The sequence below is a fragment of the Erythrobacteraceae bacterium WH01K genome (assembly GCA_027941995.1).
GTDB lineage: Bacteria > Pseudomonadota > Alphaproteobacteria > Sphingomonadales > Sphingomonadaceae > CAJXSN01.
Window position 1 is genome coordinate 1 of sequence record CP115967.1, and the last position, 57671, is coordinate 57671.

55 protein-coding genes and 3 pseudogenes (1 of these 58 running past the window's edge) are annotated in these 57671 nt (G+C 61.1%); 43 read left to right on the forward strand and 15 right to left on the reverse strand.

The window, feature by feature from the left end:
* Window positions 1-30: 30 nt before the first annotated feature.
* The 7 genes from PF049_13575 to PF049_13605 form a co-directional block, all read right to left on the reverse strand.
* On the reverse strand, window positions 31-666 hold the full coding sequence (locus tag PF049_13575) for a peroxiredoxin (protein WBY18072.1): 636 nt from the start codon (window positions 664-666) through the stop codon (window positions 31-33).
* 196 nt (window positions 667-862) lie between these two features.
* Window positions 863-1342, reverse strand: coding sequence for a signal peptidase II (lspA, locus tag PF049_13580; protein ID WBY18073.1), 480 nt, complete (start codon window positions 1340-1342; stop codon window positions 863-865).
* Window positions 1339-2733 (reverse strand): aldehyde dehydrogenase family protein, encoded by a 1395-nt coding sequence (locus PF049_13585; protein WBY18074.1) that lies wholly within the window; start codon window positions 2731-2733, stop codon window positions 1339-1341. The genes lspA and PF049_13585 overlap by 4 nt, the downstream gene beginning before the upstream one ends.
* Window positions 2730-4370: an acetolactate synthase large subunit gene (locus PF049_13590; protein WBY18075.1), complete on the reverse strand. Its 1641-nt coding sequence runs from the start codon at window positions 4368-4370 to the stop codon at window positions 2730-2732. Before PF049_13590 ends, PF049_13585 begins: the two co-directional genes overlap by 4 nt.
* Window positions 4371-4437: 67 nt before the next feature.
* Window positions 4438-6027 (reverse strand): multicopper oxidase domain-containing protein, encoded by a 1590-nt coding sequence (locus PF049_13595; GenBank protein ID WBY18076.1) that lies wholly within the window; start codon window positions 6025-6027, stop codon window positions 4438-4440.
* Window positions 6028-6052: 25 nt separating this feature from the next.
* Window positions 6053-7993 carry a cytochrome c/FTR1 family iron permease gene (locus PF049_13600; protein WBY18077.1) on the reverse strand — a complete coding sequence of 647 codons (1941 nt, stop codon included), beginning with the start codon at window positions 7991-7993 and terminating at the stop codon, window positions 6053-6055.
* On the reverse strand, window positions 7990-8652 hold the full coding sequence (locus PF049_13605) for a cation transporter (protein ID WBY18078.1): 663 nt from the start codon (window positions 8650-8652) through the stop codon (window positions 7990-7992). The genes PF049_13600 and PF049_13605 overlap by 4 nt, the downstream gene beginning before the upstream one ends.
* An 85-nt stretch (window positions 8653-8737) precedes the next feature.
* Between PF049_13605 and PF049_13610 the strand changes: the two genes are divergently transcribed.
* The 4 genes and pseudogenes from PF049_13610 to PF049_13625 all read left to right on the forward strand — a co-directional run bounded on the left by PF049_13610 (window position 8738) and on the right by PF049_13625 (window position 11256).
* Window positions 8738-9184, forward strand: coding sequence for a helix-turn-helix domain-containing protein (locus tag PF049_13610; GenBank protein WBY18079.1), 447 nt, complete (start codon window positions 8738-8740; stop codon window positions 9182-9184).
* A 99-nt stretch (window positions 9185-9283) separates the two neighbouring features.
* Window positions 9284-9777 (forward strand): annotated as a pseudogene (locus tag PF049_13615) (efflux RND transporter permease subunit).
* Between the two features lie 163 nt (window positions 9778-9940).
* Window positions 9941-10579 (forward strand): cation diffusion facilitator family transporter, encoded by a 639-nt coding sequence (locus tag PF049_13620; protein ID WBY18080.1) that lies wholly within the window; start codon window positions 9941-9943, stop codon window positions 10577-10579.
* Window positions 10580-10812: 233 nt separating this feature from the next.
* A complete protein-coding gene (locus PF049_13625) occupies window positions 10813-11256 on the forward strand; it encodes a CBS domain-containing protein (protein ID WBY18081.1) in 444 nt (147 codons plus the stop codon).
* Window positions 11257-11474: 218 nt separating this feature from the next.
* Here PF049_13625 and PF049_13630 read toward each other — a convergent pair.
* A pseudogene (locus tag PF049_13630) lies at window positions 11475-12837 on the reverse strand (IS3 family transposase).
* A gap of 69 nt (window positions 12838-12906) precedes the next feature.
* Here PF049_13630 and PF049_13635 point away from each other — a divergent pair.
* Both PF049_13635 and PF049_13640 read left to right on the forward strand, forming a co-directional pair.
* On the forward strand, window positions 12907-13770 hold the full coding sequence (locus PF049_13635) for a multicopper oxidase domain-containing protein (protein WBY18151.1): 864 nt from the start codon (window positions 12907-12909) through the stop codon (window positions 13768-13770).
* A gap of 12 nt (window positions 13771-13782) precedes the next feature.
* A pseudogene (locus tag PF049_13640) lies at window positions 13783-14027 on the forward strand (YHS domain-containing protein).
* 399 nt (window positions 14028-14426) lie between these two features.
* Here the strand turns inward: PF049_13640 and PF049_13645 are convergent.
* Entirely contained in the window at window positions 14427-15551 is a 1125-nt protein-coding gene (locus tag PF049_13645) for a tyrosine-type recombinase/integrase (protein WBY18082.1), read from the reverse strand.
* 5 nt (window positions 15552-15556) lie between these two features.
* Window positions 15557-17008 carry a Swt1 family HEPN domain-containing protein gene (locus PF049_13650; GenBank protein ID WBY18083.1) on the reverse strand — a complete coding sequence of 484 codons (1452 nt, stop codon included), beginning with the start codon at window positions 17006-17008 and terminating at the stop codon, window positions 15557-15559.
* A 186-nt stretch (window positions 17009-17194) separates the two neighbouring features.
* On the opposite strand from PF049_13650, the gene PF049_13655 reads away from it, so the two are divergent.
* Entirely contained in the window at window positions 17195-18139 is a 945-nt protein-coding gene (locus PF049_13655; protein ID WBY18084.1) for a hypothetical protein, read from the forward strand.
* On the opposite strand, the gene PF049_13660 is transcribed toward PF049_13655, so the two are convergent.
* Together PF049_13660 and PF049_13665 are read right to left on the reverse strand one after the other, a co-directional pair.
* On the reverse strand, window positions 18136-19119 hold the full coding sequence (locus tag PF049_13660; GenBank protein ID WBY18085.1) for a ParB/RepB/Spo0J family partition protein: 984 nt from the start codon (window positions 19117-19119) through the stop codon (window positions 18136-18138). The two genes, PF049_13655 and PF049_13660, sit on opposite strands and share 4 nt — an antisense overlap.
* A 179-nt stretch (window positions 19120-19298) precedes the next feature.
* Entirely contained in the window at window positions 19299-20507 is a 1209-nt protein-coding gene (locus PF049_13665; protein ID WBY18086.1) for an AAA family ATPase, read from the reverse strand.
* A gap of 521 nt (window positions 20508-21028) precedes the next feature.
* On the opposite strand from PF049_13665, the gene PF049_13670 reads away from it, so the two are divergent.
* The 11 genes from PF049_13670 to PF049_13720 all read left to right on the forward strand — a co-directional run bounded on the left by PF049_13670 (window position 21029) and on the right by PF049_13720 (window position 34363).
* Window positions 21029-22318 carry a replication protein RepA gene (locus PF049_13670; protein WBY18087.1) on the forward strand — a complete coding sequence of 430 codons (1290 nt, stop codon included), beginning with the start codon at window positions 21029-21031 and terminating at the stop codon, window positions 22316-22318.
* A gap of 72 nt (window positions 22319-22390) precedes the next feature.
* Window positions 22391-22780, forward strand: coding sequence for a hypothetical protein (locus tag PF049_13675; GenBank protein WBY18088.1), 390 nt, complete (start codon window positions 22391-22393; stop codon window positions 22778-22780).
* A 77-nt stretch (window positions 22781-22857) separates the two neighbouring features.
* Window positions 22858-23244 (forward strand): hypothetical protein, encoded by a 387-nt coding sequence (locus PF049_13680; protein ID WBY18089.1) that lies wholly within the window; start codon window positions 22858-22860, stop codon window positions 23242-23244.
* Window positions 23241-24263, forward strand: coding sequence for a CBASS cGAMP-activated phospholipase (locus PF049_13685; GenBank protein WBY18090.1), 1023 nt, complete (start codon window positions 23241-23243; stop codon window positions 24261-24263). Before PF049_13680 ends, PF049_13685 begins: the two co-directional genes overlap by 4 nt.
* Window positions 24264-24368: 105 nt before the next feature.
* Entirely contained in the window at window positions 24369-25208 is an 840-nt protein-coding gene (locus tag PF049_13690; GenBank protein ID WBY18091.1) for a toprim domain-containing protein, read from the forward strand.
* A 172-nt stretch (window positions 25209-25380) separates the two neighbouring features.
* Entirely contained in the window at window positions 25381-29493 is a 4113-nt protein-coding gene (locus PF049_13695; protein ID WBY18152.1) for a strawberry notch family protein, read from the forward strand.
* 93 nt (window positions 29494-29586) lie between these two features.
* Window positions 29587-31662, forward strand: coding sequence for a ParB/RepB/Spo0J family partition protein (locus tag PF049_13700; protein ID WBY18092.1), 2076 nt, complete (start codon window positions 29587-29589; stop codon window positions 31660-31662).
* A gap of 80 nt (window positions 31663-31742) precedes the next feature.
* Window positions 31743-32681 (forward strand): zincin-like metallopeptidase domain-containing protein, encoded by a 939-nt coding sequence (locus PF049_13705; protein WBY18093.1) that lies wholly within the window; start codon window positions 31743-31745, stop codon window positions 32679-32681.
* Window positions 32650-33042: a hypothetical protein gene (locus PF049_13710; protein ID WBY18094.1), complete on the forward strand. Its 393-nt coding sequence runs from the start codon at window positions 32650-32652 to the stop codon at window positions 33040-33042. The genes PF049_13705 and PF049_13710 overlap by 32 nt, the downstream gene beginning before the upstream one ends.
* A 47-nt stretch (window positions 33043-33089) precedes the next feature.
* On the forward strand, window positions 33090-33731 hold the full coding sequence (locus PF049_13715; GenBank protein ID WBY18095.1) for a hypothetical protein: 642 nt from the start codon (window positions 33090-33092) through the stop codon (window positions 33729-33731).
* An 11-nt stretch (window positions 33732-33742) separates the two neighbouring features.
* A complete protein-coding gene (locus tag PF049_13720) occupies window positions 33743-34363 on the forward strand; it encodes a hypothetical protein (GenBank protein ID WBY18096.1) in 621 nt (206 codons plus the stop codon).
* Between the two features lie 217 nt (window positions 34364-34580).
* On the opposite strand, the gene PF049_13725 is transcribed toward PF049_13720, so the two are convergent.
* Entirely contained in the window at window positions 34581-35078 is a 498-nt protein-coding gene (locus PF049_13725) for a hypothetical protein (protein ID WBY18097.1), read from the reverse strand.
* A gap of 65 nt (window positions 35079-35143) precedes the next feature.
* Here PF049_13725 and PF049_13730 point away from each other — a divergent pair, with 65 nt between their 5' ends.
* The 17 genes from PF049_13730 to PF049_13810 all read left to right on the forward strand — a co-directional run bounded on the left by PF049_13730 (window position 35144) and on the right by PF049_13810 (window position 47984).
* Entirely contained in the window at window positions 35144-36430 is a 1287-nt protein-coding gene (locus tag PF049_13730; protein ID WBY18098.1) for a hypothetical protein, read from the forward strand.
* 47 nt (window positions 36431-36477) lie between these two features.
* Window positions 36478-37113, forward strand: coding sequence for a hypothetical protein (locus PF049_13735; protein ID WBY18099.1), 636 nt, complete (start codon window positions 36478-36480; stop codon window positions 37111-37113).
* Entirely contained in the window at window positions 37110-38201 is a 1092-nt protein-coding gene (locus PF049_13740) for a phosphoadenosine phosphosulfate reductase family protein (GenBank protein WBY18100.1), read from the forward strand. Before PF049_13735 ends, PF049_13740 begins: the two co-directional genes overlap by 4 nt.
* Before the next feature lie 21 nt (window positions 38202-38222).
* Complete coding sequence (locus PF049_13745) at window positions 38223-39416, forward strand: DUF87 domain-containing protein (GenBank protein WBY18101.1); 1194 nt, start codon at window positions 38223-38225, stop codon at window positions 39414-39416.
* Window positions 39417-40672: 1256 nt separating this feature from the next.
* On the forward strand, window positions 40673-42343 hold the full coding sequence (locus PF049_13750; GenBank protein WBY18102.1) for an ATP-binding protein: 1671 nt from the start codon (window positions 40673-40675) through the stop codon (window positions 42341-42343).
* The gene (locus PF049_13755) at window positions 42340-43242 is read left to right on the forward strand and encodes a hypothetical protein (GenBank protein WBY18103.1); all 903 of its coding nucleotides are present in this window, start codon (window positions 42340-42342) and stop codon (window positions 43240-43242) included. The genes PF049_13750 and PF049_13755 overlap by 4 nt, the downstream gene beginning before the upstream one ends.
* Complete coding sequence (locus PF049_13760; protein ID WBY18104.1) at window positions 43235-43600, forward strand: DUF3768 domain-containing protein; 366 nt, start codon at window positions 43235-43237, stop codon at window positions 43598-43600. The genes PF049_13755 and PF049_13760 overlap by 8 nt, the downstream gene beginning before the upstream one ends.
* Window positions 43601-43603: 3 nt before the next feature.
* A complete protein-coding gene (locus PF049_13765; protein WBY18105.1) occupies window positions 43604-43795 on the forward strand; it encodes a hypothetical protein in 192 nt (63 codons plus the stop codon).
* Window positions 43792-44139 carry a hypothetical protein gene (locus tag PF049_13770; GenBank protein WBY18106.1) on the forward strand — a complete coding sequence of 116 codons (348 nt, stop codon included), beginning with the start codon at window positions 43792-43794 and terminating at the stop codon, window positions 44137-44139. The genes PF049_13765 and PF049_13770 overlap by 4 nt, the downstream gene beginning before the upstream one ends.
* Window positions 44140-44290: 151 nt before the next feature.
* Window positions 44291-44785, forward strand: coding sequence for a DUF736 domain-containing protein (locus PF049_13775; protein WBY18107.1), 495 nt, complete (start codon window positions 44291-44293; stop codon window positions 44783-44785).
* 162 nt (window positions 44786-44947) lie between these two features.
* Window positions 44948-45223: a hypothetical protein gene (locus PF049_13780; protein ID WBY18108.1), complete on the forward strand. Its 276-nt coding sequence runs from the start codon at window positions 44948-44950 to the stop codon at window positions 45221-45223.
* 111 nt (window positions 45224-45334) lie between these two features.
* On the forward strand, window positions 45335-45670 hold the full coding sequence (locus tag PF049_13785) for a type II toxin-antitoxin system Phd/YefM family antitoxin (protein ID WBY18109.1): 336 nt from the start codon (window positions 45335-45337) through the stop codon (window positions 45668-45670).
* Window positions 45671-45767: 97 nt separating this feature from the next.
* Window positions 45768-46055 (forward strand): hypothetical protein, encoded by a 288-nt coding sequence (locus PF049_13790; GenBank protein WBY18110.1) that lies wholly within the window; start codon window positions 45768-45770, stop codon window positions 46053-46055.
* Between the two features lie 458 nt (window positions 46056-46513).
* The gene (locus PF049_13795; protein WBY18111.1) at window positions 46514-46849 is read left to right on the forward strand and encodes a single-stranded DNA-binding protein; all 336 of its coding nucleotides are present in this window, start codon (window positions 46514-46516) and stop codon (window positions 46847-46849) included.
* Between the two features lie 61 nt (window positions 46850-46910).
* Window positions 46911-47177 (forward strand): hypothetical protein, encoded by a 267-nt coding sequence (locus tag PF049_13800; GenBank protein WBY18112.1) that lies wholly within the window; start codon window positions 46911-46913, stop codon window positions 47175-47177.
* A 20-nt stretch (window positions 47178-47197) separates the two neighbouring features.
* Complete coding sequence (locus tag PF049_13805; GenBank protein WBY18113.1) at window positions 47198-47380, forward strand: hypothetical protein; 183 nt, start codon at window positions 47198-47200, stop codon at window positions 47378-47380.
* A gap of 421 nt (window positions 47381-47801) precedes the next feature.
* The gene (locus tag PF049_13810) at window positions 47802-47984 is read left to right on the forward strand and encodes a hypothetical protein (GenBank protein ID WBY18114.1); all 183 of its coding nucleotides are present in this window, start codon (window positions 47802-47804) and stop codon (window positions 47982-47984) included.
* Between the two features lie 40 nt (window positions 47985-48024).
* Here the strand turns inward: PF049_13810 and PF049_13815 are convergent, their stop codons facing one another.
* Window positions 48025-48504 carry a hypothetical protein gene (locus PF049_13815; GenBank protein ID WBY18115.1) on the reverse strand — a complete coding sequence of 160 codons (480 nt, stop codon included), beginning with the start codon at window positions 48502-48504 and terminating at the stop codon, window positions 48025-48027.
* A gap of 771 nt (window positions 48505-49275) precedes the next feature.
* Between PF049_13815 and PF049_13820 the strand changes: the two genes are divergently transcribed.
* The 5 genes from PF049_13820 (at window position 49276) to PF049_13840 (ending at window position 53088) form a co-directional block, all read left to right on the forward strand.
* Window positions 49276-50280, forward strand: a complete 1005-nt coding sequence (locus PF049_13820; protein ID WBY18116.1) for a DUF2493 domain-containing protein — start codon at window positions 49276-49278, stop codon at window positions 50278-50280.
* A 306-nt stretch (window positions 50281-50586) separates the two neighbouring features.
* On the forward strand, window positions 50587-50832 hold the full coding sequence (locus PF049_13825) for a hypothetical protein (protein WBY18117.1): 246 nt from the start codon (window positions 50587-50589) through the stop codon (window positions 50830-50832).
* A 719-nt stretch (window positions 50833-51551) separates the two neighbouring features.
* Window positions 51552-52118 carry a hypothetical protein gene (locus PF049_13830; GenBank protein WBY18118.1) on the forward strand — a complete coding sequence of 189 codons (567 nt, stop codon included), beginning with the start codon at window positions 51552-51554 and terminating at the stop codon, window positions 52116-52118.
* Complete coding sequence (locus PF049_13835) at window positions 52115-52495, forward strand: hypothetical protein (protein ID WBY18119.1); 381 nt, start codon at window positions 52115-52117, stop codon at window positions 52493-52495. The genes PF049_13830 and PF049_13835 overlap by 4 nt, the downstream gene beginning before the upstream one ends.
* A 344-nt stretch (window positions 52496-52839) precedes the next feature.
* A complete protein-coding gene (locus PF049_13840) occupies window positions 52840-53088 on the forward strand; it encodes a hypothetical protein (protein ID WBY18120.1) in 249 nt (82 codons plus the stop codon).
* A 32-nt stretch (window positions 53089-53120) separates the two neighbouring features.
* Here PF049_13840 and PF049_13845 read toward each other — a convergent pair whose 3' ends face one another.
* A complete protein-coding gene (locus tag PF049_13845; GenBank protein WBY18121.1) occupies window positions 53121-53366 on the reverse strand; it encodes a hypothetical protein in 246 nt (81 codons plus the stop codon).
* A 757-nt stretch (window positions 53367-54123) separates the two neighbouring features.
* Between PF049_13845 and PF049_13850 the strand changes: the two genes are divergently transcribed.
* The 3 genes in view from PF049_13850 to PF049_13860 are tightly spaced (each overlapping or abutting the next) and all read left to right on the forward strand, a layout consistent with a single transcriptional unit that may run on beyond the window.
* The gene (locus PF049_13850; protein ID WBY18122.1) at window positions 54124-56742 is read left to right on the forward strand and encodes a type IV secretion system DNA-binding domain-containing protein; all 2619 of its coding nucleotides are present in this window, start codon (window positions 54124-54126) and stop codon (window positions 56740-56742) included.
* Window positions 56739-57020 (forward strand): helix-turn-helix transcriptional regulator, encoded by a 282-nt coding sequence (locus tag PF049_13855; GenBank protein ID WBY18123.1) that lies wholly within the window; start codon window positions 56739-56741, stop codon window positions 57018-57020. Before PF049_13850 ends, PF049_13855 begins: the two co-directional genes overlap by 4 nt.
* A protein-coding gene (locus tag PF049_13860; GenBank protein WBY18124.1) for a conjugative relaxase crosses the window boundary here: on the forward strand, window positions 57021-57671 show its 5' end (the start). The gene runs 2370 nt beyond the window's last position; 651 of the gene's 3021 nt are visible here — the first part of the coding sequence; its start codon is at window positions 57021-57023; its stop codon lies off the right edge, out of view. It abuts the gene before it with no gap.

Consider the following 57671-nt stretch of genomic DNA (forward strand, 5'->3'; position numbering starts at 1 on the left):
ATAAGTCTCGCATTGCCCCTTATGCTGCGATCAATCCTGCGGTTGCGGTGTGACGCGCAGATAAGGTTTTACCGTCTCCCAGCCTTTGGGGAATTTCTCACGCGCTTCTTCATCGCTGAGCGAGGGCACGATGATGACGTCCTCGCCATGCTGCCAGTTCACAGGCGTGGCCACGCTGTGGTCGGCTGTCAGTTGCAGCGAATCGATGACCCGCAGGATCTCTTCGAAATTTCGACCCGTGCTCGCGGGATAGGTCAGCGTAAGTTTCACCTTTTTATCGGATCCGATTACGAAGACCGAGCGTACTGTAAGAGTGTCGTCGGCCTGTGGATGGATCATTCCATAGAGATCGGCGATTTCACGATCCGGGTCCGCGATCAGCGGAAAGTTGAGAGCATGACCCTGGGTTTCGGCTATGTCGCCTGCCCAGGAGCGGTGGTCATCGAGTGGATCAACGCTGAGACCGATCACTTTAACGCCGCGTTTGTCGAATTCCGGTTTCAGGCGGGCAACCTCACCAAGTTCCGTCGTGCAAACAGGAGTGAAATCCGCAGGGTGCGAGAACAGCACCGCCCAGTTGTCACTCATCCATTCATGGAACTTGAGCGTGCCATCGGTTGTGTCGGCCTCGAAATCGGGTGCGGTGTCGCCAAGTTGAAGTGTCATTGAAAATCTCCTGTGGTGAGCGCTAACATAGCGCGAGTTCCATCAGCAGATGGGTGCTACAGGTACTGTAGGTGCAAGCGAGATCGCGACGGAGCGGCGTTCTGGCGCGACGGACGGCATCAGGAGCGCGCTGGTGTTTCGCTCGCCCGCGCTATGCGGAACCCTAGGCCCTTCCTTGCCTTACGCTATTTTTAACTCAGTTCATATCGGGGCGGTTTTCAGGCTGCTCTTCGCCCACCAGGACCAAAAGCCCCAGTCCCACTACGATCGCGACGTCGGCCAGATTGAATGATGGCCAATGAAGAGTATCCCAGTATAAATCGATGAAGTCTCTGACAGCACCGAACATCAGCCTGTCCGCAACGTTGCCGAGCGCTCCGCCAATCGCGAGGCTCAAGCCGAGCGCATGGATGGGCGATCGGGTTCTTATCAGCCAAATCCCGAGTAGTCCCGAAAGCAAAACGCCGATCGCGATAAGGATAACCGGTGCTGCTTCACCAGCCAATCCGAATGCCACGCCGCTATTGGTGATGGCGACTAGATTGAAGCCCGGGAACACTGCGATCACGTTACCCGAACCAACGAAAGAATGCGCCCAGGTTTTCGACAATTGGTCGAGGCCGAAGCTGGCCAGAATCAAAACGGGCGCAAGCCGTTTCGCCGCGCTCAAGGTCATCGGACGCTGGATGGTGCATTTACGACCACCATCTTTTCTTCGCTCATATCGGCCATCGTGTAACCGATACCGCCTGTTCCGAGACCCGACTGACGGCGTCCTGCGAACGGCATCCAGTCGACGCGAAATGCGGTATGATCGTTGACCATTACGGCTGACGCGGCCAGCGCTTCGACGCAGTAATCGGCCCAGGACATTCGGTCGGTAAACACAGCCGCCTGGAAGGCGTAGGGAAGCGCGTTCGCCTGCGTGATCGCAGCATCGACGTCGTCGTATCCGTAAATGCAGACCACAGGGCCGAACACTTCCTTCCGCGATACATCGGCGTCGTCGGGCGGATCGACAAGGACCGTGGGCTGGTAAAGGGTGGAACCCGTGCGCTTACCCCCTGCGGCGAGCCTGCCGCCGCCCTGAACGGCTGCATCGACCCAGGATTCGACGCGGTCGACTTCGGCAGGACGAATGAGCGGACCGCATTGGGTTTCCGCATTGGTCGGATCGCCCACCGTCAGCGCTTCTGCTCCCGCAGCGAGCTCGGCAGCGAAGTCCGGCAATTCGGCGCGCGGAACGAACACGCGCTGCACCGAGACGCAGACCTGACCAGAATGATAAAAGCCCCCTTTCAGGAGCGGAGGAATTACCTTGGCATGCGCAACGCTGTCATCGACGATGATCGGGGCCGCGCCCCCATGTTCCAGCGCCAGACGAGTGCCAGGGGCCAGTTTGGAGCGGAGCATCCAGCCAACTCTGGCCGAACCGATGAAGGAGAAGAACGCCGTTCGCGGATCGGTGACCATTTTTTCGGCGACCTCGTCCGAGCACGGCACGAAACGGCACCAATTTTCATTGAGTCCGGCTTCATAAAGGATTTCGACGAAACTCTTGCAGGAGAGGGGCGTGTCCTTGGCCGGTTTCACCAGTACAGGGCATCCGGTTGCAACCGCCGGTCCCACCTGATGGGCGATCAGGTTCAGAGGATGATTGAAAGCGGAGATCGCCACGACCGGTCCGATCGGCTCACGGAAAGTATAGGCTTTGCGTCCTGCCCCCGCCTGCGTCAGGTCCATCGGGATTTCGCGCCCGCCGCTGGCGAATAATTCGTGTATGCACAATTCGACGCTCTGAATGGCGCGACTGGTTTCCACGCGCGCGTCGACGATGGGTTTGCCGCCCTCGCGCGCAATCTGCATTGCCAGCGTCTCCGCGCGCTCGCGCATCAGCACGCTGGCGCGCTGCAGGATGGCGATGCGTTCATGGGCGGGGAGCCGCGCTTGCCGGTCTTCGTGCAGCGCGCGCGCCTCGTCGAGCCAACGATCGATTTGTGGCCAGTCGACTAGCTCCACGCTGCCAATGCATTCCTGGTCGTAGGGATTGAGGACCTGCCACGTCATTGAGGACACTCCATCGCCTTCAGTTCATCGATCAGAACCTTGCGGTTCTCGGAATAATCCACCGGTAAGTCGATGAGGTGAACGCCGCCGCTTTCAAACGCTTCATTCAACGTCGGTACCAGTGCTTCGCTGCTCTCGATCCGGTGGCCCGTCGCACCATAACTCTTCGCATAGGTAACGAAGTCGGGGTTGGCGAAGCTCAGACCGTAATCGGGAAAGTCAAGTTCTTCCTGTTTCCACCGGATCATACCGTAAGCGGAATCATTGAGGATGAGTACGACGAGGTTGAGGCCGAGCCTGACCGCGGTTTCCACCTCCTGCGAATTCATCATGAACCCGCCATCGCCGCATACGGCGAGCACGCGGCGCTCAGGCGAGAGCATCGCTGCCATCATCGCCGAGGGGAGACCTGCTCCCATCGTCGCCAGCGCGTTGTCGAGCAGAATAGTGTTGGGCTCATGCGCAATATAGTTGCGGGCGAACCAGATCTTGTAGATGCCGTTGTCGAGTGCGACGATGTCGTCCCGGCCCATGACCGCCCGTACATCTGCAACGATGCGCTGGGGCACCATCGGAAAGCGGCCATCGTCGCTGCCTTGGCGGATGTGCGCCGCGATGTCCTCATGGACATTGGCGTAGGCTGCCGGGTCACTAGGATGTTTGCCGCGCAGCCGGTTTCCCAGTCGCTCGACAGATCCGGCAATATCGCCAATGACTTCCAGCTGCGGGAAATAGACCTGGTCGACCTCTGCGGCCTTGTAATTCACATGGATAACGGTGCGTCCGTCAGGCTCCATGAAAAAGGGCGGTTTCTCGACCACGTCATGGCCGATATTGACGATCAGATCGGCACGATCGATGGCGCAATGAACATAGTCATCCGATGATAGAGCCGCCGTTCCAAGATACAGGGGGCTTGCCTCATCAAGCACTCCCTTGCCCATTTGCGTATTAAAAAACGGAAATTGGGTATCGTCGACGAACTTTCGGAGCGCCTTGCAGGCGCTACGTCGGTTGGCCCCGGCACCAACCAAAAGCAGCGGGCGATCGGCGGCCAGAATACGCTCGGCAGCTTCGTCTAGCGCGGCATCTCCGGCCACCGCATATTGGCGGGGGTGGGGCGCAACGACCGGTTCGGAGGTTTCTTCCTCGGCAATATCTTCAGGCAGTTCCAGCAGAACTGCACCGGGTCGCTCTTCCTGAGCTCTCCTGAAACCTTCGCGCACGAGCGAAGGAATGCGCTCCCCATTCACGATCTGCTTCGCCATCTTACATAGTGGGGTGAAAAGCGAGACGACATCGACGATCTGGAACTGCGCCTGCTTCGAGACTTTGATGGGTTTTTGGCCGGTTATCATGACCAGAGGGAAAGCGCCCAGAGCGGCATAAGCTGCGGGCGTCGTGAGGTTTGTCGCCCCTGGCCCCAGCGTGGCAAGGCATACGCCGGCTTTACCGGTAAGACGTCCATAGGTTGCCGCCATGAACCCTGCCCCTTGCTCGTGCCGGGTAACGATCAGACGGATCGACGAGGTCCGCAGTGACTCCAGAAGATCGAGGTTTTCTTCGCCCGGAACCGCGAAGATATACTCGACGCCTTCGGCTTCCAACGCGGCGACAAGAAGATCGGATGCTTTCATGGAATGGTTCTCGCATTGGTGAGGGCCTGGAGGCTGTCGGTGGCAGGTCTTCTGCTCGGCTACTGATTCAGGCTGTGACGGTGAATTGCCCCATCATGCCGGCATCTTCGTGCTCGAGGATGTGGCAGTGGTACATGTAAGGCAAATCCGGGTCGGTGTAGTCCTCGAACCGCAAAAGGAGCCGCACGGCTTCGCCCGGATAGACGACAACCGTGTCCTTTAGCCCCTGTTCCGTCGCATCAGGGGCCCTGCCGTTCCGGTCGAGGATACGGAACTGCACATCGTGGATGTGGAACGGATGCGCCATCATCGAGGCATTCTCGACCTGCCAGATTTCGGTGGTATCGACCCGCACTGTCTCGTCGATACGCTGCATGTCCATCGATTTGCCGTTGATGGTAAAACCGCCTCCACGCATCATGCGCATTCCCATGCCCATATCGAGAACGAAACGGCGCGTCCGGACCGCGTCGCCTGGATCGATCTGAGGCAAGGTAGCGAGCTGGCGCGGCATAGCGATCGCCCGCCTGCGGCTCGCGGCCGGCCGGATGTCCAGCACGGTAAAGCGACGCCTTTCATCCATCATACCGCCCATCATCCCATCGCGACGCTCCCGTTCGCCCATCATCCAATTGTCCGTCGGCCGGTCGGAATCGCGCGTGGGTCCGGGCCCTCTCATTCCCCGGCCCCTATTTCCCATGCCCATGATTTCGAGCCCGTCCGCAAGCAGCGAAACCGGCCTTCCATCGCTGACATCGACGATTACCTGCGCGCGTTCGCCGGGAGCGAGAACAACATTGTCGGTTGGCAGCGGCGCGGCGAGCAAACCGCCGTCGGTTCCGATCTGATGGAAGCTGCGGCCATCGTCGAACCCGAAACGGTAAAAGCGTGCGTTCGAGCCATTGACTAGTCGCAGCCTCAAACGATCGGACTTTGCCTCGAAGACGGGCTCGACGACGCCGTTGACCAGCATCGTGTCACCCATCATTCCCATCATGATATTATGCATGCGTGTGGAATAAACGAGGCTTCCATCGCGCGCGAAAGCGCGATCCTGTACGACCAGCGGTATATCATCGATGCCATAGTCGTTTGGAAGGTCGAGCGCCTCGCTCGCGCTGTCGCGGACGTAGATCATTCCGGCCAGACCCTGATAGACCTGTGGCCCCGAGCGGCGGTGCGCATGCGAATGATACCAGAACATCGCTGCGCGCTGTCGGACATCGAAACGCGCGGTCCAGCTCCCTCCTGGCTCGATCGGCTGATGCGGTCCGCCATCGGCTCGCGCCGGAAGATGAAAACCGTGCCAGTGGACGGTCGCCGTTTCGGACAGATCGCTCGTGACATTCATCCGCACCGTATCGCCGGCGTGCATCTCAAGTGTGGGGCCTAGATAGGACTGGTTGATACCGATGGTCGGCGTTTCGAGCCCGTCAAAAAAATGTGAGACGCCGTGGCGCAGATTGAGATCGAAAACCCGCTCGCCACTATCTCGTTCGCCTGAATAAAGAGGAGGAATGAGAAGTTTCGAGCGCGCGGCTACCGAAGCAAGCGCCGCATTCCGGTCTGTCAACAGGTCGCGCCGGGCATACGCGGCTATTCCCAGTGCACCTGCGCCAAGCACTGCACCGCCAAGAATAGAACGTCTGTCGATCATAATGCTTCCCTTGCCCGGAGCGTCGTCAACCGGTTTCGGCCTGCGGTGTTCCGGATTGCATGCCTTTCATTCTGTTGCGCCAATAACCCAGCGCGATGAGCGCGAGCGTGAGAATTTGCGCCGCCACTGGCTCAAGTGCCGGTGCGATGCCCAGAATCGGTATGCGGGGCAGATTCGGAAGCGGAGTGATGCCCAACAATCCGGCTTCCTGGAGCCCCGAAATACCCTTCCCGGCCAAGACGACGGCAAGAATGCCGATCAGAACCGAACTATACGCGAAGAATGTTCCAATTGGCAGTCGGCGACTGTAGCGCAGCATCGCCCACGCAATCAGCGCTAGCAAGACGATTGCGGCGGCAGCGCCAGCAAGAATCGCGTCGGTATGGCCCTGACTCCAGAGCGCTGCGAAGAACAGGATCGTCTCGAAGACCTCCCGGTAAACCACGAGGAAGGCCAGCCCGAACAGAAACCATGCGGACCTGCGCGAGAGAGCGTGCTGCATGGTTTTCCGGATATAGCGTTGCCATTCGCCGGCCTGCGACTTGCCGTGCATCCATATGCCGACCGACAGCAGGACGAGAGCGGCAAAAAGCGATCCGAACCCCTCCACCAGCTCGCGGCCCGCACCACTCACTCCGATCAGGTAGGTCGCTGCCACCCACGTCAGGGCTCCGGCCCCAAGAGCGGAGAGCCATCCGCCATGGACGAAGGGCAGAACTTCCGTTCTTTCGGCCTTGCGCAGGAACGCGATCATCGCGATCACGATCAGCAATGCCTCTAGCCCTTCGCGCAACAGGATCGCAAAGGCTCCCAAAAATGCCGACGCTTCGCTGGCATTGGCCGGGGCGAGCACCGTCTCGGCCCGGTAGAAAAGAACGTTGAGCGCATTCACCTTCTCGGCGACGGCGGCCACCGGATCACCGCGGCTGATTGCCGCTCGAAGCTCGGCCATGCCGATTTCGACAGATGCGAGGAGATCGGCATCGCGCGTGCTTAAAACGGCCTCCAGCGGTTCGAAGCCATCGAGATAGGCCGAGAGTGCAAGTTCGCGCGCCTCGGTTTTATTACCCGCTTCGTAAGCGGCAAGACTTTGCTGCAATCGTTCGCGCGCCAGAGCGAGTGAGCCGGTCGTATCGCTCGCCACGGCTTCAGGATGAGCCCTCAAATAGGCCATGACGGCATCGGCCCGCTCGGTTCCGATCGCCTCGCCGAGGGCTGCCGGTGTGAGACCGGATAGAGCAGCGAGATCGGGAATGCGTGCCCGGATCGCCGGTTCGTCATTCCAGATACGTCTTCCCCGCTCTACCTCCGGAAATGCAATCGACCCAGAATAATAAGCAAGGCTCCAACGATCTTCCGCCGGGAGATCGGAAAAGCCCGGCATGGCGGTTCCCTCGAGACCTTGTCCAATGACCTGATAAAGCGCGAAAGCGCTCCGCTCGCGGGCTCGGGCGACGTCGTCAAAAGCGATTGGTGGGGGATCGAGTCCCTCTGCGGCGGGGCCGGCGCCGTCTCCGCTTACCCCATGACAGCTTGCGCAGCTCTGGGCGTACAGCGCGGCGCCTCGCGCAAGGTCGGGTACCGCGTCCGGGGCCAGCGGAACGGGAAAGGCCGCGATCAGCTCGCTTGCCAACCTGCGCGCGTCTCGTGCGACGACAGCAGGCTCCACTTTCGCCGAGATTGCCTCGGCAAGCGCCTCTGCATCCGCAACCAGCTGTGCACGTTGCGCATTTGCGGGTAGGGCCGCCATGCGTTCGACTACAGAAGCAGAAAATTCCTGCATTTCGGCATATTCCAGCTCGTTGGTGACTTTACCGTCTTCGACCGCTTCTATGTAATCCACCGCGATGTAGTCGAGAAGGCGCCAACTCGTTTGGACTTCGTCGTGCGTGTCTGCGGAAGCGGGCATTGCGACTGCCATCGCCAGAATAGCGATTAGCTGGCCGACAAAGGCGCGTAGCGTCATTTGGAGACGACCCTTTCGAGAGCTGAAGCATGTTGCGCGCGAAGTTCCTCGGTTGCGCGCCGGACGATGAGGTAAGCCGAATGCAGAAATATCAGCGCGATGATCGCCGCGACCAAAAGATCCGGCCAGGCTTGCCCGGTCCAGGCGACCAGCGCTGCAGCGATGATCACTCCGACATTGGCGATCGCGTCATTGCGGCTGAACAGCCAGATCGCGGACACGTGTGCGTCGCCTTCGCGAAACCGCATCAGCACAAGCGCCGCCGCAATGTTCACCACCAGTGCTGCAGCCGCGATACCGCCCATCAAACCGGCTTCCGGCGCGACCGCGTTCAGTGAGCGCCAGACTGCCAGACCGATTACTCCAAGGCCCAGTGCGCCCAGAAACAGGCCCTGTGTCAGCGCGACCCGGGCGCGCGTGCGGGCACTCCACGCAAGAGCGAGGATGCCGATCAGCGTGATCGATCCATCGCCGATGAAGTCGAGGGCGTCGGCCTTGAGCGCTTGGCTGTCCGCCAGAAACCCGCCGAAGACCTCGAAAACGCCAAAGCCCAGATTGAGCAATACGACGATCCAAAGGGCGCGGCGATAGGCCGGGTCTGCACCTGCTCTTTGCGTATCGCCTGTGCAACCGCAATCCGATGTTTCGTTTTCCAACATAAGCCAGTAGGTAACACCTCCAGTGGCTGTAGAGGCAAGCTGAAATTGCGACACACTCGCGATATGGCGCGCAAGGAGTAGATTCATGCTTATCGGAGGTTTGGCAAAGGCAACCGGAACGAAGGTGAATACGATAAGGTTTTACGAGGACATCGGACTGATGCCCGAAGCCGCACGCACGGCAGCGGGCCAGCGAACCTATACGGAGCGGGATGTAGAACGACTGGCGTTCATCCGGCAGGCGCGCAAACTTGGCTTTTCCATCGAGGAAGCGCGCTCCCTCTTGGAACTAAAGAACACGCCAAATGGAAGCTGCGACAAGGCGGGCGATATTGCGAAACAACACCTTCTGAGTGTGGAAGATCGCCTTACCCGTCTGGAAGCTCTTCGCGCAGAGCTGGAAAATGTAGTGGTGTCTTGTACCGGCGGCGACGTGTCGGACTGCAAGATTATCGAGACACTTTCCCAATCCCGACCAAAATCTGTGTCCGCAAAGCCAAAAAGGCGAAGCCACGCGTTTTCGTCTCTCTGAGCGGCGCTGCGGTGCAATTAGAAACTATGGAGAGCTGACGGATCACCTCGTGATGAAGGCGTTCCAATAATCTATTTCGCCACATTGAGAGACGACTGAAGCCCCGCAGGCGCGAAAAATCGCTTGCCCCTACAGTCGCTGGAGGGGTTATTTGGCAATCCGGCATGCCCTTCTCGGTCTCTGCCGCGGTCGGGTTCATTGCGCTCTCAGGTGTGGCCGTGCTCAACGGTCTCGTCATGATGACCGCGATCCGGCAGCGTCTCGAGAGAGGAATACCGCTCGACGAAGCTATTGCCGATGGCGCGCTTGCACGTCTGCGACCGGTGCTGATGACGGCGCTGGTGGCTTCGCTCGGCTTCGTGCCCATGGCGATCGCCACCGGAACCGGGGCCGAGGTGCAACGTCCACTGGCGACGGTGGTGATCGGTGGACTGATCACGGCAACCGCGCTGACGCTGTTCGTTCTTCCTGCAATCGCGCGGCTTGTGTTGCACCGCTCAGAGGACGAACGAAGCTGGCGTGAGAAGTGGTGGGACCGTCTGCGGCGCAACGTAACGCGCGAAGAGCGGCGGGAATTAAGAAATGTAACATGACCGCAGAGAGTTGGAGACGTCGAATGCTGGAAATTACCGAAGACAAACCATCGACCGGACTACAAGTCGGAGGAACATCTGAAAGTTTTGACCAAGACCTTTTTGTGGGTCGGTTCACGCCGGCTGCTGCCAAAGTTTCATGCCGGAGCGGAGGGAGTACCACATGAGCGGCGAAGGAGAAGTTGAGCTCGACTCAACCGATAAGCGACGTACACTTTGGATCGTTTTATGGCTCAATGTGGCGATCGCTATAGGTTTTTTCATTGTTGGATATTTTGCTGATTCCAACGGATTGCTTGCAAACGGCTTGGACAATTCGTCCGACGCGATAGTCTATCTGTTAAGCCTTCTGGCACTAACCCGTTCTCGAACCTGGAAGCGCGGTGCCGCGCGCTTTTCTGGTATCATGCTCCTCATCTTCGCTGGCGGCGTCATCGCCGATGCTTTCCGACGCTTTGTGGAAGGCTCCGATCCGGGCGGCGTCATGATGATGGTGATGGCGGCGGTGGCCGGCGTGGTGAATCTCGTCTGCCTGCGAATGCTTCAGAACATGAAGAAGAAGGACGTCAATTTACGCGCTGCCACGACCTTTAGCTTCAACGATTTCATCTCTAACGGCGGGATCATCATTGCGGGCATCATCGTCATGCTTACCGGCGCGAACTGGCCCGATCTTGTCGTGGGTGTCGCCGTTGCGGGTATCGCGCTTTACGGCGGCATCGACATTTTGCGAGATGCGCATAAGGATCGCCATGACGAAGAGGGTACCGAGCACCGCAAGGGCGACGAATTTGGCAGATAACCGGCCAAGATGGTTATATTTGCGACGCGTTTGACATCCGGCTGCGAACCCTTGGTTATCTACATTGCTGATGCAGTCGGAACCCAAGCCTCCGCTATAAGAGGCGACGCCGGACAGAAATCTCAGAACGGGATAGCTTCTACGCCCCACAGGTGGCCGACATGCGCGGAACTAACACTCGGAATGCCTCGTTTCCACCATTGAAAGCTCGATTACGAATGAGGAGATAAGCCATGAAAGCCCAAGATGTAATGACAGCTAACCCCGCATGCTGCAGTCCATCGAGCACCGTGCAAGAGGCAGCTTCATTGATGGTCGATAATGATTGCGGCGAAATCCCCGTTGTCGATGATTCCGGTGCGTTGGTGGGCGTGGTGACCGACAGGGACATCGCCTGCCGCTGTGTTGCCAAAGGCAATTCCTCCGACCAACGCGTTGAGGAGGTGATGACATCATCACCTGTTACTGTCACCGCCGATGCAAGCGTCGACGAATGCTGCACCAAGATGGAAGACAATCAGGTTCGGCGGCTTCCGGTGGTCGATGACGAGGGCAAATGCTGCGGCATCGTTGCGCAGGCCGATATCGCCAGAAGCGCAGCTGAGAAGGAAACGGGTGACCTCGTGCGCGAGGTATCCGAAGCTAGTTCGGAGCCAGCTTCGGCGGGATGCTGCTAGTCGCAAAAGACTATTTATTTTACGCGCTTAAAGCGGACGGGGCGATCTGATCGGTCCCCGTCCGCAATCGCTCGTTACTTGCCAATCGCCTCGCCCCCGAATATCTCGGGCCGGTGAAGTTCATTCGTACCTTGACCTTGATCCTGTCCGTCGTCAGAACATTTGGCGCAGATCGCTGCGTAAATTAGCGGAGTGTGGGCCTCGTTCTGGGGTTGATATTAAGCGGCGAGCCTGCGGTGCTGCAAGCGCCGATGTTCGATGGTCTGTCGCTTGATCCTTTCGCGCTGTTTGATGATGGCGGGTGCCTTGCCGAGGTAGGTATCGGCGGGTGTCACGTTGTCGAGGCTCTCGTGGTAGCGGCGGTGATTGTAATGTTCGACGAACGCCTCGATCTCCTGCTCGAGATCGCCGGGCAGGAAGTAGTTTTCGAGAAGGATGCGGTTTTTCAGGGTCTGGTGCCAACGTTCGATCTTGCCCTGGGTTTGCGGATGGAACGGGGCGCCGCGCACATGGGTCATCTTCTGGGCCTCGATATATTCCGCCAGCTCGCCCGCGATGTACTGGGACCGTTGTCGCTGAGCAGCCTGGGCTTGTGCAACACGGTGGCGCTGTCGCAGCCCGAAGCCGCAAGAGCGAGGTCCAGCGAGTCGGTGACGTCGCTGGCGCACATGGTGGAGCACAGGCGCCAGGCGATGATGTAGCGGGAGTAATCGTCGAGCACGGTCGACAGATACATCCAGCCCCACCCGATGATTTTGAAGTAGGTAAAATCGGTCTGCCACATCTCGTTCGGGCGTGTGGTCTGCGTGTGGAACGCCTCGGCCGCCTTGATCACGACATAGGCCGGGCTGGTGATCAGATCGTGGGCCTTGAGCAGGCGGTAGACCGTGGCTTCCGACACGAAGTAGCGCTTCTCGTCGGTGAAGCGCACGGCCAGTTCGCGCGGTGACAACTCGGTCTGCTCCAGCGCCATCTCGATGATCTGGCCGCGGATATCGTCCTCGATCCGGTTCCATACCCGGCTCGGCGCCGATGGCCGATCCTCCAGCGCCTCCGGCCCGCCTTCGCGGTAGCGGTCATACCAGCGGTAGAAGGTCCGGCGGGCGATGCCGAGCCCGTCCAGCGTGCGTTTGGCAGGCAGGTGCGACTGCTCGACGATCCTGATGATCTCGAGCTTCTCGGATGCTGGGTATCTCATGCGTCGTCGTCCCCATCCGCGATCATGCTTTTTTTAAGCAGGCGGTTCTCGATAGTGAGATCGGCCACGCATTCCTTCAGGTCGCGCGCCTCGCGGCGCAGGCCCTTCACTTCGTCCGTCGTGGCGGCACGGGCGGTGTCGCCCGCCAAGCGACGCTTGCCGGCTTCCATGAACTCCTTCGACCAGGTGTAATACAGGCTCTGCGCGATACCTTCCCGTCGGCACAGCTCGGCAATGCTGTCATCGCCGCGCAGGCCATCGAGCACGATCCGGATCTTGTCCTCGGCCGAGAAATGCCGGCGGGTCTGGCGCCGGATGTTCTTCACCACCTGTGCCGCAGGAGCCTTGGCTGGCGATTTTGCATTGGAGGATTTGGGCTTCATCTTCGTTCCTTCGTCACTACGACGAAGCCCAAATCCTCCTTAAATCACAACCTCAAATCTGTGCCATTGGTGCTGACGGCGGACAGCGGGGATCGTATCTACGTCAATGGCACGCAAAACGCGGTGTTTGACGCTCGGACCGGTCAGTTACGCTTGCGGATCCTCAATGGATCGAACGCACGCTTCTACGATTTCTCGCTGTCCGGTGGTCAGACCATGGAGCTCATCGCGAGCGATAGCGGCTTGCTGGATCGCCCGCATGCGGTCCGCTCGCTCAGGCTCGCACCGGGTGAGCGGCCGCAGATCCTCGTCGATCTTTCCGAAGGGCGCCCACTCAGCCTTGTGGCGACCAGTCCGGACAATTCGATGGGCATGATGGGAGGCGACGGCGGCGGTATGATGGGAGGCGGTATGGGCCGACGGCGCGACGATGCCCGGATGGACGAGCCGTTCCGCGCCCTCGATATCAGGCCCGCCGGCTCCTCGCCGCGAAGGATTCTTCCGCCGCAGCTTGCCGCGCTCCCAGCACTCAACCCTTCACTTGCAGTGCGAACCCGGCGGTTCGTGCTCGATATGGGAATGAGGGGCGGCGGGATGTCTATAAATGGTGCCAACATGGACATGAATGTCATCAACCAGCGGGTGCCCGTCGACCAGTGGGAGATTTGGGAGATCGCCAATGCCTCGATGATGGCCCATCCCTTTCATATCCATAATGCGCAGTTTCGCGTGATCGATCGCGGCGGCCGCACGCCGCCGCCGCTGGAAACGGGATTCAAGGATACGGTCGTCGTCAATCCGCGCGAGCAGGTGCGCGTGCTCCTGCGCTTCGCGGAACATAACGATCCGGACCTGCCTTACATGTATCACTGCCACATTCTCGAACATGAGGACGCAGGCATGATGGGACAGTTCGTCGTGGTGAAGAGCTAGAAAGGAGTTCGCATGAGCAAGGAGGACAGCGTTATTAAGGGCACAGCGAACGATCCGGTCTGCGGTATGCGCGTTACGGTCGAGGGCGCCAAACGGAGGCCCGCCACGAGGGCTCTGAGCATTATTTCTGTTCATCGCGCTGTCTCGACAAATTCGAGATTGATCCCGAGCTTTATCTCTCACGAGCGCATCTCGACGCGGTGGAGGACTTGCCGACCGGCATGATTTACACCTGCCCGATGCATCCCGAGATACGTTCAACGGAGGGCCATTCGGAGAGGTATTTTATTGAATAGCGCCCCGATCCACGAACAGCCATAGCAATCGATATCGACAATCTCTTCGATACGTCAAACCAACGGGAACGGTTGATGTTTTTTCCGAGCTGTGCCCGGATCAACCGCTAGAGAGTTTCGTGAGCGAAACCGCCATCTGAACTTCGGCATCACGTTGAAGCGCAGCTTCGGCAGCGCCAACACCCCCACCAAGCAGTGTACGCCTCGAGCTTCTAACTCCAAGACGGGTCTCCCTTAAGGGTGTCCGCTTTCGGGCGATTGCGATTAGTTCCCAAATGCCCGGATGGGGGCGCAAAGCCGCCGCTGTGTCTGACCTTAAATAACGGTACGCGAATTCAAGCAGTCAAGAGGTAAGCTTGCCTATGAGGTAAAGCGCTTCGCAAGTCGCGCCGCCGCGCCGCTTTGTGTGGCAAGTCTTGCGCCATATCGCATGACCGTGGCCGGGTCGCGCCAGCGATAGGCCTGCATGATTGCAGGCAACCCCTCCCCTGCCGCAAAATTGTCCTGCGCCACGCCGACCCTGATCGAATGGGACGAGATCTCTTTCAGCAGTTTCTCGAAGCGTGTTTCGCTTATCTCTCCCAACAGACCCTTGGCATATGCATCGCGAATGAGGCGCCGATAGATCAGCGTAATCGAATTGGGATGGAGCGCAGCATTGCCCACGCACCGTACGGAACCATCTGCGTGACATTCCACGCGGCGGAACAGGGGGCCTTCGCGAATATCGCCATCTTTCTTCCAATCTCGGATGGCCTTCATCGTTGCCGGTGATAGGTAGGCATAGGCGCCCTGACCTTCCGCATCGGTTTTCGAAGAAGGGATGTAGAGCGCCCCTCCCCCTGCCCCGTCGCCTTCGATATGGTCGACACGGATCGATACCAATTCCGAACGGCGGCACGCGGTATCATAGGCCGTGCGGATCAAGGCAGCATCGCGCAACCCTAGCCAGTCACGGCGGCAGGCCTTGATAAGGTGCGCAAGACAGACACCCGAGGCCGGACCATCGAGGTCTGCCACTTCACCCTTGAAGCGGATGCCCCGAGCCTGGCGTTGTCGGGTCCCGCGAGCACGGCGCATCGCCTTCAGCTCGAGCTTGACCAGAGGCTCCGCTGTTGGATCAGTCAGGCCGCCCATACGGTATGCCATGCCGATATGAACGAGATAGCGGGCAATCGTTGCCGGGCTCCGCTGTTTCCATTCGCGTTGCAGTTTGACCTCATCACCGTCTGCGGTTCGACCGAGAACGCGAATCCACGCAGCAACAAGTTCTGGAGTTGCGTTGTCCGGTGCAATGTGTCGCTGGCGGCACCATTCTGCCCAGAGCGTGAGATCGGAAACAAACGCGCGCTTCGTGTTGTCGGACCAGGCCCGGACAGCCGCGTCGATCAGCCGAGGATCGAGCGCCGCTGCAGGTCCGGCCAACGCGCGGACCTCCGCAACGACCAGTGACTGGCTGTTATCCGATGCCGCCAAGCTGCCCATTGCGCTCAAGGTACCATTTCGCCAATCCAGACATAAATCCGTCGGCCCTCTACGCGCAGGATGAGGAGGTCCTCCACTGTAAGCGGTCGAACATGCGCGACCGGATTTCGTATCGTCGCGAGCCGCGAAAGCGTCTCGCCGATCGACACCTTGTTTTTGAAAATCGGCTTGAAGATCTCCTGCCAGTTATCATTGCGTTCGATGATTGCACGATAGTCGCCGAAATCGGCGTAGTCGAACAACTCGCCGGGTGCCCGTCCCATATCGACATCGACTTGGCGCCGGCGCTCCCATTCCTCGCGCACATTCGAATGAACACGCTGACGGATCCATTTCGGGCCGACAGAACGCACCATTGCCGCAGCGATGAAGGCGCGAAGCTTGCGTTCAAGCTGGCGCGCCATAGTGGCGACAACCAGATCGAGTTCGTCTTCATCTGCATCAGGCGGTGCTTCCACAGTCATTCCGAAAGGCATAAAAATCGAGCCCACCAGAGCCATCGGCAAACTAGAGAGACGCCTGTCGAACCCGCGTGCCAGGCGGAGCCCGCGCGCGAGCATCGCGTCTTCGGCGACGTCCTCCTCCGGCTTGGACTTGCGGTAGTCACCGAACTCCTCGCGCACCCTTTCGGCCACCCGTGGAGTCCCCGGAGCCGCGCGCGCCACAAGATCGGTTAGGCCGCGAAAGGCCGCATAACCTTCCAGCGCGAGTTCCGGCCGGTCAGCCCGCACCCAGGGCGTCTCAATCGCGAGCACCTCGGTTCGTAACCGTTCCGCAAAGTCCACTTGGGCATGTCGGACACCTGCGATCGCCGCGAAGTCGATCTGCGCAACCTCGGCCATGGTCGGTACACGCAGTTCAGGAAACAAATCAGGGTAATCGGTTGCCAGACGAGCACGAGACGGCACGATCCCGGCCAGTGCATCAGCTGCTTGCGAGAGCCCGGCAAGCTGGCGTGCGAAGGCCTCTGTCGTCGTCGACACCCCTTGCAGCCTTTCCATGACCGGAGCCAGTGCATCGCGCTTGGCGAGAATGTCGGCCACGGTGTCGTCGAGCAACCCGCGCCCCGCCACGAGGGAAGCGAAGGTATCCCCCGCGACCGACCCGCTCGCCATCCGCTCGGCAAGCGAGGCGGAGTGCGCGATCGCTCCAAGGCGATCAGAGACAAGATCGAACGTGCCGTTCGAGGCCATGAGGCTCAGTTCTTCAGCACGCTGACGCGCGGTGTCAAAGAAAGCCGGGTGCCGGTCGATCAGATCCTGATAGGTTTTCTGGTGGGCGAGCGCCTGTTCGACAAAATCGGGCTGCCGCGCGATCAATTTCTCATACTGGCTGTGGCCGCGCATTGCTCGCTCGATCAGTTGCGAAGAGCTGTCTTTGCCTGCGGCGAGCGATGCAAGCGTGCCGCCCTGCAAATCTCGCATGGCCTTAGAAATTGGATCGTCTTCTTGTCGCATGCGATCTGTTTACGCGCGACAGCCGCAATTGCATAGTGTTGATAAGCAGGCCTTATCAACACTAGTCATTCTGCATTGTGGACTCGCGTGTGCGTTTCAGTCTACTTTCGTGCCATGAGCCGGCCGGCACTTCCCCTCTCCTCGATCGCCTGGACGGCCGGATTGGCGGGCCTGTTCGGCGAAGCTATGGCAGCTATCGGCAGGCTGGATGCACGGATTTCCGCCAGTCCTGTCGCTCAGCCATGGCGAAATCGGACGGTCTGGAAGGGCTATAGCACGGCGCTGCAACTGCAGCGATACGAGATCGATGAAATCGACGTATTTTCTCAAGCAACGGGAGTTCCGATAGCCGGGCGCCCCTCCGTTGCCACGGCGGGCCGACCGTTCGATGCATTTGGTGAGTGGAAGCATTCTTTTGATCGGGCGACTGTGCGTCACTGGCGCGAGGGCCTGCCCTTCAGCTTCGACCCGCCGGACACCTGGAGCAAGGCCCCTCCCCTCATCCGTGCGCTGACCTTGCTCGACATCTGGACGCGCCAGGACCCCTCGCCTCGTCCGTGGCTCTGCTTTCCCCAGCTGCTGGCCAGCATGAATGTGGTCGCAAGCGCTCTACCTTGCCTCGTCATAGGCGACCTCTCGCTACGGACCCTGCGCGGCCCGCGAGAGCGCCAGCTCAAGCGGCTGCTGAAGGCGTTGCGCAGCACTGCCGCCGACGGCCTGGAGCGTCTCGATCGGCTTGAGGGCTGGCGCCTGAACTTTGCTGCTGTACTTGCAGAGGAAAGCCGCCCGGGACTCTTGCGTGATCTGGGCAAACTTGTCCTTTCGCAGCCGCTGGTGACGGCGCGGCTGATTGCGGACACATTCGAGATTACGCTCTCGGGTGCGGGAAAGCTGCTTGCGCGTGCTGCCGCACACCGCCTTCTCGTTGAGGTTTCGGGCCGGAACAGCTGGCGTCTTTACGTCACGCCAGATATGGGGATCGCTCTGGGTATGGTCTCCCCCCCGCGCGGCCGACCGCCCTCCCCTCCCCGACGAACCGAGGAGCTCGATACGGTGCTGGCGGACTTCGACAAGGAAATGGAAGAGATCGATACGCTTCTGCAGAACGTCCAGAGTTCCCGGCCTAGCTAAAGAACCTTCCCGATCGCCAAGATCAACTCGTCCTTGCCTGCTCCGGAACCTGGGAGCACTTTTATCGTCACACCCTCCCCCTTTGCAGGCCGGTTCACCGTTAGCATTGGCCGACCTTCTTTGGATTTGATCGTCTCCGCCTTCTCTTTCCTCGCAGGTTTGGCGGGAGCCACCGTGGCCTTGAGGAGGCGCTTGGCGGTTTCGGGGCCGCTCAGTGGTTCCGCCCCCCCTTCCCTATCCGCGACTAAGGCGACCGCCTCGGCCTCCATTGCTTTTCGCGCGCGCTGATCATTTGCCAGTGGCTTGAGATCGCGCGCTATCCGGACAGTGATGTCGTGCCGGTCGGAGAAGGCCGAAACGATTTCGCTGGGGAGACGCGCGACATTGAGCATCCGGCTTAGCCAAGATTTTGAGATATTGAGGTGCTCGGCCATCTGGGTGAGCGAGCCCTCGTAGAACTCCTCCAGCGCAGCTTCATATTCGTGCGCCCGCTCCCAATCGGTGATGTCCTTGCGCGAGCGGTTCTCGACATCGGAGACCCGGAAAGCCTCTTCGTCAGTGAGCTGCTGGACCGTGACCAAATAGTCAAACTCAGGGTGGTTGTGCTCGCGCAACCATTGCACGGTCCACCAGCGGCGCACCCCGGCGATGATCTCGTAGTCGTGGTCCGGATCATCACGCAACCGGCGCACAATAGCTGGGATGCGCTGCTTCTTGGCAGAAAGAAAGGCGCCGATGAGGTCACGGCAGCTTTCTTCGGTAAGATGATCGAGATCGCGGTTGTGCAGCCGCCAGGGCCTGCAGCGGCCGGGATCGACGAATTCCGTTCGATCGGTCACAACCTTGCCCGAGGCCAGTCGGTTGAGCGCCTCACTCCGGCTCGCCATGATGCTCCGCGCAGGGGCCGCCTCCCCCTCTTCGATCTCTTCGTCGAGCGAGTCGGTTAGCAATGAGCTGAACCCTTTGTTGCCCTTTGCCATGGCTTAATCTCCTTACTTTATCGCCGCGCGGGGAGCTTGTTGCCACGTGGCAACGCTGGCCCGCAATTGATCGATTTCCGCGCGCAAGAGCACCGAAGACAATCCGTTTCGATTTGTGGGAGGGTAACAACAACCCCTTGTTATACAATCTATTCCTCGCAATTTGCCACGTGGCAACATCAGATCGCGCCCTCCCCGGACCGACTCGCCCAAGACGCGACAACATCATGCTCAATGTCGTCGCAAACCGCGGTGAGATATTTGAGGCAGCGCATGTGCACGTCACGCGAAGTCACCGGTCGATCGAGCTCGAAAACTGTTTTCAGACGAGAGCTCGCATTGTCGATTTCCGCGCTGGTCGGCATGATCGATGTGAGCATCGAGCCGCCGAAAACATCACGCATCATAGCCAGCAATTCGCGATGCATCGACTTGTTCTCGTCGACGCGGCTCGCAACGACGCGGATAAAATTATAGGCGGGGCGCGCCCTACCCCCAAGCTGCTCAAGTTGTTCCATCGTGGTTCGGGCCATGTCGACGAAGGAGACCGTTGACGAGAAGTCGATCACGCTCGGCGGCATTGGAATCACCATCGCGTTTGCGGCCTGCAAGACTGCCATGGAAACCATGCCCAAGGCTGGCGGTGGGTCCATGATCACAACGTCATAGTCGTGCACCACTTCACCGATAGCTTGCGAGATAAGATCGATTACGTCGAAGCTTCGGGTCTGCGCGAGATGCGCCGCGATTTCATATTCCAGATTGTACAGCTTCAGGTTTGACGGAAGCAGATCGAGGCCATGAAAATGCGTCTTGCGGATGATCGAACGCACACCGAGCAATTCCGGGTCATGGAAGTGTCCGTAAAGAGTATCATTCTCGCCGAGATCAATATCGGGCCGGTAACCGAACATCATGGTCGAACTTGCCTGGCTGTCACAATCCACCAGCAGCGTTCGATAACCCTTTATTGAAAAATGCTGGGCCAGATGCACGGCAATCGTGGATTTGCCGACACCGCCCTTGAAGTTCGATACCGAAATGATGGCCGGCATATCCTCAGGCTCTCGCCAAGGCCGGGTGTCGAAGACCTCCCGCATGTGATCGAGCTCGGCAAGATTATAGGGCAGGCGATGACCCGAAGGTGTTCGCTCGCGTTCAGGCAGCCGGCCATCGCGTTCGGCCTCGCGTATCGCCGAGGCGGTCCGATCGACCAGTTCGGCAGCCTTAGAGATGGAATAGGTGGGGCCAGCTTTTTCACCGGTCTCGGGATCCATAGCGTGCGTCTGCAGCCGTTTAAGGATCGCCAACGACTTACGGTGAAGGGAACGGAGATCATCGGTCGCCGTGTTCTCCGAGCTCGCTGTGTCAGAAATTTGGGTCGCCATCTGCTGTCCTCGTTGGAAGTCTCGGAAAGAAATAGACCCAGTTGAAGATTTCGGCAACGACTTGGCCAAAATACCTACAACCTCACCGATGATCTCCGAGCCATTTGGGCCGGAACTAGCATCGGGTTTGCGAATGACCGATGATCTACGAGCTCTTTCGGCGGCACAAACCCGCGGGTAGGGCAGGGTGGGGTACTTGTGGACAAGTACCGATGATCTGCGAGCGCAACCGATGACCTAGGTGCCAAAATACAATGATCTCGGTGCTTTCGAACCGATGATCTCGGAGCACATACCTACTTAATAAGAATCTCCTTCTCCGAATCCGATTCGCAAATCGTTTTCATTTTGTGATTTCGTTTCGGAAAGATCGCTGCGAACGCCGAACGGACCCGAGATCATCGGTGGATTTGCAGGTTTGACCGCCAGAATTGCGCAAAAATCGCCAAAAGGGTTGATTTGCCCATCCAACCCTGTTGTTGATCGCAGCACCACAACCCGGCGAATCGGGGAAGGGGACGATGACGCAGGATGACAGGACACCGCTCGGGCACCAATACGCACTCGCCATGCTTTCCGGCGGGGCCGACGAGGTGCGTGAGCTCGCAGAGTATGCCGGTACGCAGCTGACGCTTGACGCATTTCTGCGAGTACAGGACGAGGAACCGGTTCCCGCGTTCTTGCATTCCGCGCTGTGCGCGATGTCTCTTCCGACCAAGCGCCCGAAAAACGAATTCGAGCCGATCATTCGTGAAGACGGACGCTATGCATTGGCGATCAATCCCCGGCCGGTTCTCCAGGACGTCGATGGCAAGCGTGTGATGAAGAGCCTTGGCGTACCCTTTGGCTCTTACCCGCGCGTCGCACTTATCTATATTCTTTCTCAGGCAGTGCAGCAGCGTTCGCGCGACGTGTTCCTTGGTCGAAATTTCACCGACTGGATGCGGCGGCTCGGCTATCAGACAATTTCGTATGGTCCCCGCGGTACGGCCAATCTCATGAAACAACAGGTCGATCGCCTACTCGCCTGCGAATGGCAAATTCGCTGGGACGGAGGAGAAACTGACCAGAACGCCTTCGCTGTGCGTGACGTAAAGATCTCCAACGAATATGCGGGCTCGCTCGACAAAGACGGTGCCTTCGCGCGCGAAATTCGTATGTCCGAAGTCTTCTACCAACATCTGGTAGAGCACGCGGTCCCGCTTAATGAGGTCGCAATCCGCGAGTTGAAGGGCACGCCTACGGCGCTCGACCTCTACACTTATCTTGCCTACCGCTTGCCGCGGGTTACCGCCGGTCGCGGACAGGCGATATCCTGGGATCAACTTGCGAAGCATCTGGGCAACGCAGCGGACAGCAAGCGATTCAGGCAGACCGTCCGCGAGACGATGCAACTGGTCTCTTCGGTCTACCCCAATGCCAACATCGATGTGTCTGGTCGCAAGGTTGTGCTTCATCCATCACCCGCCCCGCTCGAGAAAAAACTTGTCGGCACGCACTTGCGCCTTGTTGGCGTGGAGCCTCGCAAGAAGCGGGGAGGGGAGGGGGCCAAGACCAAAGGCCCGAATACGGCAAAGCAGACGGTCGAAGACTTGCTAGCTTTTCCGAGCGGCTCACTTCAGTATGGCAAACGCGAAGAGGCGTTCCTGAGAATCGGCCGGGACAAAGGGGCGCCTTGGGATGTCGACTTGATGGCCGGGGAGTTTCGACGCGGCTTCCCCGACGTCTCGCGCAAGCGCACAGAAAAGGAATGGTTGAGAGTTTGGGAAAGCTTCGTGACCTCCTACGCCAAGCGCCGAAAGCCCTGCTGACTCCCGTCTTCGTGGCCACACATATTGACAAAGCGTGGCCACGGCGCTATTTCCTCTCCCAAGGAGATAGCCGTGACAAATATAGATCTGATTGCCGCTATTCGCGATCTGCCTGTACGAGACAGCGCACGTCTCAAAGACGCATTGATGGGGACCTTAAGTCGACTTTCGGGTGGCGAGCCTCTTGCGGTCCGGGCATTCAGGGATCGGTTCAGCGCCATCAACCGCGAGGTTAGCGAGGGGGGCGTTCAACTGGTCGCAACCGCCGGATCACAAAACGTCTTGGTTTCACTCGATAGTCTCGCCGCTCTCATTGAATCGGTTCACCAGAGTATGAGCTTTGCCGACCAGCTTGAAATGTCGGGTTTCGAAGCGCTCGAGGTGGCAATGGTGGAAGATCAGGATCCCCTCGACGATGAGGGCCTTGTCTTTGGAACTGCAGTGATGGCTGAAGAGGCTTAGCGGCCAGCGTGCTGTATCTGCTCTCGACGCAAGTCCTGTTGGACATCCTCGGCAAACAATCTCCCGGCACGCAATGGATGACTACCGCACCGGCAGGATCGGTGGAAATTAGCGTCGTTTCGATCGGGCAGGCTCAGCGCTATATCGGCAAGCTCTCGTCGGCATCCGAGAGAGAGAAACTGATGCGCGCTTTGCGGCGCATTGAGGCCACCGTCACTGGCAAGAACCGCGAGCATGAGGGCGTGGTGCCATTCGAAGGCGAGGCCGCGCGCATCTGGGCCGAGCTAGCGGACGCCGACTTGCCATACATCGTTCGCAATTCAGGTCACCCCGAGCGCGAAGTGCCGCTAGGGGCGACCGGTCGCATGGTCGTGGCGACCGCGCTGGCGCGAAGCGGTACTCTTGTAGAGGCTCCGCAGCCCTATCACGAGAAGATCGCCCGGCTATTGGTCGAACATCCGTGACCAAAGGACAGGATCCAGAAGATCAATTGGTCATGCCCGAGGGCGGGCCATTCGAAGCTGGCGGGCGATATCAGGCGCTATGCCTGTCCGGAGGAGGATATCGCGGGCTATACACCGCAATCCTGCTCGAAGAGCTCGAACGACGGGCCGGAAAACAACTTCGCGAATGCTTTGATCTGATCGCCGGAACCTCGATCGGCGGTATCCTTGCAATTGGTTTGGCCGCGGGGATCCCAGCCCATTCATTGCGGCTGTCTTTCGAAAAACACGGCAGCGCAATCTTTCCCAAGACCAATCGGATATTGGGTCTAAAGATTCCGCGCCTGTCGCTACCGGCTTTTCGCCACCGATATTCGAATGACGGCCTGAGAGAGACAATCAAGACGATTCTCAATGACCCCGGCGAGAAACTCACAATGACCGACGCAGGCCCATCGCTCCTCATTCCCAGCGTTAATGCGACTACCGATGCCGCGGCGGTGTTCCGCACATCGTCCAGCGATCAAAACCTGACGCTTGTTGATGCCGCTCTCGCCACTTCGGCCGCACCGACCTATTTCCCCGAACACGCTATCGGCGATGAGAATTTTGTAGATGGCGGGCTCATTGCCAATGCGCCCGATCTCTTGGCCATTTCGGATGGCCTTCAAGCGGGCTTTCGCAGAGAGGATATCCATGTCCTCAGTCTTGGCACGGTCGAAACCATTGCAGGCCGGCGCATCCGCCCGCCATCCGGAACGGGCTACGTGACAGGTGCCAAGCGGCTTTTCGAACTAACTCTCGATGCGCAACAACGGTTGGCTCTCAATGAAAGCCGCGCGCTGCTCGGTTCGAATTATCTGCGCATCGATGCGATTGCTTCTCCGGATCAAATGCGAGACCTAGGCCTCGACCGGATCGATAAGCAGAGCCGAAAGACACTCAGTGCCCTCGCGACAGCAAGCATCCGAGATCAACTCGGCTCCGATATCGGTCGCCTGAGAGGCATGCTCGGCCGCAGGGCGGAATGGGTCATGTAATCCAACATTATCCTGACTGGCCGGCCTGCCATATCGAACCCCTCAGTGCCGCCTAGACCGAGGAGGGGGAGGGGGGAGAGCGGATGGATTTAAGGTTGATGTCACATGCTTACCGCTCTCAAGCCTACCAAGGAAACCATTGATCTCGTCGCCGGCTTGAAGGGGCGGTGGCACGGTTCGTATGCCATGTGCCGCTGTCCCGCCCATGCCGACGAAAAGGCGTCGCTTTCCATCCGGCAGGGTAATCGCGGACTACTGGTCCATTGCTTCGCCGGGTGTCGCAGTGAAGACGTTCTTCGCGAACTCTCACGAACCAGACCGGTCTTCAATTCGCCAACGCCCGAGTATCGAACGGGTGCATCGACGCAGAATGCGCGGCGCATCTGGGACCAGGCTACCGAAATCAAAGGAACGCTTGCAGAAGCCTATCTGCGATCACGCAACCTTCCTCAGTCCTTGAGAGATTTGCGCTATCACGCACGATGCCCGTTCGGCCGCAAGCCGAATGCCGTGTTCAGGCCGGCCCTGATTGTGGCCGTGCGGGAAGGGACGAAGATCAAGGCCATCCAGCGCATCGCGCTCGGTCCGGGAGGACTGTCACATAAGGGTAAATACATGCTCGGACGACCGGGCATGGCGGCCTGGTCGCCAATCATGAAGGGCACCACACTCGCTCTGGCGGAAAGCATGGAGGATGCCGCCGCCTATACGAAGCTGAAAGGCACGCCGTGCTGGAGCACGCTGGGGGCCGAGCGATTGCCTCTGGTCCGCATCCCGGACGGGGTGGCAACTCTCGTAATAGCCGAGGACAACAACCGGGCAGGAAGGCTGGCGGCGCTTGCAGCCGTCGCGGCGCACGAGACTCCGGAGCGCCGCGTGCTTCGCGATCCGCCCCCACGAGCCGCGGCCGACTGGGCGGAGGTCAACGAAAACGCCGGCGCATAAAGGCTTCGAAGAACAGAGGAGGGGAGGGGGAGGATTGGTTGCGGATCAGCATCAGGAGCAGACCGTGACCGACCTATTCGACATTTCCGAACAGCGCCTCAAAAACGCGATCGAAACCGTGGCTGCTGATATCGGCAATGCGTGTCTTTCGAAAAAGAGACTCTTCGAGACGATGGAGGAGCTGCACGGCTGCACATCGGCGAACGGGACATGGACCCAGCGCGATGCCTACGACCTTCTGGAAGCCGGGCTTGCACTTCACCTGACCAGCCTTGGGCCCATCGTGCGCGCGGACATCCCTTCGATCTCCGACCTGGTCGAGTCCCTCCCGACCCAAACCGTCAGAAGCGAGGATCAGATCCGCTTCCAGCAGTTTTCGACTCCGGCGGACCTGGCAGCCTTGGCCGTGATCGCCGCGCAGCCTCGGAGCAGCGATATCGTCCTCGAGCCGAGTGCCGGTCACGGCTCACTCGTCACCATGTTGCCGAGCGTCGAGGAACTGCACCTCAACGAGCTCGATCGGCGTCGGCGCGAGAAACTGAAACTCCTTTTCACTGGCGCGACCATCACCGGCTTCGACGGCGCCATGCTGACTTCGCTGGCCGCGCCCGAACTGCGGCCGACGCTGATCCTCATGAACCCGCCGTTCTCCCGTTCGCAGGGCAGAGGCGTCGATGAATACGCCGCGCTCCGCCATCTGCGGGCCGCGCTCTCGAAGGCCAGTCCCGGCGGCCGGGTAGTGGCGATCATGCCCGACTGGTTCACTACCAGCGCCAAAATGATCCGAATCTACGAGGAGACCTTTGCGAACTGCACCGTCCAGACCTCCGCCAGGCTCGCGAAATGCTATCACAAGCAGGGCACCAGCGTGGCCGTGCGATTGATGGTGATCGACAAGACGCCGGGGAACTCGAAACCATCGATTATCGCGCGCGATACCGTCCGCGAACTTGCAGACTGTCTTCCCGTCGTAAAACGAACAACGGTTCTCTGCGAGCGCACATCGGTGCCCCCGCAGCCCAAGCCGAAGGCGACCAGCCTCTTCAAGTCGATGCGCGCCAAGCCGCGGACGACGCCGCGGGTCGACCGCAAGATCTCGGTCCGCGAGATCGTGCCCGTGGAATACACCAAACTTGAAGCCCCGCGCGCGCTCGGTACGCAATCAGGGGTCTACGTTCCCTATCGGCCCAGTCGCATCGATATCGAAGGCTCGCGCGAACACCCGACGCCTCTGGTCGAGAGCGTCGCGATGGGTTCGATTCCGGCCCCGGTACCGGACTATGTCCCGCGTCTGCACGACCGCATCCTGACAGACGCACAGCTCTCCGAGGCACAGCTCGAGACGATCATCTATGCCGGCAATGCCTGGACGCAATTCCTCCCCGGCAAGTTCACCCCGTCCGATGAAGGCGTAGGGCTTTCGCTGTCCGAAGACGGCAGAGCCTATCGCAAGGGCTATTTCCTAGGCGATGGCACCGGGGCGGGGAAGGGGCGGCAGGTTGCCGCTTGCATCCTCGACAACTGGCTCGCGGGCCGTCGTCAGGCAATCTGGGTCTCCAAGAACGAAAGCCTTCTCGAAGACGCCCGACGCGACTGGTCCGCGATCGGCGGGCTTCCGGCGGACATCCAACCGCTTTCGAGCTGGAAGATCGATGACGAACTTCCTTTTCGCGACGGCATCGTTTTCGTCACCTACCCGACGCTGCGCAGCCAGCGCCAGGACGCAACCCGCCTGAAGCAACTCCTCGACTGGGCAGGCACCGACTTCGAAGGCGTCATCGCATTCGACGAGAGCCATGAAATGGGCGGCGTCGCCGGCGGGGAGGGTGCCCGCGGTGCCAAGGCAGGGTCGCTGCAGGGTATCGCAGGCGTTCTCCTTCAGAACCACCTCCCGGATGCCCGCGTCCTTTACGCCTCTGCCACCGGAGCATCGGACGTGAACAATCTGGCCTATGCCGTTCGTCTCGGCCTGTGGGGTCCCGGCACTGCCTTCTCCAACCGCGAGGACTTCATCAGCCAGATCCGTTCGGGCGGAATAGCCGCGATGGAACTCGTCTCGCGCGATCTGAAGGCTTTGGGTCTTTACCAGGCTCGCGCACTCAGCTTCGCCGGTGTCGAATACGAAGTGCTGAAGCACGATCTGACAGACCAGCAAATCGGCATCTACGACACCTACGCTGACGCCTGGGCGATCATCCATCAGAACATGGAAGAAGCATTGGCACTTACCAACGTCGTCGACGACCTCGATGGCGATACCCTGAACAGCGGCGCGAAGGCTGCGGCGCGCTCGCGCTTCGAAGGTGCCAAGCAGCGCTTCTTCAACCAGGTGCTGCTTTCAATGAAGCTGCCGACCTTGATCGCGGCGATCAACGACCATGTCGACCAGGACAAGGCCATCGTCGTCCAGCTCGTGTCTACCGCAGAAAGCATTCTCGATCGCCGCCTCGATAGCCTATCGCCAGAAGAGCGGGCCGAACTCGACCTTGACCTGAGTCCGCGCGAAAACGTCATCGACTATCTCGAGCGCGCATTCCCCACACAGCAGATGCAGGTCTTCGTCGACGACACCGGCGAGGAACGCTCGATGCCGATGTTCGACAACGAGGGACGCCCGGTCCACAATGCCGCGGCGATCGAGAAAAAGCAGCGTCTCATCGAGCACCTCTGCGCACTGCCACCCATCAAGCCCGCGCTCGACAGTATCATCGAACATTATGGCACCGAGAAGGTCGCCGAAGTGACAGGACGGACGAAGCGACTCATCACCCAAGGAGACGGCAGCCAGAAGCTCGAAACACGCTCGGCGCGCACGAACCAATCCGAAACCGATCACTTCATGGATGGGCGCAAGAACATCCTCGTGTTCAGCGACGCCGGCGGCACGGGTCGTTCGTATCACGCCAGCCTCGATGCCAAAAATCAGCGCCAGCGCGTTCACTTCCTCCTGGAGCCGGGCTGGCGCGCCGACCGCGCGATTCAGGGGCTGGGCCGAACGCACCGGACGCACCAGGCCGAAACGCCGCTCTTTCGTCCGGTCACCACGAACTGCAAGGGCGAGCTGCGCTTTACCAGCACAATCGCTCGCCGGCTCGACAGTCTGGGCGCCCTGACCCGGGGCCAGCGCCAGACGGGCGGGCAGAACCTGTTCGATCCCGCGGACAACCTCGAAAGCGAATACGCCAAGGCGGCGCTCGTGACATGGTTCGGACTGCTGGCCGAGGGCAAGCTATCCAGCGCGACGCTGCTCGACTTCCAGAAGCGGAGCGGTCTCAAGATCGCGTCGGCCGACGGAATACTGGAAGAGGACCTTCCTCCGATCCAGCGCTGGCTCAACCGCATACTGGCATTGCCGATCGCCATGCAGAACGCGATCTTCGATGAGTTCCTAGCTCTGGTGGAAGCCCGCGTATCCGCGGCCCGGGATGCCGGCACGCTGGATGTCGGGGTCGAGACCATCCAGGTCGAAAGCGCCAGCGTCGCCGAGGATATCGTGCTCCGAACCGACGAACGAACCGGAGCAACCTCGCACCTGCTGCGCATCGATCTGACAACCCGGTATCAGCCGACTACGCTGGAAAGGGTGCTCGAGCGGCGTGAATGGTCCGATGGCTGCATCCTCATGCGCAATACCAAGAGCGACAAGGCCGCGCTCTGCGAACCATCGCGCCACTTCATGACCGAGAAGGGCGAGCTCATCCAGCGCGTGATCCTTCACCGGCCTTTGCGGCGTGAATACCACCAACTGCGCGACCTCGAAGAATCCGCGTGGGTAGAATGCGCCGAACCCCGCTTCGCGAAGCTGTGGGAGGCTGAATCCGAAGACAGCGCATCCCGCCTGCACACCGAGACGGTCCATCTCGCCACGGGCCTGCTGCTACCCATCTGGTCAAACCTTCCGCGCGATTATCTCGAAGTGAACCGGATCGTGGATCTCGAAGGTCGCAGCTGGCTCGGACGCATCGTCTACGACACCGACGTCGCCGACGTGCTGAAAGCCTTCGGCGTGAACTCGAGCGTGAAGCTCACGGACGAAGCGGTCGTCAAAGCACTGCGTGAGAACCGCAGCATCACGATCGAGCAGCCGTTCGGCGCGGTGCTGAAGCGCTCTCGCGTCGCTGGCGATCTTCGCATCGAAATAGCTGGAGCGCCTGCCGACCAGATCGAATGGCTGAAGAGCATCGGCTGCTTCACCGAGATCATCGCCTACCGCACCAGGGTTTTCGTCCCGGCGGACAATCCGGAGCCCGTCGTCAAGTCGCTGCTCGGTTTCCAGCATTCCTGACAACGAGCACGAGCACCTTCGAACCGAGGAAAGGGGAGGGGGAGGGTGAATGGTGTCCGGTGAATAGCCGGTCGACCATCAGGAGATACGACAATGCAACTCATCCAGCTCAGTAAGCTCGACCAGAGCGAGGACAATGTCTGCAAGCGACCCAATCCGGAGTTCGAGGAACGCCTGTCCTTCGATATCGAGGCCCGCGGCGTCCTGCAGAACCTCATCGTCGCAAAAGCAAAGAAGCGCGGTCGCTTCGAGGTGATCGGAGGCGGCAAGCGGATGCGCGCCATGCACCAGATCGTCGAACGCGGCGCGATGGACGCAGACTTCGAGGTTCCCTGCCTCGTAATAGATCGCCGCGAACACAATGCGAGCGAAGTGTCGCTGGCCGAGAACTTCCAGCGCCTGCAGATGACGCCGGCCGAAGAATGCCAGGCCTTCCAGCATTTCATCAAGGAAGACGGCGACACCGCCGCGGTCGCAAAGCGCTTCGGTCTCACACAGCGTTTCGTCGACGGCCGCCTCCGCCTCGCCAACCTGGCCGGACCGATCTTCGAAGCGCTGGCCGCCGGCGACATCACGCTCGACCTCGCCAAGGCCTATGCCGCAACCGATCAGCATGAGGTGCAGCTGCGCGTCTTCGAGCAGATGCGTCATGCGTGGAACCCCAGTGCGGACGCAATCCGCCGGATGATCGCCGATGGCTCGCTGCGCGGCAACGATCCCATCGCGCTTCTCGTCGGCGAGGACGCCTATGTGGCTGCGGGTGGCAAGATCGAGCGCGACCTCTTCAGCGAAGCGGCCGACGATCGCTGGATCGATGTCGAAATCGCCCACCAGCTTGCCGCCACCAAGATGGAAGCCGAAGCCGAACGGCTCGCTGCAGAAACGGGGCTCGCCTGGATCAACCCCGTGGCGGCCACCAATTCATGGAGCGCTCGCAGCGAACTCGGCGTCAACCCGGTTCGCCTCCCACCGGCACCACTCTCCGAGGAAGCCCGCACGCGGATCGACGAAATCGACGCGCGCATGGACGACATCAACGCCATCTTCGAGGACGAAAGCGCCCAAGATGAGGACGGGGTGGATCTCGACAAGCTCGAGATCGAATACGACACGCTCTCGAACGAACGCGACGATCTCAACAACCCCGTGCGCGAGCTGCCCGAGGAATGGCGCGGCGAGGCCGGTCGCTTCCTCATCCTCACCAACAAGGGCGAGATGGTGCTGGAGAGCGACTACTACAGCGAGAAACGGCTCAGCTTCGAGCAGGACGAGGACGGCAACGTCACCGCCACCAGCGAGGACGCGCCGACCCGCGGCGGCACGAGCAGTCAGGCCGGACGCCCGTCGACTCCCGAAGCAGTCGCGCCGGGCGGTGAGAAGCCGATCAGCGCGAAGCTGTTCGACGAACTGTCCGTCCAACGCCGGAACATCCTCGCCGCCTCGCTCCTCGGCGACCCGGGTCTCGCGCTCGACTACGCCATCTTCGCCTTGTGCGACGATCGCAGCTACGAGAGCAAGGGCACCTCGCTCAAGGCGGGCAAGCCGCAGGACCCCGCCTACGGCGATATCCCGCAGTCGGCGGCCGAAGGGATCCTCGCCGCGGCCGAAGATGCGCTCGACAAGGCGTGGCATGAGCCCAAGGAGGTCGCCCAGCGATTCCTCGCCTTCCGCGAACTCGACGACGAGGCCAAGGCCGCATGGCTCTCCTACGTGGTCGCAGTCTCGCTGGAAGCGAAGAAGGGCTACAATTCGGAGTATCATCCGATCCACTCGGTCCTCGGCAGCATTCTCGACGTCGACGTCGCCGCAATGTGGCGCCCGACTTCGCAGAACCTCTTCGACCGCATCAACAAGACGTCCTGCCTCGCGGCCCTCACCGATATCGGCGGCTCCGAACTGGCGGCACGGTACGCGGCATCCAAGAAAGCCGATCTTTCAAGGACGTGCGAGAAACTCTTCTCCGGCGACGCGATCGTCGAAGAGGATGTCAAGGAACGCGCTCTCGCGTGGTTGCCCGAAGCGATGAAGTTCGAGATCTCCACCGGTGACCTCGATCAATGCGAGGCGCCGATCGAGCCGGACGGCGATGACGACCTCGCCGATACGGACGACGGCAAAACTGCCGAGGAACCCGAAGACGTCGACGAAGAAGCGGCGGTGGACGCCTGAGGGCGTCGCCAACCTCCTGATGCACTGGCCCGGTCGCTCCACTCGAGCGGCCGGGTCTTTTTCATGCCCGGAGATACTTCATGAAACGCTCCCCCAAGCGCGACGTCGCGCAGGACATCACGAACCTCATCATCAGAAAGATCGAGGAGGGCACGCTGCCCTGGCGGCGCCCATGGAAGAAGACAGGCGCTGGCGGTGCGCCGCTGCGCGCCAACGGCGTGCCATACACCGGCATCAACCGCCTGTACCTGTGGGCCGTTGCGGACGCGATGGGATATCAATCGCGCTATTGGATGACATATCGGCAAGCTCAAGAGCTCGGCGGGCAGGTTCGCCGCGGCGAGAGCGCCGAACCGAGCATCTATTTCAACACGACCAAGAAAACCGAGGTCGATCGCTCCACCGGCGAGGAATCCTCGCGCACGATCCGCTTCATGCGCGCCTATTCCGTCTTCAACGCCTCGCAAATCGACGGGTTGCCGGTCCATTTCTATCCCGACCCCGTACCCGAAGCGCCGCCGACACCATCGCAAAAGGCGGCGGCGATCGCGGCGTTCTTCGCGCCCATTCCGAGCGAGGTTCGCTATGGCGGTGACCGGGCGTTCTATTCTCCGGGCGGCGACTTCATCCAGATGCCGCACCGCCACAGCTTCGTGAACGAGGACGGCCTAGCCGCAACGCTCGCTCACGAAACCGGACACTGGACGGGACATCCCAACAGGCTCGCGCGCACGTTCGGCAAGCGCTTCGGCGACAAGAGCTATGCGTTCGAGGAACTCGTAGCCGAGCAGATCTCGGCACGAATCTGCTACGAACTCGGGCTTCCGGCCGATCTCCACGAAAGTCACGCCAGCTATATCGGCCATTGGCTCGACATCCTGAAGTCGGACAAGAGCGCGATCATCACCGCCGCCGCGAAGGCCGACCAGGCATTCACCTTTCTGGCTGAATTCTCCGGCTACGACAGCGAAGCAAAGGAGGTGGGCCATGAGGCGGCTGCACTTCAAGCTTACGCTTGAGCCGGGTCTGGAAGCGGTCGTGCGCCTCGCGCAGCTCCACCAGTACGCGACCGACCTCGTCGATGGCGAGCGGGTTCTCATTGGACCAGCACTCAGGGAAAGGATGGTGCTCAACTTTCCAGCCAGAGAACCCGGTGACGTCCTAAATAGCCTGCTGGGCGAAGGGCCTGTTGGTTGGACCCTATCCGGACAGGAACAGGGCGGTTCCCTGGTCGTGATCTCGACCGAAGGTCCGGGGGTCTCGTTCTCCGCGATTGGGCGGATCCTCGAACAGGTCGCCCCAGAGGCATTTCTGAAGCCGATCGCCTACGAGCCCATACCGGGGAACTCCCTGACGGCGCATTCCAAAGCGCTGCATTGAGGGGAGGGGGAAGGGGGCCATTGCATCTGCAATGGAAGGGAAGCCCCATGACCTGCGACATCGACTACCGCTATCGCCGCGCGCTCGAACCCGACGGGTTGACCACATACGAGACTGCGGTTCGCGCACTGAACGAGGCGATAGACGACGCCCGCCTCGCAGGCATCCCGGCGGCCGGCTGCCCCGCCGTGCTTCTGCTCACCCGGCACCTCTCGCGGATCGCCGACGGAGAGCAAGCCGGTCGGCGCCACGAGGATGCCGAGCTGCGGCAGCGATGCCTCGACCGGCTCAGCGATCTCAAGCATTCACCCGCGATCGTGGCGCTGGTGCGCCGCGGTCTCGACTATCGGCAGGAGGAGCTCCGGCACTACCGGCGCGAAGGGTCCCGGACCCTGCGCATGATCGCATTCGAGCTGGGGATCGCCCACAGCGATTATCGCCTCGGATACACGACGCCGCAAGAATCTCTCGCCGGAGACCACACGCTGGAATCGAAGGGCCTGTTCGTCAGGATCTCGCCCGAACGCTTCGGGGAGTCGGGCGTCGCCTGGCGTAATCCGCACTGGAAACCACCTGGCGCGACGCTGCGCAAGGCACCCATCACGGTGCTTCGCGACATACCCGGTCTCGCCAAGCGGATCGCCCGAGAACTCAAACTTCCCGCCCCGGCACAGGCCGGGCTCATCTGAAGGAACACGACATGGGATGGCTTACGATGACGCGGATGGCCATGGGTGGGCACGAGACCCCCAAGGCCTATCTCGACGCCCAGCTCACCTACGAACGCAAAGCTGAAGGCGATACGCCCTTCCAGGGACTTCGGGTGCTCAAGAGTGTCTATTCGGGAAACACCTACTATGCCGCGGCCGAACGCTACGACGAGAACGGCAAGCGGATCTACGTGACCGCGATCATCTGTCTGGTCCGCTGGAATACGCGCGCCAGCGATGGCCACATCTTCGGCTACAAGGACATGGACGAAGACATGGGTCCCTGCGAAGCGAGCTGCCCGCGGAGCGTCCTCGCGCTCTTGACGACGACCTCGCATCCCTTCGCCCTCGATTGGCGCAGGCGCTGCTACCGGATGCTGGCGCTCAAGGAACGGCGCATCGCCGATGGGGATCTCATCCGCTTCCCCGAGGCCATGAAATTCACAGACGGCAGCGAACACCGCGAATTCCGGTTCCGGAGGGATGGACAGAAAACCGTCCTGACCCTTGCCGACGGACGCGGCCGCTTCAAGATTTCCCGCCTTCTCGAACGGCGGTTCGAGATCGTCCGCGAACCGAAGGTCGCGAAGACCTTCTTCCCCGCCGCCTGAAACGGAAGTCTCCGAAATGGAACAAGATCGCCTCGATCCCCGGCGCCATCGACTGTGCGGCCGAAGCAACGCCGAGAGGCTGGCGCTCCGGCTATCGGAAGCTACCGGGGAAGATCACGCCGTCATGCGCACCGATTGTCCGCTGCAGCCCCTGCGCGTCACACCCTCGCATGGCCATGACCCGGCAACTTTCGAATTGCAGGTGATACTGCTCTGACTACTCGCCGATCTCGCCGCCCAGGGCGGGATCGAGAAACCAGGAAGCTCCCTGCTCGAAATCGCCTTCGCGCGGCGGAACTGGCCCGTCGGGTTCGGCCGACACGTAGGGGTTGATCTGTACCGAGGGCAAGGTGCCCGAGCGGAACAAGGAAGCGGAGATCTCGCAACGCGCCTTCAGGAGGTCGATCAGCCATTCGAGATCGTCCAGCATCTGCAGCACGCCGCGCCCGGCAAGCGTGTAATAGAGGCAGCGCTGATAATCATCGCATTCGCAGGAAAGGACCTGGGTGAGCTTCCGCTTCGCTCCGCGCTGACCTTCATGCACCGCCTCGAGCGTTTCGAAGAGCTCACGAGCCGAATGGTACGCGTCGAAAGCCTCGACGCCGATCGAGGCGTTCGCCAGCGACCGCCGTGTGGCGCGATTGAGCTCGTCGAGCGATGCATCGCGCAGCGCGATATCCAGATCGAACCGACCAACCGCGAATGCCTTGTTCATCACGCAAAACTCCTCTAAGCGATGAACATAGAGTGAACAAAGAGGCCCGTCAACCGGTTTAGATCATGTGGCTCATACCCAAGGACACCAGCGGCCTGACGGGTCGCGTCGCGATCAGCGACGGTCTCAAGGACGCGCTGATACGCTGGTATACAGGGAAGGGCGACGATGCGGACCACAGAGCGTCCGTATCTCTCGTCGTCACCTCGCGCGAGAACGGCAAGTGGCTCGCGTGCGACTGCCTGGCGCAGGACCGTTCGCCACCCATCATGAGCCCAGCATATCTCAGCTTCCAGGAAACCTATTATCTGCGCCGCCTGACGGCTCGCCCGGGGCACAATCCCAAATGCCCGTTCTACATGCCGCAGGCACCGCAGCGTATCCGCGAAACCGGCAACGACGCTCTCTACGAGATTGAACAGCCCAAAGGCCTGTTCATCGCTCACCAGAAAGCGCCAGAAAAACTTGCCCAGAAGCCCGATGCAAGCGAGCCCGACGACAGGTCTCGCGGCGTCGCCATTCCGCGGCTCGGCAAACTGCTCTGGCTGCTGCTTGAGCGTGCGCGCTCAAACGTCCTGCGCGAGCTCCCGCCAGAGGGTCCACGCGACGGCTCCATAAGCGCCGAGATGCGGCGCCTGCGCGAGGTCGCCGGACAGTTCAACATCGCTCCCGGCGTCCGGCTCGTGAACCATTTCTACACGACGGCCATCGAATACGAAAAGCACGTCGTCCACGCCCGCCTGCGCGAAGCGGAGAAGGACTGGCCCGAGGAATTCGCGCCGCAAGCGTTTCTCCTTCTCGAAGCCAACCAAGTGACCAGCAGCGAGATCGTGACCGGCCTCGGCACCGTGGAGATCCGCAACCGCATCCAGCATACAGGCATCATCCGCGCCGAGGTCCAGCCACCCTTCCTCGTCCTCGCTGTCGTCGGCGAACACAGCAAGCGTGAAGGCTACCGCGCCTTGCGGGCCTATGCACAGCCTGTCTTCACCGGCAACCAGTTCGTCCCGACGGAGCGCGACCACGACCGGGACGTTCTCCGGGGACTCCAGAAAGCGCAATACACCCTCCGACGTGACGGCATCCGCATGGCGGTGAAAAAGATCTTGTTCGACATCGAAACCGAACACGGATCGGCGAGGCCCGATTTCCTCGTTGCAGTGAAGCATCAGGCATCGGGGCGACAGATCACCTTCGCCCTGCAGGTTCTCCAGTCCGCCGACAGCGGATATCTGGAACTTCGCGGGATTGAGCACGACCGGCTCCTCGAAATCGGCCCGGTCGTCGCACTGCCGCTGAGCGACATAACAGCGGACGTCATCGCCGATCACGCGAGACAAATCATAAGCTGAGAGGGGGAGGGGGAGGGGATTGAGCGAACCAAAAGGAGGTTTCGCTCATGTCCCTGTTTGCATCCACGCCCCGGCCGGAAACCTCGCCTTGGGGACCGGTCCAGCAGGCCGATCAGCTGGCTCCCGGCATCTGGTCTGTAATGACCGCCAGCCACGGCGGGCTCCTCCTCTCTGACGCCCGGCAGACCGCCATGCCCGATGCCCTGCGGCTCGACGCTCCCGTATACGAAGAAGACGCGAACTGGGCCCTAGTCTACCTCGCCTTCGAGCGGGAGCTTGCAATGCAGAAAACCTGCACTGCAGATTTCCTGCAACTCGTCCGCGACACGGCCCGGTGCTGGCACCCCGATCGTTACGCCGCACATACCGGAGAGACCGTCCCACCGAACGAGTCCCACGTCCTGCGCACGCGCGCCGCCTACGAAGCCGCGATAGGCGAATACTGTACGACGAGTGCCTGGGGAGACTGGGCCGAATGGGTTCCGGAAGGAAAGGTCGGCGTGATCGCACGCCGGCTCGTGTCCGTAAATCATCTCGGGCGTCCGACCTACGGCGATGACGAAGTCTGCGCGCTGGTCGACAAGCAGGCCTATTCTCAACGCGGCGAAGTCACTGTGCTGGCTTCGGTTCCCCACGAGATCATCGATCCCCCGGCAGAGCTTCGGCCGAAGAGGCTGGCATGAACTCGCAGGGAATGGCCGTCGCGAACGACGACACAATCGCATCCGCCCTGCGCTCCGGCGCGCACGTCGTCTACAGCCTCTCGGGCGGAAAGGATTCGAGCGCGGCCGCCTTCGCCGTTGAAGCGCATCTCGACCGGATCGGACACCCGCGTGATCGCCGTCACGCCATTCATGCCGATCTCGGCCTGATCGAATGGCCATCCCCTCCAGGCTTCGTCGAGACGATCGCAGCCATGCTCGGAGTCGACCTCTCCATTGTCAGGCGCAAGGCCGGGGGTCTGATCCAACGATGGGAGCAACGCTGGCAGAGTTCGCTTCGCCGCTACGAAAACCTGGAGACCTACCAGCTCGTCTCACCTTTCTCGTCAGCTAAGCTTCGCTTCTGCACAGGCGAAGCCAAGGTTCAGCCGATCGGTGCCGAAATCAGGAAACGCTTCGCAGGCGAAACCATCATTTCGATCGTCGGAATCCGGCGCGAGGAAAGTCCCGCCAGGGCCAAAGCGCCGATCAGCAAGCCCGACCTTCGCTTCGCCCCCGTCGGCAACAGGGCCGGAACAACCATGCTGACCTGGCATCCGATCGTCGAATGGTCCGCACGCGACGTCTTCGCCTATCACGCCATGCGTGCCATTCCGCTTCACGAGGCCTATGGCCGCGGCGCGGACCGGCTCAGCTGCAGCTATTGCGTGCTCGCCGGGCTGAACAACCTCGTGGTCTCCTCCACCTGCGAAGGAAACCACCCCGCCTATCGCGCGATCGTCGGGATCGAAGCCCGTTCCGGCTTCTCCTTCCAACCTGGACGCTGGCTCGCCGACGTCAGTCCGCACCTGCTCGGCCCACAGCTGTCCACAGACGTAGCGAATGCCAAGCGAATGGGCGATCGAAGGCGCGATTTAGAGGCTGGATTACCTCCCGACCTGCGGTTCACGAAGGGCTGGCCGCCCCGGGTTCCCGATCTCGAGGAAGCCCAAACGATTCATCGCGTCCGAAGCGAGATGACCTCGACCCACGGCCTCACAGACCACTGGCCGGGCCCGGCGATGATCCGCGAGCGCTTCGCCGAACTCCATGCCGCCAAAGCGGCCTGATTCGACATCATGGAGGCAATCATGAAAACACCTTCCCACAACGCAAACCGCGTCCCGATAGGCCGACATTACGCGGGCACGCTCGAACTCGATCTAGACCGCCTCCTTGCGGGTCGATTGCTGATCCAGGGAACCAGCGGCGCCGGAAAGAGCGCGACCCTGAGGCGGATTATCGAAGAAGCCTTCGAGTTCATGACTACGGTCATTGTCGATCCGGAAGCCGAGTTCGGGAACCTCGCTGCGCATATCGGCGCGACCACGATCAAGGGAACCGAGATCACCGCAGAAGGTCTCGGCGCCGCAGCGCTGCGCGCGCGCGAACATCGCATCCCACTTCACATCGACCTGTCCGACCTCGATCCGGAACAGCGCATCATCAAGGCTGCGGCGTTCTTCGCGGGACTGATGAGCACCCCTAGCGACCTGTGGTCGAACACAATGCTGGTCTGCATCGACGAGGGACACCTCCTGGCACCCCACCTTGCCGGGCGCGCGCAAGACGCCGAGACAAGGCGCCTCGGTGTCGCCACCTTAACTGACTTGTGTTCGCGCGGGCGGAAGAGAGGTCTCGCGACCATCGTCGCGACGCAGCGGCTCGCCAAGCTCAGCGCATCCGTGACCAGCGAACTCCTGAACTTCCTTGTCGGCCTGAACGTGTTCGACAGGGACGTGAAGCGCGCAGCGGATTTCCTCGGCTTTTCAACCAAAGACGCGGACAAGCTGCGCACGCTTGCACCGGGAGAATTCTATGCGATGGGACCGGCCCTGGAAGCCAGCGCCATGCTCGCGAAGATCGATCCGACCATCACAAAGCATACCGGTGCGACCCCTCAACTCATCGGCTCGGCCGATCACAGCGCCGAGGAGGCCGAAAGCCTTCTGGCACTCGACGCGATGCGCACACTGACGCAACCCGAGAAGAGCAGGCTGACGCTCAAGGGGACGAGGGCTCTCGATGCCTTCCTCCTCGATCCCGCCGCGACTCTCGCGATAACCACGGTCCAGGCGCTTGCAAAGATCTCTCCCAACGCGACGACCTGTACCGACCTCTCGGCCCATACAGGACGCGCGCGCGAAGACATCCACGATGCGCTCGACACACTGTCGGCGATCGGCGCGATCGAGACCACCCACCGCGACGACACACGCATAGCGCGCCTCTCGGCCCGGCTGCGGCAAAAGAACGCCAATGTCGACCTCGTCGCTCTCGCATGACGACTTCGATGTCGTCGAACTGGCCCCCTTCGTGCCTGGCACTTCCGGGCACGCGGCGCAGCCGCTGCGCGAAATGCCTTTCCGGCACGATGCCTGGACACCGCAGGAAACGGACGCGCTGAAAGACCTGTTCGGCGCCGACGAACCCCTCCCGGCCATCTCCGAACATCTCGTCCGACCGCTGCATTCGGTCAGGTCTAAGATCCACGAACTCGGTTTGCGGCGCAATTCCACCAAGGAATGGACCGAGCTTGACGATGCCGAACTCGCACGGCGCTACGGCAACGAAGCGACCGCCACGATAGCCCGCGACCTCGGGCGAAGCTGCAGCGCGGTCTATGTCCGGGCACAGATCCTCGAGCTGACAGAACCGCAACCGCCCGAATGGACGGAATGGGAGGATGCCCAGCTGCGCGCCGGATACACACGCGCGACCGACGTCTCCCGGATCGCAGCGATCATCGGCCGGCCCGTCAGCGGAACGGCTTCGCGCGCATCCAAACTCGGGCTGAAACACCCCAACAACCCCGTGGGATGGACCGAACCGGAAATCTGTCGCGCCCTCGAACTCCTCGACACCGGCATTGCCTATGGCGACGCCATCGAGACCATGGTGGGCGAGGGCTTCCCCCGCAGGACCAAGGCCGGCTTCGGCCCGAAGATCCGCGCCGCCGGCTATACGAGGGGCTGGGGCCGGGCATGGTTGCCAGAGGAAGATGCGCTCCTCCGGAAGGCCTACGCGACAGGAGCAAGCCTCACACCGCTACGAACACGGCTCGGACGAACGCGGCATTCGATCAAGTGGCGCGCGGAGCATCTAGGTCTCACAGGAAGCCACAGCGCGAAGAACGGGTTTCGGGGCGGCCCGGACTGGACTGACGCCGATATAGCCAGCCTGAAGGCGCATTACGGGACCATGTCGAACGCGGCGCTGGCCAGATTGCTGGGACGTTCCAAACTGGCGATCTCAACCCGCGCAAACGTGCTGGGTCTCGTCCACGGCTACATCCGGCCCTGGTCCGATGACGAACTGCGCGCGCTCCAGCTCGCCTACGAGAACGAAATCGCCATCGCCGATCTCGCGGGGGCCTTGGGCCGAAAGCCCATGTCCGTCTCGAAATTCGCGACGAAGCACGGCCTGCATTTCGGCCGCCGCCCCAGAACTACTCCGGCGCCATCGATCGAGACCATTCTGGCGCTCGATGAAGGGGGAGGGGGAGGGGATGCCGGGAATCAATCAGACAAGGAGGAACCTGGTGAAGTACGAACCCATTCGCGCAAGCGTGAGCCCCGAGACGATCGGGAAGGTCACACGACTGTTCAACGGCTCGCTGAGCGACATCCTGAACGAGCTGCTGCAGAACGCCCGCAGGGCCAGCGCGAGCGCCGTCAACGTCGACGCGACGCCTCAAGAAAACGGCTTGCGAATTAGCATCGACGACGACGGTTGCGGGATTGACGATCCGTCCCGCGTTCTAGCGCTCGGCGCATCGCGTTGGGACGCCCAAATCGCCAGCGGCGAGGATCCCGCAGGCATGGGCGTCTTCAGCCTTGCCGGCAAAGCAACGGTGATCGAGTCCAGATCGGATTCGACAGGTTCTGCCTGGCGGATCGCGATCCCTGCCGACGCATGGACCGGAGACGTCGAGATCGCCGTGGATGGCTCCGAACGGCGGAAGGGCACTTCGATCTCGTTCCTCCTGCCGGGCACTTGCGAAGGATCGGTCGAGAACGCCGTCAGGGAAGCCTCGCAGTATTTTCCGATCCCCGTCCGGTTCGCCGGCAGGGACATGCCTCGAAAGGACTTCCTGAGCGGCGCCATCCATGTCGAGGACTGGAACGGCAGCCGGATCGGCATCTTTCATGGCCGGCCTTATTACCGGACCCCGACCGTGAACTTCCACGGCGTCACCGTCTTCACTCGCCTTTTCGAGGTGGCGCAGGTCGGCAGACAGGAGATCCATGCCCGCATCGATATCGGGCATACGCCCGAACTTCAGCTCGTCCTGCCGGCGCGGAAGGAATTCGTCGAAAACGCCGGTTTGACGGCCCTCAAGGCCGCCTGTGAGGTCGCCTGCTATCGCGCGATCGCCGCGCAGAAATCGCACAGCCTCAGCTTCGAGAGCTACACCAGGGCGGCCTCACTAGGAATCCCGCTTGCTGAGGCCGAAGCCGCTCTCACCGCATGGGAGCCCGACATCGCCGACAATGACACCGGGACCGAGGCCGGCGAGCGCCGGACCATCACCGGCGATGAATTTCTCATGGAAGCGCACGAAGCGCATTTTGGCCAGATAATTGCACGCGCGCTTCGCGGCACGCCCATCCGTTCCAAGCTCGTCGACCGCAACTCCCGCTTCGAAGGCTACAGCTGGTACGACGCGCTACGCGAAATGCGCGATCCGACCTTCATCGTTCGCACCGATGCCGCGATCCACACCGTGGACTCCATCGCCGCCGATCCGCCCCTCGCTGCCGTTACCATCGCGCAGGAGATTCATCTCGAATACGCGATCGATGACCAGGGATGCGATGGCGCCGCCCGGGAGCGCATCGAGGCCGATATCGTTCTCACCTTCCCCGACGGATGCTGCTCCGACGGGATCGAGGACGTGACGATCGCCTATGTAGCCTCGGAAGCCCTCCAGCCCGAAGGGCTGGTCGATCTCCTCGACAATGCCTGCTTTTCCGCCTGGAACGATTCAGACGCCGATAGCTGGGACACGCAGCACGACCGGTTTCTCCGCGACGCTCGCGAACTCGCCTATCGCATCCTCATAGGCGAGGATGCCGCCATCGCCTCCCAATTCCGCGACGCGATCGCACGTATCATGTGGACCCTGCCCAAAGGCAAGAAAGTGACGATCGCCTTCACGCACGACAGCCCGATCGACGTGACGGTCTGCGATCAAGAGCAAGCGACATGAGCTCGCCACGCGTGTTGTGCTACGGGGTTGGCATCGACAGTACGGCCTTGCTGGTCGAGCTGGAAAGTCGCGGCGAGGCACCCGATCTCGTTTTGACCGCCGACACCGGAGCCGAGAAGACAGAGACCTACGCATTTCAGGAAATCATGCGCCGATGGATGGCGGAGCGCTCCATCGCCTACGAGGTCGTGCGCTACGAGGCCAAGCGTTTCAAGAACTGGCCGCCCTACCGCGACCTCACGGAATCGCTTCTGACCAATGGATGCCTGCCCTCGATCGCCTTCGGGCGGCATAGCTGCTCGCTCAAATACAAGGCGGCGCCGCAGGAGGCCTTCATCAAGGCCTGGCAACCCGCGATCGAGGCATGGGCGCAGGGCAAAAAGGTCATCCGCTACATCGGCTATGACGCCTCGCCGCGAGACGGGCAGCGATACGCGCACGCAAAGACGATCGACGATCCGCTGTTCGACAACCGATATCCGCTTCGGGAATGGGGTTGGGATCGCACCGCCTGCGCTAACCGGATCATCGAGGCCGGTCTCCCTGTGCCACCGAAATCGTCGTGCGTGTTCTGCACGGCCATGAAACCCGACGAGGTTCGCAGCCTATCGACCGAATGGCTGCGAACGATCGTACTCATCGAAGCGCGGGCGGCCCCCCGCCTGAAGACCGTCGAAGGCCTTTGGCGAAAATCGACCCGGACAAGACCGGGACGGATGACCGATTTCATCCGCGACGAAGGCCTTCTCGACTCCGCCGAGATCGACAGGATCATCGAGACCGCGCCTCCGGACCTCGTCGCCTTTCAGGAACGGGCCGCGCAGCAGCCCCTGGAAACACGCGAACCGATGTCGAGCTGGCTCGACCGCTTTCACGGCAAGGAGACCCATCATGCCTGACACACTCGAACCGACTGCTTCGAACACGGAACGCGTAGCCGAGCTCAACGATCGCGCGAGGCTCGGCCTCGATCGAACCGCCCGCACCATCTTCACGCTCAATCTGCTCGACAGCCTCAGCGACGGGAGCCGCCGCAACGACATCCTGGCGCAAGCGCGTGTCATGAAAGCGATGCGTAGCTGCACCTTTTCGGACGATTCCCCCGAGAGAGACATGGCCTGGTTCGAGGTCGACGGAATCCGCGTGATGATGAAAATCGACTACTACGACGCCGCATTCGAGTACGGTTCCGAAGATCCAGCGAATGCAGCCGAGACGCGGCGTGCGATCACGCTCATGAAACCGGAGGATTATTGAGCCATGACCATCAGAACAGCAGACGCAGCGACCAAAACGTCCGTCGATACCGCGCTGCGACATTTGCGCGCGGCCCGAGGGGAATTGCGCAAGGCGAACTGCCCGCGCGCGCTGGAGAAGGTACGCCGCGCAATCGACAGCACGGAAGGGGCAAAGCGCCACTGCGACCATCGCTGCGCGAGATCGCCGGCATGAGCCGCCACCAGCTGCAGCTGCGCGACGGCGTTGCCGCGACATCCGCATGGATCGGGTGGGACCGCCCCCTTCGCACGTTCTTCGCCCAAGTCTTCGCCGCCGATCCGGACGATGAAGAGGAAGAGGTCCCGATTCTCTGGGAAGGCACCGCCGAGGCCGAACTCCCGCGGCCCGTCGACGCCATAAGATTGCTCGAGCCCTACTGCGACATTACCGCAGAGATCGCCGCCAGTCTCGAAATCGACCGGATGAAGACGCTCGCGACGATCGACGGGCCCAACCAGACAGAAGCAAAGGCTTTCCTCGCGCGGCTCGAAGCTCGCGACAAGCGCGACCAGGCCTGAAAATTCACACAAGCTGACGACGCACGGCCCCTGCCGGGGCTTCGTGCGGATTGCGCGCGTTCGCGCGTTGCCGGGCTGCGCCCGGGTGAGGGGAGGGATGAAGGGAAGTGGTCCGGACAAGGGGTTCGGACAGAGCATCAGGAGACTTCCCATGAACATCGGTACCCTCAAGGCCAATGCCGACGGCGTTCACATCGGCCGCATCGTCACCATGGCATTCGCCGCCACCATCGCCCTGCGCGAGTTCGTCTCGACCAACGAGCGCGCCCCCGCCTTCGACGTGATGGCGCTCTCGGCCGACCGCCGCAGCTGGGTGAAGGTCGGCGCGCTGTGGGAATACTCGTCGAACGACACCGGCGAGGTGTTCCTCTCGGGCCGGATCGACGATCCCAGCCTCGACAAGCCGATCGACGTCGCCATGTTCCGCCAGGACGACGGCTCCTACAACGTCGCCTGGCGCCGTCCGCAGCGCAAGCGCACGCTCCCCGGCATGGCCAGCGAAGGCGAAGACACCCTGCCGCCGCTGAACGCAACCGGCGGCGAGCCCGAGCAGGCCGGTTCGACCACCGGCGGCGACGGCCTGGGCGAGAGCACCGCTCCCTCGCCGAAGACCAAGGCCAAGGCGAAGGAGACCGCCGACGCCTGACGACAGCGTCCCCCGGGCCGGTGCGACCCCTCCCGCATCGGCCCCTCACGAGGCCCGTCCGCGCGATCCCCCGCGGGCGGGCCTTTTTACTGCCGCCAGCTCCTGCGCCACCGACAAAGGAAAGAGGGTGGGTATGCGGCAGGCAATCGAAGGAACCAGACCATGCCCCAGCAACCCAGGACACAGCGCCTGCCGAATTTCATCATTATCGGGCGCGTTCGCGAAGGAGAACTCGATTGCATCTCCGCAATCAACGGAAGCTCGATCGCGGACGCACAGCTCTGGAATGCGCTTCTCATCGAGACGCATCGCTGTCTATCCCTCGCCGTCGGGGAGGATCTCACCGTGTGGAGCGTTCACGATATCAACGCGGTGCTGTTGCCAGACCCGAACGCCATCGGCTTTGCCGCGTGCATCGACCTCTCCGATCTCTCTTGAAAATCCGGACTATCCGGATTATACGGATCGTTATCCGCATGACGGTAATGACGACGACGACGACGGGCCTGGCCCATTGGTAACTTGGCGATGATGAAAGCGGAGACGAACATGAAACAAGCCTACGGAGAAACCGTCACCACGACCGCTTTCTCGAAGAAGGTCGGCTACTATTACGACGAGGCAATCCGCAGACCCATCGGTCTCGAACGCCACGGAGAAGTCCGCGTCGTCATGGTGCCGGTCGACGAGTACAACTCGCTTCGAAAGCTGTTCGCGCGTGCCCTGAAATCGGAGCAGCTGAAGGATGTCATCGGAGAAATCACCACCGCGCCGCCGGCGTTCCACCCTGACGCCCCGGACAGCTACGAAGAAGACGCCGGCGCGGGCGCCCATCATCCCAAGCAAGACCGCAAGCGGGCAGAACGCGAAACCGCGACCGCCTGAGCCTGGCGCCATCATCGATTACGGGTACCTCTGGGCCCGCGAGGACGCCAAGGGCCAGGAAAACGCCACCAAGACGCGGCCCTGCTACATCTACGGCGTGAAACCGATAGACGGGCTCTACATCGTCTCGGTCATGGCGATCTCCAGCTCCTCGACCGGAGCGCGCGTTCCCGTTCATCCGCGCGAGCGTGCAGCGCTGGGGCTTCCCGACGACTGTGACGTCGTGATCGAGGAAGTCAACGTCTTCCAATGGTCCGGCCCCGACATCGTCCCGCAGCCCGATGGTTCCCTCATGCGAGACAACCCGGCATCGAAGAAGCTCACCGCGGCGATCGGCACCGCAATGGTCGGGAGGACCCCCACGATCGTCTTCCGCGCACCCTGAGAAAGCGGTCTTCAACACACCACCGCCGTGGTTCATCCGGTTCCTCAGGCACTCTCCTGTCCCGACGGTATAGCCTTGACGATGATCGCGGACAGCGGAGCATCGTGGCGACGTCGATCCCGGCACTTCACAAGCCCTGAGACGGGGCCGGCGCCAAGCAGCTGACTTGGTCTGACTTCCGCAGATTTTCGGGCCTCCGCCACAAACGAGAACGGTGTTCAAGTCTTCCCAGCACCTCCAAGCCGAGTGCGTGTCCGCCGTCCAGTGCCCCTGCCCCTCCGGTCGGGCTTAGGGCCAACCTGCGAAAATACGAGCCGTGTTGCTCGCTTCGCGAGCTGCCCGCACCACCTCGATTTTCGAGGTTTCCCGCGCACGAATGCGCGGTGTCCCATCCCTCCTTCCGGGGCTCGATAAGGGCACCGGCGGACAAGCCGTCGGCTCAGAAGGAGGTTTTTGAAATGAACACCGTCAATCTCGTCGGCCGACTGGCCAAGGATCCGATCGCCCGCGACGGCAGCAAGACCAAGGTCACCGAGCTGCTCCTGGTCACCGAGCGCCCCGTCATCCGCGACGGCCGCGTCCAGAAGGATCCGGAGACCGGCTACACGAAGACCGACGCCGAATTCCACAAGATCACCGTCTTCAACGGCATGGGTCTCCCGCTTCGGGACCACAAGGCGAAGGGCGACCAGCTCGCGATCACCGGCCGGCTCCACTACTCGCGCTGGCAGGATGCCGACGGCAACGACCGCTACGGCTGCGAGATCATCGCCGAAAACGTCGAGTTCATCTGACCGACACCGATGGGCGGCGCGCAAGCGCCGCCCTTTCACCATCTCACCCAGGAGAATTGCCATGAAGGACTTCGGCCTTTTCGCCGAGCGCGACGCCGCACGCGCGGAACGCAAGCTCAGCGAACTCAACCGCTTCGCTGCCCGGCGCGAAATCATGCTCGAGACAATCGACCTCGACGCCCTCGACCGGAACGCCGCATTCGCCATCCTCGAAACCGACGAGGACCTGGCCGAAACAATCGCTTTCGGCCCGATCTACGTCCATCACCTCTCGACATTGGAAGCACAACGCGCCGAGATCGCCGCTATGCTTCCAAAAGCGGCTTGACGGGAGTTTTTGCCATGCAAGTGATCGCGATCGACAACTTCGACCGGGACAATGTGAGCGACCGCGTGGTCTCGACCAATCTCAGCCAAACCGCGGCCGAGGAGAAAGCTCTGGAGATGAACACAATGCACGGAGGGCCCACCTCTGCGCGCTATTATGTTGTCAAGCCGGACAACTACGTGCCCTATGTCTGGGAGCCGTGACGAGGTTGCACGTGAAGACCACCACAGGTGTGCATGTTCACAGCGAATATCGCCGGCATATCCAACTCCCCACATCGGATTCATTGAACATTTTTCTACGACAGTGTGTCCGCCGACTCCCGCCCTGCGGACGGGACCGCGCTCTATTGCGCTAAACTCCTTGCGGCCCTGGCTTCGCGAGGGCGCGCTGCGTCGCCAAGCTTCACCGGGCCCCTGACGGGTCTCGGCCCATTCGGGTGACGATCGCCTGGCGAGAATAAGGGGCCTTTCCACCAGAAGTCGCATTATGCCATGCGGGTCACGCGATGCGTCAAGGATCCTGCGGCCCGCTATCGCGGCGCCGCTATGGCGGCGTCCCTGACGCGCGTGCTGCCGCATGTCGGGCCTTCGGGGTCAATCATGACACCCAAGGAGGCTTATCATGTTCAGCTGCACCACCATCGATTCCGCAATCAGCTCCGCCCGACGCGAGGCGAATGAATGCGAAAGCGATCAGCACATCGTCGCGATCGGAGATCGCTTCCAGGTCGTCGACGAATTCGACCTGACCGAGTGGCAAGAGAGCCGCGTCGTCGAGACGGTTTATTTCGACGATCCGGTGTGATCGTGCGGGGGCAGCGCGATGCGCTGCTCCCCTTTTTCAGTTAGCCCCAAGGATCCTCGGAGAGCTTCCTCAAATCAATCATAAAACCGTCTGGCGACGGAAGTAGATCCCTGCGATCCTTTTCGCTGACACGAGGGTTTTCCGGATCGTTCGGCCGATCGCCCGGCTTGCCACGCCGACGAATGTACATCTCTCTGACCCAAAGATCGGTACCCACCGCTTCGAACCGGACATAGGCGACATGGCTGCAGCGCTTCTTCGCCAACGAACGGTTTGTAATCCTATCGGCCTGGGTCGATTTGACCTCGATGTTTTCCGCACCGAATTCGAGATCGTACTGTTCGACGCGATGGCCTGCATGAGTGGCGCGATATGCTTTCGCGACCAAGTGCTCGCCCAATGCTCCAAGCCATTGGCCGTTCAAAGTCGGTTTTTTCCCATTTCTGTCAGGGTCCTCCAATTCGTCGAGCGCGTCGGCGAGACCTTCCTTGATGGTTTGCGTAGCGTGTTTCTGAGTCATTGAGACGACTTACAGCAAAGCCGTGAACAAATGGGTACCGCCTCCCGTCCTTCGGCCGGGACCGGGCTCTATTGCGCTAAGGCTCCTTGCGGCCCTGGCTTCGCTAGGGCTCGCTGCGTCGCCAAGCTCCACCGAGCCCCTAACGGGTCTCGGCCCATTCGGGTGACGATCGCCTGGCGGGATAACCGCGCACCGCGCTATCGCGCTGCGGCCTGAAGAGCGGGGCTGTCTGCATCGGCTCGACCTTCGGCCGACGAGATAATGCCCGCCGCCTACCCAGCAGATTCAGGACATCCCATCAACGCCGCTCCGGCCTTCGGTCGGGCCTCCGCCTTTTTGATTGGCCCCGCGGGCTCTCGGTCCCGCCGCTCGCGTCCGGGCGGCCGCGCGAGGGCAACGACCTCTGGCGTTGCCGCGCGCGCGAGACGCGCCGGCCTGTCTTGCCGCGGCTCCTGCGGGAGCCCGATGTTTGTGAAGAAGAGAAGAGGGGAGGGGGAGGGTGGGTTTGATTGCATCCTCGTGTGATGGGGTCCGAAGGATACTTGCGGCAAAGATCCGGTCAAGGATCTGCGGTCCCCCCAATTTTTTCCCGGCTTTTGTCTGCTTACAGCAGACGGGAAAAAATCGGCTCCCCCGCAGCCCGTAGGCGTTAACCGGGGTCCGGCCCTGACGTGCCGGCTTCCCGGTTAACGTCCCTGACCTCGTTTGCCCGCTGCGCACCATTGGACCCGTCATCACGAGATGACGCGATCAAACCAATGGAGGCTTCCAATGCAGACTTTCAACTCTTTCGCCGATCTCGCCAACGCCCGGATCGAGCTGGCCGACAGCCGCGGCCCGGTTACCGAAGCATACGACGGCGCATTCCTCGAGCACAGCGACATGGCGAAGCTCAGCGTCGTCGACGAACCGATCACCGCCGACATGCCCGACGCCGACATGGCCCGGCGCGCGGTGGAGATGGCGATCGGCACGATCTTCGACGTCCTGAAGGACACCCGCATGGAGGAATTCGCCCAGCAGCTCGCCTGGGGGATGGTCAACTCCTTCCACATGACCGTCCGCCTGGTCGAGGGACGCGAGGACGATGCGGCGAAGAAGCTCGGCGAACTTGCCCGTCACTTCGATCCTTCCGAAATTTACGCCGTCGAGCTCGAAGAGACCCAGCTTCTGGTCCAGACGCTGCAGGGGTGCCGCGAAGCGCTGGAGGCAATGCGCGACCATGCCTCGGACGTCTACCGGGTGGAGACCGGGCGCCCGTTCACAGCCACGCGCGGATCGCAGGTCAGCAAGAACGGCGTCACCGCCTCGCAGATCCAGGCTCGCGACTTCCTCGCAGCCCGCGCGAAGGATCGCAGGGCCCAGTTCCAGCCCGAAGGACCGCTGGTGGTGGTCTCGGGCGGCATGAAGGACTGGCACGACTTCGAGATGATCTGGGACATCCTCGACGACATTAAGGAGCGCGTCCCCAACATGGTCCTCGGCACGACCGGAATGCGCAAGGGTGTCGACGCGATGGCGAACGCCTGGGCCCAGAAGAACGGCGTGCAGACGATCCTCTTCATGCCCGACCGGCGGCACGGCAACCGCGCACCGTTCCTGCGCAACGAGAACATGGTCAAGCTCGGGCCGGTGGAAGCGATCATCGGCGAAGGTTCGGGCATCCAATCGAACCTCGCACAGCGGCTGCGGCAGGCAGGCGTGCCGGTTCACATCCGTCGGATCGCCGATCAGCGGCCGCAAACGCAAAGGGTCGGCGCTTCCACCTTCGGGTGAGCGCCTCTCGGGAGGCTCCGGCAGTCGCCGGAGCCTCCCTTTCTTTTCTGTCTCGGCAGAACGGGCTCGGGGGCATCGAGCCCCCGTCGCCCGTCTTGGCGCGTCACAGGACCGGGGAGGGCTCGTCTCGTCGATGTCCCAGTCTATCACGGGCGCACTGGCGCGCCTCAAGGATCCGCGGTTCCCCCAATTTTGCTACGCAAAATCGGCTCCCCCACGGCCCGCTTGCGCGGTCGCCTGCGGCGATCCTTGACCCGCTGGACGCCCGTGACCGGCGGGAACCACCATTAACACATGGAGGTTAAGATGGGCGTCCAAATCACATTGTTCAAAGCGCTGAAAGAGGCTAAAGTCTCGGGCGAGAACGCAGAGAAGGTCGTCTCCGAACTGGAGGAGTACATTGCGATGAAAATCACTGAAGCCAATGCCGAACTGATTGCCGAAGTAAAGTCGCTTCGGACCGATGTCGCCACCAATCGCTGGGTCCTCGGGCTCATCGGCGTCATCATCGCGATAGGCTCGGCCACGGGCGGCTATATAGCAGCGGTCTGACCGCGGGGGGCTTCGGCCCCCTTTTTTACTTCGCCTTGCCCAAGTTCGAGCGCCCCCTTCTCATATACCTCTTCGTCGGGTTCCTTGCCGGGATAGTGCTACGCTACGTCCCGCCGTGTCCTTTCCTCAATCGCATCCCGTTCGCATGGCCTTCATGCACCGCAGGCTCGATTGACGGTAGCCGCAGCCCACACATCACAGCTCGCGATCGCGTAGCACCAAGACGAACCGCAGTGCCACGGCCGCGGCGGTCCCTTGCTCGCTGGCGACCTTTCGGTCGCGTGCGCCACGCTCGGTCCGCCTTGGCCCCGCCGGCATGGCTGGCTCGCCCGGACGCCTTTGCGTCCGTAGGCATCGCGGCCATGCCTGTCCTGCGCTGACGGGTACCTGGGAGCGGGCGACGACGCCCGCTTCCATATGGTCGACGTTCCGCCAGGCGCTGGCACTCCCTCGCGTGCTGGCGGACATGCGTCCGCCCTAGCAACGCTCGGTGTGCCGCGCGCACTTGCAGCAGTCCCTCCGGCTCGCTGACGAACATCCGTTCGTCCGCGCATCGCCGATGCTTTCCTGCTCGGAATCCGGCCCCATGCCGGGGCAGGCTTTGCGCCGCATCAATCCTCGACGGGATGCGCCGATGGACACCGCCTGCCTTCACCGAACAGGCCTCGCATAAAAGGGGAGGGGGAAGGGGAGAGACGAGTTCATCACAGGAGGCAGAGATGCTCGTCACCTTCCGCATCAAGCACACACAGACCCAGCTTCATTCACGGCCCGCCGAAATCTCCGCGCTGGAGCTCGCCGCGCTGACGCGGCGGCTTCACTCTGGCAACGCCGCGCTCGACGTCGATCCCGGGGAATTCGGGGCAGCGCCCCTCAATTTCGAGATCAACGCCAATGCCCTCTCGATGGCCGCATTCACCGCCTGCTTCGACCATCGGGCCGAAATCATCTCGATCGTCGAAGAGGCGCAGTTCCTCGGGCGGACGCTGCGCGTCCGGCACCTCGGGCACCTCGCTCCGATAACGATCGAGGTCTCCGAACATATCGCCCTTGCGCGCGATCTCATGATGGGCCCGGACCTTGCCGCGAAGGTACTCTTCGCCTTGGGACGCGACGACGCGGATGAAGGCGAGCTGACCCTCGAAAACTTGCGGTTGCTCCTCCAAGATCATCGCACCTACGACGCGTTCTGCGGCGCCAAGATCACCCCGATTTACGACAGTCTGGCGTACCTCGCCTTCACTGACTGCGGCGAACAGACCCCCGTACTGGAGTGGGTCCAGTGATCGACAACGTGAACGCGATCGCCACGCCTCGCACACGCCTGAAGATGCGATGCCCCAACTGCGGTTCCGAAGCAATCTGCAAGGATGCCTGGGCCGCTTGGGACGAGAGCAACCAGCGCTGGGAGCTCGGTGGGGTCTACGACCATGAAACCTGCATCGAATGCGAGCACGAAGGCGACGACCATTTCGACCGAATCGATCTCGACACAGGCGCGATCGTCGGTTCCGAAATAGACGAAGGATTGTCCGGCAACTGCGTCTCGGACGAGGGCCATGACATGCAGCCGCACCCGGTCACCGGAGCGCCATACTGCAAGGCGTGCTGCCCGCCTGAAGAGCCATTCGCGAACCACGCAATCTCATCGACCGGCGACTAGCCTCCCGCTGGATCGATGCATCGGAAAAGGGTGTCCGGCCATGAGCCGCGGCACCCTTTTCTCATGCCCGATACTCGAACCACTGGCGCATCGCGGCAACGCCTCGAACGAGCAGTGCAGCAAGTGACTTCCGCCTCCCGCCGATGGCCCGTCCGCCACCATCGCCATGAGCACTCCGGCCATACGCGGGTCAACCGAAAATGGACCGACCGTGAAGCCGCTGCGCGGCTTCCGCACCACTCGATCAATTTTCGGTTCCCCTCCGCTTCGCTCCGGTGACCCGCGCACCGCCGGAGCGCTGATTCATGGCATGGCGGACGAGCCGCCAACGACAGGAGGCTACCATGTGCTACACCACCGAAACATTCGAGGCTGACACCGCCACGATCCGCCAGATCGACACCGACACGATCGCGCTCGACGAGAAGACACTGGAAGCGGAACGGCGCTCCTACCACTCCTTCTTCGACGTCCATGTGGTCCGCACCGAAGACGGCTACATCCTCATCGAGGAAGGCGATTACGGCGAGCTTCCGATGCACCTCATCGACGACATCGTCTACACCGCCACCGGCAAAATGGACGACGAATAATGACCCAAGCGGGCGGCGCTAAGGCGCCGCCCTCAGGACGCCTGCTTCTGGCCCACAGGCTCCATCTTTTCGAGCGCCTCGATCGCGCTCTCCGGCTTGACGCTGACGGCCAGTTCCAACAGTCTCACCGCTCGCGCATGACCGACTTTGCGCACGAGCCTAGCCAGCTCCTTTTCGGCCTCTTCCTTTTCCATCTGCGCAAGCTTCCTCCGGCGCTCCGCAACGTCCTGTTCCGCAGCTTCGAGAGCCGCTCTTTCGCGCTCCACTTTCGATACCATTTCCATGTCCTTTCACGACGGATTTCATGCTTCGCTTGATGCAGCAACCGCCATGAATTTTCGAGCCGTTTTTTTGCTCGATGCTTTTGCGTTTTGCCGTGATGGAAGGAGGTCTGTTATTTGGGCCATCCTTCGCGGCCTCGGCCGCTACGGACCGCGCTCTATTGCGCTAGGTTCCTCGCTGCCCTGGCTTCGCTAGGGCAGCTTCGTCACCAAGCTCCACCGAGCCTGGCTATGCCAGTCTCGGCCCTTCGGGTGACGATCGACGTGGACCTGAAGGTCCACTCTTGTCCACCCAGGAAGAAGCATTGCCACCGCAGCGTTATACACGCTCGGGGCTCTTGGCGGCACGATGGCCGGCACTCCCATCTGGATATCCAGCTCCTCTCACGACTCCTCGAGACAAGCGACCGACAAGAAGAACCGCCAAGTCCCTATTTTAGCACACCCTACACGGCTGCGCCGTAGGTCTTTTCGGATCGAAAGACGTGGTATTGCAACGACTTAAAGCGATCTCGCAACGCCGAAATATATTTCGGCTTTTCGCCCGAAAGCCGAAAGGTTCCGGTTATGCTGTTTTTTCAATAGCTTGGAACCGCAATATATTTCGAGCGCGTCAGCGCTTCCCTTTCCGTTTCGGACGGCATATAAGGGGCTTGCGATAGAGAAACCATGCACAACTCGGAAAGAGTTTGCATGGCCAGTACATACAAAGGCATCGGCGTAGGGTTCTCCTCCGATGCAATCGAAGCCCTAGATGCCTACGCCGCAGCGCAAGGCATCACGCGTGCCGAAGCTATCCGCACCTCCGTCAATATTGGTCTGCCGATGCTCAAGCTGGGCATCGCCCTTAACGGGCAACGCGCACTTACGATCCTTGAGCATACCCAGCTCGCGCTCTCCCTCCTGGTCGAACGCCAGTACCCGGAAGACAGCGAAGAACTCGTTAGAGCGGCTATGCGCAACGTGCGAGAGCACCATGCGTGAGGACATTCGCCTGAACCGCAAAGCAGTCACTTTGCAGCACGCTTCGGCGCGCGGAAAAGTGAAAAGAAACGCGAACAATTTTACCCGCGGCTCGCAGCTGTTTCATCACGAGGTCATGATGACCTGGGCGGGTATCCGATTGCCCGTTTTCATCTGGATCGGAACGACGATCCTGCTGCTGTTCGTGCTGGGGTATCTTACCTTCGAAAAGCATGAGGTTCACCTCGTTCTAATGAAGATCCTTGCGGGCATTTGGAACTTCACAGGGCTGGATCCATCGAAGCCCATCAATCTGACCCTTCCGTCGGGCCAAATCGTGCAGGGATCGATAGCGATAGTGCCGTACCATCCAGCGGTCGAAGCGGCGTGGTCCACGGCCGTCCGCATCAGCGTTTCCTCGATGCTCGGCGCGGCATTCATTTGCGTTCCGCTGACCGTCTGGTTCGTCGACTTTTCACAACGTCGCGGATCGGAAATCCTGAACGAGCGACACGAGCGCGGCGCGATCATGGTCGAACGTCCGGTTCTGCGCGAAAGTATCCTTGCGCATAACCGTGACGAGCATCGCAAGGAGTGCCTTTCCAGGAAGCCGCCTGTCGATCCGAAAGCGGTGCTTGAGGCACCGTTGAAAGATCGTGTGCGTGAAGGCTTCCACGAGCCCTATATCCTCGCTGGACTGCCCTATCCGTGGCGCCTCGAACAGAGCCACGCGATGTTCATCGGTACGACCGGTGCGGGTAAGACGACCGAGCTGAAAAAACTGGTCACACAGGCGCGTGCTAGGGGCCATCGCTGCGTCATCTTCGACCTGACCGGGACATTCGTCGAAAGCTTCTACAACGAAGAGACGGATGTCATTCTGAACCCAATGGATAAGCGCTGCAAAGCGTGGTCCATTTTCGATGATTGCCACAACTACGCGGAGTTCATGAGCGCGGCGACCGCACTGGTTCCCAGTGGACAGAGCGTGGAGGACGATTTCTGGCAGAAATCCGCTAGAACCCTGATGGTCGAAATGTGCGTGAAGCTGGCCAAGATGGGCGTCAGATCGAATGGCGGACTAGCCTATTTTTTGATGATGTCGGATCTCAAGACGATCCACGCCCAGCTTGAAGGAACGGTTGCCGGTCCGATGATGTCCCCATCGGCCGCCAAGATGGCGGAATCGATCCGCACGACATTCATCGCGAACGCCAATGCCTTCCGCTTCCTGCCAGATCCCAAGCCGGGCGAAGAAGGCTTCTCGATCAAGAAATGGATGACCGAGGATGTAAAAGAAGGCTCGATCCTGTTCATCACCTCAACCCATCCCGATCTTGTCCTAAACAGGCCGCTGCTAACGCTCTGGATGGACCTTGCGGTCAATGGGCTGTTCGAGATGGGCAGGAGCCGCAATCTGCGCACCTGGTTCCTCATTGACGAAGTCCATGCCCTGCACCGCCTGCCCGCAATCGATCATGGTCTGCAGACCGCGCGCGCGTTCGGCGGCGCCTTCGTGCTCGGGATGCACTCCTTCGACAAACTGGAAGAGACATACGGTGAGCATGGGGCCACCAATCTGGCCTCGCTCGCCGGTACAAAGCTGATCCTCAAAACAGCCGATCCCGAGACATCGCGGCGCTGCTCTGAATTCATCGGGAGCCGAGAGGTTCGCCAGATGGATGAGGCTTACTCCTACGGCTACAATAACAGCCGCGACGCCTCGACGATCACTCCACGCACCGATGTGAAAGAACTCGTCATGCCGGACGATATCGGCAACCTGCGCAGCCTTACCGGCTTCATAAAATTCCCGGACGGCTTCCCCGCCTCGCGGGTGAAGCTGAGCTGGAAGGACTATCCCGTCCGCGCAGAGGGATTCCACCGCGTCACCGACATGCGTGCCGGCGAGTACGTGCCGAGCGAAGATGTAGCCGCGGAAATGGGGGTTGATGGACGCGAAGGGGAGGGGCCGGACAACGTGCCGAAGGACAGGCGCGATGGGGTTGATGTAGTCCTCAGTCAGGCGGAGCTTGAAGCCGAAAAGCTGCGCGAAGAGGTAGAGGGCTCGCTAGATCGAGAGGTTGACGAGCGAGAGAGGGAGAACAGTCCGGAATTGAAGCTTGGCGACGCGATCGAGGAGACCGCCGATCAGCGGGATCAGGACGACGTGCGCTCGTACATGAACGCAAAGAAGAAGGACGATCGCGAACGCCAGCGCATTGCGATGCGGGACGTTCAGGAGCGCGGTGCGGCGGCCAAGAACACGCTGGCACAGACGCGCACCATACGAGGGAAGGATGACGGCCAGGAAAGCATTCTGGCGCGCGAGAACCGCCAGGGGTTCGGGCGCGAGGAGGAACATCGCAAGGAAGTCGCGATCGAGGAAGATCAGGAGCTGGGCCGGTGAGCCGCCTGTCAACGATCAGCCATATCGATCCAAAGAGCAGAGCCGAAATAGGTCAACGGCTGAAGGCTGTCCGAACGAGCGTGGGCGAGGTCGGTGAGACCTTCGCCCAAGCGATCGGAACCTCTCAGGCGTCACTGTCGGGTTATGAGAATGGCAAGAACGCAATTCCGATCCGGATCGTCCTGTGCCTGTGCGAAACCTATCAAGTAGACGCACACTGGTTATTGCTCGGCCGGGGGTGGATGATTCGTTTTGTGCGTCAGGCGGAGGCGACCTGAATGCTCTCGGTCGCATCCGTTTCGTCGGCAAGTGGCGCAGCGAACTACTTCGCCAAGGACGACTACTATGTCGGCGACGGCCCTGCCGAGCTGAGCGAATGGGGAGGGAAGGGCGCCGAAGCGCTCGGTCTGAGCGGTTCGGTGTCGAAGGAGGACTTCGAGCGAGTCCTCGATGGGAAGCTGCCCGACGGGACCGTCGTCAACGGCGCGGAGAAGCGCAGGGCAGGTGTGGATCTCACCTTCTCCATGCCGAAATCGGCGAGCCTGATGGCGCAACTCGGCGGCGACAAGCGCGTCCTCACGGCGCAAGAGGCGGCCGTGAAGGCCACGATGGCCTATCTCGAAAAGCATTTCGCCGAAGCGCGCGACTATTCACGCAATCCCAACGGCGAAGCAGTTCAGACCGGCAAGCTACTTTACGCTCTCTTCCAGCACGACACGAGCCGCAAACTCGACCCCCAGAACCATACACACGCCGTCATCGCGGCTATGACACAGGACAAGGCGGGCAACTGGAAGGCGCTCTGGAACGGTGAGGTCTGGAAGAACAACTCCGTCCTCGGATCGATCTACAACGCGGCGCTGCGTTCAAATCTCGAAAGGATCGGCTACCGGACCGAGCTCACCGGCAAGCACGGCCAGTTCGAAATC

Bases quoted from the DNA above. Each gene is read 5' to 3' on its own strand.
- PF049_13620 (WBY18080.1), top strand. From the start codon at position 9,941: ATGAGCGGCGAAGGAGAAGTTGAGCTCGACTCAACCGATAAGCGACGT.
- PF049_13710 (WBY18094.1), top strand. From the start codon at position 32,650: ATGAGGCGGCTGCACTTCAAGCTTACGCTTGAGCCGGGTCTGGAAGCG.
- PF049_13660 (WBY18085.1), bottom strand. From the start codon at position 19,119: ATGGCAAAGGGCAACAAAGGGTTCAGCTCATTGCTAACCGACTCGCTC.
- PF049_13830 (WBY18118.1), top strand. From the start codon at position 51,552: ATGCTCGTCACCTTCCGCATCAAGCACACACAGACCCAGCTTCATTCA.
- PF049_13785 (WBY18109.1), top strand. From the start codon at position 45,335: ATGAAACAAGCCTACGGAGAAACCGTCACCACGACCGCTTTCTCGAAG.
- PF049_13665 (WBY18086.1), bottom strand. From the start codon at position 20,507: ATGGCGACCCAAATTTCTGACACAGCGAGCTCGGAGAACACGGCGACC.
- PF049_13680 (WBY18089.1), top strand. From the start codon at position 22,858: ATGACTACCGCACCGGCAGGATCGGTGGAAATTAGCGTCGTTTCGATC.
- PF049_13575 (WBY18072.1), bottom strand. From the start codon at position 666: ATGACACTTCAACTTGGCGACACCGCACCCGATTTCGAGGCCGACACA.
- PF049_13725 (WBY18097.1), bottom strand. From the start codon at position 35,078: ATGAACAAGGCATTCGCGGTTGGTCGGTTCGATCTGGATATCGCGCTG.
- PF049_13745 (WBY18101.1), top strand. From the start codon at position 38,223: ATGAAAACACCTTCCCACAACGCAAACCGCGTCCCGATAGGCCGACAT.
- PF049_13800 (WBY18112.1), top strand. From the start codon at position 46,911: ATGAAGGACTTCGGCCTTTTCGCCGAGCGCGACGCCGCACGCGCGGAA.
- PF049_13625 (WBY18081.1), top strand. From the start codon at position 10,813: ATGAAAGCCCAAGATGTAATGACAGCTAACCCCGCATGCTGCAGTCCA.
- PF049_13700 (WBY18092.1), top strand. From the start codon at position 29,587: ATGCAACTCATCCAGCTCAGTAAGCTCGACCAGAGCGAGGACAATGTC.
- PF049_13850 (WBY18122.1), top strand. From the start codon at position 54,124: ATGCCTACGCCGCAGCGCAAGGCATCACGCGTGCCGAAGCTATCCGCA.
- PF049_13735 (WBY18099.1), top strand. From the start codon at position 36,478: ATGTCCCTGTTTGCATCCACGCCCCGGCCGGAAACCTCGCCTTGGGGA.
- PF049_13815 (WBY18115.1), bottom strand. From the start codon at position 48,504: ATGACTCAGAAACACGCTACGCAAACCATCAAGGAAGGTCTCGCCGAC.
- PF049_13670 (WBY18087.1), top strand. From the start codon at position 21,029: ATGACGCAGGATGACAGGACACCGCTCGGGCACCAATACGCACTCGCC.
- PF049_13645 (WBY18082.1), bottom strand. From the start codon at position 15,551: ATGGGCAGCTTGGCGGCATCGGATAACAGCCAGTCACTGGTCGTTGCG.
- PF049_13740 (WBY18100.1), top strand. From the start codon at position 37,110: ATGAACTCGCAGGGAATGGCCGTCGCGAACGACGACACAATCGCATCC.
- PF049_13720 (WBY18096.1), top strand. From the start codon at position 33,743: ATGGGATGGCTTACGATGACGCGGATGGCCATGGGTGGGCACGAGACC.
- PF049_13605 (WBY18078.1), bottom strand. From the start codon at position 8,652: ATGTTGGAAAACGAAACATCGGATTGCGGTTGCACAGGCGATACGCAA.
- PF049_13765 (WBY18105.1), top strand. From the start codon at position 43,604: ATGACCATCAGAACAGCAGACGCAGCGACCAAAACGTCCGTCGATACC.
- PF049_13715 (WBY18095.1), top strand. From the start codon at position 33,090: ATGACCTGCGACATCGACTACCGCTATCGCCGCGCGCTCGAACCCGAC.
- PF049_13775 (WBY18107.1), top strand. From the start codon at position 44,291: ATGAACATCGGTACCCTCAAGGCCAATGCCGACGGCGTTCACATCGGC.
- PF049_13695 (WBY18152.1), top strand. From the start codon at position 25,381: ATGGAGGAGCTGCACGGCTGCACATCGGCGAACGGGACATGGACCCAG.
- lspA (WBY18073.1), bottom strand. From the start codon at position 1,342: ATGACCTTGAGCGCGGCGAAACGGCTTGCGCCCGTTTTGATTCTGGCC.
- PF049_13730 (WBY18098.1), top strand. From the start codon at position 35,144: ATGTGGCTCATACCCAAGGACACCAGCGGCCTGACGGGTCGCGTCGCG.
- PF049_13780 (WBY18108.1), top strand. From the start codon at position 44,948: ATGCCCCAGCAACCCAGGACACAGCGCCTGCCGAATTTCATCATTATC.
- PF049_13755 (WBY18103.1), top strand. From the start codon at position 42,340: ATGAGCTCGCCACGCGTGTTGTGCTACGGGGTTGGCATCGACAGTACG.
- PF049_13820 (WBY18116.1), top strand. From the start codon at position 49,276: ATGCAGACTTTCAACTCTTTCGCCGATCTCGCCAACGCCCGGATCGAG.
- PF049_13600 (WBY18077.1), bottom strand. From the start codon at position 7,993: ATGACGCTACGCGCCTTTGTCGGCCAGCTAATCGCTATTCTGGCGATG.
- PF049_13655 (WBY18084.1), top strand. From the start codon at position 17,195: ATGGCAGCTATCGGCAGGCTGGATGCACGGATTTCCGCCAGTCCTGTC.
- PF049_13845 (WBY18121.1), bottom strand. From the start codon at position 53,366: ATGGTATCGAAAGTGGAGCGCGAAAGAGCGGCTCTCGAAGCTGCGGAA.
- PF049_13840 (WBY18120.1), top strand. From the start codon at position 52,840: ATGTGCTACACCACCGAAACATTCGAGGCTGACACCGCCACGATCCGC.
- PF049_13825 (WBY18117.1), top strand. From the start codon at position 50,587: ATGGGCGTCCAAATCACATTGTTCAAAGCGCTGAAAGAGGCTAAAGTC.
- PF049_13810 (WBY18114.1), top strand. From the start codon at position 47,802: ATGTTCAGCTGCACCACCATCGATTCCGCAATCAGCTCCGCCCGACGC.
- PF049_13690 (WBY18091.1), top strand. From the start codon at position 24,369: ATGCTTACCGCTCTCAAGCCTACCAAGGAAACCATTGATCTCGTCGCC.
- PF049_13595 (WBY18076.1), bottom strand. From the start codon at position 6,027: ATGATCGACAGACGTTCTATTCTTGGCGGTGCAGTGCTTGGCGCAGGT.
- PF049_13795 (WBY18111.1), top strand. From the start codon at position 46,514: ATGAACACCGTCAATCTCGTCGGCCGACTGGCCAAGGATCCGATCGCC.
- PF049_13705 (WBY18093.1), top strand. From the start codon at position 31,743: ATGAAACGCTCCCCCAAGCGCGACGTCGCGCAGGACATCACGAACCTC.
- PF049_13585 (WBY18074.1), bottom strand. From the start codon at position 2,733: ATGACGTGGCAGGTCCTCAATCCCTACGACCAGGAATGCATTGGCAGC.
- PF049_13650 (WBY18083.1), bottom strand. From the start codon at position 17,008: ATGCGACAAGAAGACGATCCAATTTCTAAGGCCATGCGAGATTTGCAG.
- PF049_13770 (WBY18106.1), top strand. From the start codon at position 43,792: ATGAGCCGCCACCAGCTGCAGCTGCGCGACGGCGTTGCCGCGACATCC.
- PF049_13590 (WBY18075.1), bottom strand. From the start codon at position 4,370: ATGAAAGCATCCGATCTTCTTGTCGCCGCGTTGGAAGCCGAAGGCGTC.
- PF049_13610 (WBY18079.1), top strand. From the start codon at position 8,738: ATGCTTATCGGAGGTTTGGCAAAGGCAACCGGAACGAAGGTGAATACG.
- PF049_13760 (WBY18104.1), top strand. From the start codon at position 43,235: ATGCCTGACACACTCGAACCGACTGCTTCGAACACGGAACGCGTAGCC.